At 69.6% G+C, this 49,924-nt stretch carries 49 protein-coding genes, 1 tRNA gene, 1 other RNA gene and 1 pseudogene; 16 read left to right on the top strand and 36 right to left on the bottom strand.

The genetic code is table 11. The features are described 5' to 3' along the window. Nucleotides 1-907, top strand: a pseudogene (locus WC555_RS09845) (chromosome segregation protein SMC); the annotation flags it as partial. Then, nucleotides 904-1,341, top strand: coding sequence for a hypothetical protein (locus WC555_RS09840; protein ID WP_373253224.1), 438 nt, complete (start codon nucleotides 904-906; stop codon nucleotides 1,339-1,341). The pseudogene WC555_RS09845 and the gene WC555_RS09840, both read left to right, overlap by 4 nt. 27 nt (nucleotides 1,342-1,368) lie before the next feature. On the opposite strand, the gene WC555_RS09835 is transcribed toward WC555_RS09840, so the two are convergent. Next, nucleotides 1,369-2,079: a WecB/TagA/CpsF family glycosyltransferase gene (locus tag WC555_RS09835; RefSeq protein ID WP_373253223.1), complete on the bottom strand. Its 711-nt coding sequence runs from the start codon at nucleotides 2,077-2,079 to the stop codon at nucleotides 1,369-1,371. Nucleotides 2,080-2,138: 59 nt separating this feature from the next. On the opposite strand from WC555_RS09835, the gene WC555_RS09830 reads away from it, so the two are divergent. Continuing rightward, on the top strand, nucleotides 2,139-2,624 hold the full coding sequence (locus tag WC555_RS09830) for a surface-adhesin E family protein (protein WP_373253221.1): 486 nt from the start codon (nucleotides 2,139-2,141) through the stop codon (nucleotides 2,622-2,624). Here WC555_RS09830 and WC555_RS09825 read toward each other — a convergent pair. The 16 genes from WC555_RS09825 to sppA all read right to left on the bottom strand — a co-directional run bounded on the left by WC555_RS09825 (nucleotide 2,621) and on the right by sppA (nucleotide 19,318). After that, nucleotides 2,621-3,712, bottom strand: a complete 1,092-nt coding sequence (locus WC555_RS09825; protein WP_373253219.1) for a mechanosensitive ion channel family protein — start codon at nucleotides 3,710-3,712, stop codon at nucleotides 2,621-2,623. The genes WC555_RS09830 and WC555_RS09825 overlap by 4 nt on opposite strands. A 25-nt stretch (nucleotides 3,713-3,737) precedes the next feature. Continuing rightward, the gene (gene murG / locus WC555_RS09820; protein WP_373253218.1) at nucleotides 3,738-4,838 is read right to left on the bottom strand and encodes an undecaprenyldiphospho-muramoylpentapeptide beta-N-acetylglucosaminyltransferase; all 1,101 of its coding nucleotides are present in this window, start codon (nucleotides 4,836-4,838) and stop codon (nucleotides 3,738-3,740) included. 7 nt (nucleotides 4,839-4,845) lie between these two features. Next, complete coding sequence (locus WC555_RS09815) at nucleotides 4,846-6,021, bottom strand: FtsW/RodA/SpoVE family cell cycle protein (protein WP_373253216.1); 1,176 nt, start codon at nucleotides 6,019-6,021, stop codon at nucleotides 4,846-4,848. Continuing rightward, on the bottom strand, nucleotides 6,018-7,538 hold the full coding sequence (murD, locus tag WC555_RS09810; RefSeq protein ID WP_373253215.1) for a UDP-N-acetylmuramoyl-L-alanine--D-glutamate ligase: 1,521 nt from the start codon (nucleotides 7,536-7,538) through the stop codon (nucleotides 6,018-6,020). Before murD ends, WC555_RS09815 begins: the two co-directional genes overlap by 4 nt. Before the next feature lie 4 nt (nucleotides 7,539-7,542). Beyond that, nucleotides 7,543-8,652: a phospho-N-acetylmuramoyl-pentapeptide-transferase gene (mraY, locus tag WC555_RS09805; RefSeq protein ID WP_373253213.1), complete on the bottom strand. Its 1,110-nt coding sequence runs from the start codon at nucleotides 8,650-8,652 to the stop codon at nucleotides 7,543-7,545. Then, a complete protein-coding gene (gene murF / locus WC555_RS09800; protein ID WP_373253212.1) occupies nucleotides 8,652-10,097 on the bottom strand; it encodes a UDP-N-acetylmuramoyl-tripeptide--D-alanyl-D-alanine ligase in 1,446 nt (481 codons plus the stop codon). The genes mraY and murF overlap by 1 nt, the downstream gene beginning before the upstream one ends. Further along, complete coding sequence (locus WC555_RS09795; RefSeq protein ID WP_373253211.1) at nucleotides 10,090-11,556, bottom strand: UDP-N-acetylmuramoyl-L-alanyl-D-glutamate--2,6-diaminopimelate ligase; 1,467 nt, start codon at nucleotides 11,554-11,556, stop codon at nucleotides 10,090-10,092. Before WC555_RS09795 ends, murF begins: the two co-directional genes overlap by 8 nt. Continuing rightward, nucleotides 11,553-13,286, bottom strand: a complete 1,734-nt coding sequence (locus WC555_RS09790) for a peptidoglycan D,D-transpeptidase FtsI family protein (protein ID WP_373253209.1) — start codon at nucleotides 13,284-13,286, stop codon at nucleotides 11,553-11,555. The genes WC555_RS09795 and WC555_RS09790 overlap by 4 nt, the downstream gene beginning before the upstream one ends. Next, a complete protein-coding gene (locus WC555_RS09785) occupies nucleotides 13,283-13,702 on the bottom strand; it encodes a cell division protein (protein WP_373253207.1) in 420 nt (139 codons plus the stop codon). The genes WC555_RS09790 and WC555_RS09785 overlap by 4 nt, the downstream gene beginning before the upstream one ends. Beyond that, nucleotides 13,699-14,649 carry a 16S rRNA (cytosine(1402)-N(4))-methyltransferase RsmH gene (gene rsmH / locus WC555_RS09780; protein WP_373253205.1) on the bottom strand — a complete coding sequence of 317 codons (951 nt, stop codon included), beginning with the start codon at nucleotides 14,647-14,649 and terminating at the stop codon, nucleotides 13,699-13,701. Before rsmH ends, WC555_RS09785 begins: the two co-directional genes overlap by 4 nt. After that, nucleotides 14,646-15,095: a division/cell wall cluster transcriptional repressor MraZ gene (locus tag WC555_RS09775; protein WP_373253204.1), complete on the bottom strand. Its 450-nt coding sequence runs from the start codon at nucleotides 15,093-15,095 to the stop codon at nucleotides 14,646-14,648. The genes rsmH and WC555_RS09775 overlap by 4 nt, the downstream gene beginning before the upstream one ends. A gap of 299 nt (nucleotides 15,096-15,394) precedes the next feature. Continuing rightward, nucleotides 15,395-15,772, bottom strand: an RNA gene (gene rnpB, locus WC555_RS09770) — RNase P RNA component class A. A 32-nt stretch (nucleotides 15,773-15,804) separates the two neighbouring features. Continuing rightward, entirely contained in the window at nucleotides 15,805-16,200 is a 396-nt protein-coding gene (locus WC555_RS09765) for an endonuclease domain-containing protein (RefSeq protein WP_373253202.1), read from the bottom strand. Nucleotides 16,201-16,337: 137 nt separating this feature from the next. Then, nucleotides 16,338-17,096, bottom strand: coding sequence for an N-acetylmuramoyl-L-alanine amidase (locus WC555_RS09760; protein WP_373253228.1), 759 nt, complete (start codon nucleotides 17,094-17,096; stop codon nucleotides 16,338-16,340). A gap of 19 nt (nucleotides 17,097-17,115) precedes the next feature. Next, nucleotides 17,116-17,433: a hypothetical protein gene (locus WC555_RS09755; protein ID WP_373253201.1), complete on the bottom strand. Its 318-nt coding sequence runs from the start codon at nucleotides 17,431-17,433 to the stop codon at nucleotides 17,116-17,118. A gap of 106 nt (nucleotides 17,434-17,539) precedes the next feature. Next, nucleotides 17,540-19,318, bottom strand: coding sequence for a signal peptide peptidase SppA (gene sppA, locus WC555_RS09750; RefSeq protein WP_373253200.1), 1,779 nt, complete (start codon nucleotides 19,316-19,318; stop codon nucleotides 17,540-17,542). Between the two features lie 222 nt (nucleotides 19,319-19,540). On the opposite strand from sppA, the gene panD reads away from it, so the two are divergent. After that, a complete protein-coding gene (gene panD, locus WC555_RS09745; RefSeq protein WP_373253198.1) occupies nucleotides 19,541-19,897 on the top strand; it encodes an aspartate 1-decarboxylase in 357 nt (118 codons plus the stop codon). 45 nt (nucleotides 19,898-19,942) lie between these two features. Then, the gene (locus WC555_RS09740; protein WP_373253194.1) at nucleotides 19,943-20,218 is read left to right on the top strand and encodes a hypothetical protein; all 276 of its coding nucleotides are present in this window, start codon (nucleotides 19,943-19,945) and stop codon (nucleotides 20,216-20,218) included. Between the two features lie 86 nt (nucleotides 20,219-20,304). Here the strand turns inward: WC555_RS09740 and WC555_RS09735 are convergent, their stop codons facing one another. Next, nucleotides 20,305-21,102, bottom strand: coding sequence for an SIMPL domain-containing protein (locus WC555_RS09735; RefSeq protein ID WP_373253192.1), 798 nt, complete (start codon nucleotides 21,100-21,102; stop codon nucleotides 20,305-20,307). Between the two features lie 203 nt (nucleotides 21,103-21,305). Here WC555_RS09735 and WC555_RS09730 point away from each other — a divergent pair. Then, a tRNA-Ile gene (locus WC555_RS09730) sits at nucleotides 21,306-21,378 on the top strand. A 20-nt stretch (nucleotides 21,379-21,398) separates the two neighbouring features. Here the strand turns inward: WC555_RS09730 and WC555_RS09725 are convergent. The 3 genes from WC555_RS09725 to WC555_RS09715 all read right to left on the bottom strand — a co-directional run bounded on the left by WC555_RS09725 (nucleotide 21,399) and on the right by WC555_RS09715 (nucleotide 24,673). Beyond that, the gene (locus WC555_RS09725) at nucleotides 21,399-21,599 is read right to left on the bottom strand and encodes a hypothetical protein (protein ID WP_373253190.1); all 201 of its coding nucleotides are present in this window, start codon (nucleotides 21,597-21,599) and stop codon (nucleotides 21,399-21,401) included. An 80-nt stretch (nucleotides 21,600-21,679) separates the two neighbouring features. Continuing rightward, on the bottom strand, nucleotides 21,680-23,176 hold the full coding sequence (locus tag WC555_RS09720) for a hypothetical protein (protein WP_373253188.1): 1,497 nt from the start codon (nucleotides 23,174-23,176) through the stop codon (nucleotides 21,680-21,682). 15 nt (nucleotides 23,177-23,191) lie between these two features. After that, on the bottom strand, nucleotides 23,192-24,673 hold the full coding sequence (locus WC555_RS09715; protein ID WP_373253187.1) for a tetratricopeptide repeat protein: 1,482 nt from the start codon (nucleotides 24,671-24,673) through the stop codon (nucleotides 23,192-23,194). A gap of 266 nt (nucleotides 24,674-24,939) precedes the next feature. Between WC555_RS09715 and WC555_RS09710 the strand changes: the two genes are divergently transcribed. The 5 genes from WC555_RS09710 (at nucleotide 24,940) to WC555_RS09690 (ending at nucleotide 28,826) form a co-directional block, all read left to right on the top strand. Continuing rightward, nucleotides 24,940-25,431 carry a GAF domain-containing protein gene (locus WC555_RS09710; protein ID WP_373253185.1) on the top strand — a complete coding sequence of 164 codons (492 nt, stop codon included), beginning with the start codon at nucleotides 24,940-24,942 and terminating at the stop codon, nucleotides 25,429-25,431. Nucleotides 25,432-25,497: 66 nt separating this feature from the next. Next, nucleotides 25,498-26,175 (top strand): SDR family NAD(P)-dependent oxidoreductase, encoded by a 678-nt coding sequence (locus WC555_RS09705; protein ID WP_373253182.1) that lies wholly within the window; start codon nucleotides 25,498-25,500, stop codon nucleotides 26,173-26,175. Between the two features lie 169 nt (nucleotides 26,176-26,344). Beyond that, nucleotides 26,345-27,205: a CoA ester lyase gene (locus tag WC555_RS09700; RefSeq protein WP_373253179.1), complete on the top strand. Its 861-nt coding sequence runs from the start codon at nucleotides 26,345-26,347 to the stop codon at nucleotides 27,203-27,205. 68 nt (nucleotides 27,206-27,273) lie between these two features. After that, nucleotides 27,274-28,395: a beta-ketoacyl-ACP synthase III gene (locus tag WC555_RS09695; protein WP_373253176.1), complete on the top strand. Its 1,122-nt coding sequence runs from the start codon at nucleotides 27,274-27,276 to the stop codon at nucleotides 28,393-28,395. Continuing rightward, nucleotides 28,395-28,826 (top strand): hypothetical protein, encoded by a 432-nt coding sequence (locus tag WC555_RS09690; protein WP_373253174.1) that lies wholly within the window; start codon nucleotides 28,395-28,397, stop codon nucleotides 28,824-28,826. The genes WC555_RS09695 and WC555_RS09690 overlap by 1 nt, the downstream gene beginning before the upstream one ends. Here the strand turns inward: WC555_RS09690 and WC555_RS09685 are convergent. The 7 genes from WC555_RS09685 to petA form a co-directional block, all read right to left on the bottom strand. After that, nucleotides 28,810-30,030: a M48 family metallopeptidase gene (locus WC555_RS09685; RefSeq protein WP_373253172.1), complete on the bottom strand. Its 1,221-nt coding sequence runs from the start codon at nucleotides 30,028-30,030 to the stop codon at nucleotides 28,810-28,812. The two genes, WC555_RS09690 and WC555_RS09685, sit on opposite strands and share 17 nt — an antisense overlap. Before the next feature lie 79 nt (nucleotides 30,031-30,109). Continuing rightward, a complete protein-coding gene (locus WC555_RS09680) occupies nucleotides 30,110-30,499 on the bottom strand; it encodes a RidA family protein (protein WP_373253170.1) in 390 nt (129 codons plus the stop codon). Nucleotides 30,500-30,509: 10 nt separating this feature from the next. Then, nucleotides 30,510-32,132 carry a M28 family peptidase gene (locus WC555_RS09675; RefSeq protein ID WP_373253168.1) on the bottom strand — a complete coding sequence of 541 codons (1,623 nt, stop codon included), beginning with the start codon at nucleotides 32,130-32,132 and terminating at the stop codon, nucleotides 30,510-30,512. Nucleotides 32,133-32,376: 244 nt separating this feature from the next. Further along, the gene (locus tag WC555_RS09670; protein WP_373253165.1) at nucleotides 32,377-34,041 is read right to left on the bottom strand and encodes a M28 family metallopeptidase; all 1,665 of its coding nucleotides are present in this window, start codon (nucleotides 34,039-34,041) and stop codon (nucleotides 32,377-32,379) included. A gap of 146 nt (nucleotides 34,042-34,187) precedes the next feature. Then, nucleotides 34,188-35,060 (bottom strand): cytochrome c1, encoded by an 873-nt coding sequence (locus WC555_RS09665; RefSeq protein WP_373253163.1) that lies wholly within the window; start codon nucleotides 35,058-35,060, stop codon nucleotides 34,188-34,190. 8 nt (nucleotides 35,061-35,068) lie between these two features. Continuing rightward, nucleotides 35,069-36,397 (bottom strand): cytochrome bc complex cytochrome b subunit, encoded by a 1,329-nt coding sequence (locus WC555_RS09660; protein ID WP_373253162.1) that lies wholly within the window; start codon nucleotides 36,395-36,397, stop codon nucleotides 35,069-35,071. 11 nt (nucleotides 36,398-36,408) lie between these two features. Continuing rightward, nucleotides 36,409-36,951, bottom strand: coding sequence for a ubiquinol-cytochrome c reductase iron-sulfur subunit (gene petA / locus WC555_RS09655; RefSeq protein WP_373253160.1), 543 nt, complete (start codon nucleotides 36,949-36,951; stop codon nucleotides 36,409-36,411). 196 nt (nucleotides 36,952-37,147) lie between these two features. Between petA and WC555_RS09650 the strand changes: the two genes are divergently transcribed. Next, on the top strand, nucleotides 37,148-37,591 hold the full coding sequence (locus WC555_RS09650) for a tRNA (cytidine(34)-2'-O)-methyltransferase (protein WP_373253157.1): 444 nt from the start codon (nucleotides 37,148-37,150) through the stop codon (nucleotides 37,589-37,591). Nucleotides 37,592-37,617: 26 nt separating this feature from the next. Here WC555_RS09650 and WC555_RS09645 read toward each other — a convergent pair whose 3' ends face one another. Then, the gene (locus WC555_RS09645; protein WP_373253155.1) at nucleotides 37,618-38,880 is read right to left on the bottom strand and encodes a dipeptidase; all 1,263 of its coding nucleotides are present in this window, start codon (nucleotides 38,878-38,880) and stop codon (nucleotides 37,618-37,620) included. A 136-nt stretch (nucleotides 38,881-39,016) separates the two neighbouring features. Here WC555_RS09645 and hemF point away from each other — a divergent pair, with 136 nt between their 5' ends. Continuing rightward, nucleotides 39,017-39,895 carry an oxygen-dependent coproporphyrinogen oxidase gene (gene hemF / locus WC555_RS09640; protein WP_373253153.1) on the top strand — a complete coding sequence of 293 codons (879 nt, stop codon included), beginning with the start codon at nucleotides 39,017-39,019 and terminating at the stop codon, nucleotides 39,893-39,895. 3 nt (nucleotides 39,896-39,898) lie between these two features. Here hemF and WC555_RS09635 read toward each other — a convergent pair whose 3' ends face one another. After that, nucleotides 39,899-42,394: an ATP-binding protein gene (locus WC555_RS09635; RefSeq protein ID WP_373253151.1), complete on the bottom strand. Its 2,496-nt coding sequence runs from the start codon at nucleotides 42,392-42,394 to the stop codon at nucleotides 39,899-39,901. 163 nt (nucleotides 42,395-42,557) lie between these two features. On the opposite strand from WC555_RS09635, the gene WC555_RS09630 reads away from it, so the two are divergent. Then, nucleotides 42,558-42,866, top strand: coding sequence for an antibiotic biosynthesis monooxygenase (locus WC555_RS09630; RefSeq protein ID WP_373253150.1), 309 nt, complete (start codon nucleotides 42,558-42,560; stop codon nucleotides 42,864-42,866). Here the strand turns inward: WC555_RS09630 and rlmJ are convergent. Next, a complete protein-coding gene (gene rlmJ / locus WC555_RS09625; protein WP_373253148.1) occupies nucleotides 42,863-43,681 on the bottom strand; it encodes a 23S rRNA (adenine(2030)-N(6))-methyltransferase RlmJ in 819 nt (272 codons plus the stop codon). The genes WC555_RS09630 and rlmJ overlap by 4 nt on opposite strands. A gap of 149 nt (nucleotides 43,682-43,830) precedes the next feature. Between rlmJ and WC555_RS09620 the strand changes: the two genes are divergently transcribed. Beyond that, nucleotides 43,831-44,835, top strand: a complete 1,005-nt coding sequence (locus WC555_RS09620; protein WP_373253146.1) for a DNA topoisomerase IB — start codon at nucleotides 43,831-43,833, stop codon at nucleotides 44,833-44,835. 71 nt (nucleotides 44,836-44,906) lie between these two features. Further along, entirely contained in the window at nucleotides 44,907-45,299 is a 393-nt protein-coding gene (locus tag WC555_RS09615; protein WP_373253144.1) for a hypothetical protein, read from the top strand. 4 nt (nucleotides 45,300-45,303) lie between these two features. On the opposite strand, the gene WC555_RS09610 is transcribed toward WC555_RS09615, so the two are convergent. The 5 genes from WC555_RS09610 to ispH form a co-directional block, all read right to left on the bottom strand. After that, entirely contained in the window at nucleotides 45,304-45,759 is a 456-nt protein-coding gene (locus tag WC555_RS09610) for an opioid growth factor receptor-related protein (RefSeq protein WP_373253143.1), read from the bottom strand. 10 nt (nucleotides 45,760-45,769) lie between these two features. After that, entirely contained in the window at nucleotides 45,770-46,810 is a 1,041-nt protein-coding gene (gene tdh / locus WC555_RS09605; protein ID WP_373253226.1) for an L-threonine 3-dehydrogenase, read from the bottom strand. A gap of 8 nt (nucleotides 46,811-46,818) precedes the next feature. Continuing rightward, nucleotides 46,819-48,012 (bottom strand): glycine C-acetyltransferase, encoded by a 1,194-nt coding sequence (locus WC555_RS09600; RefSeq protein ID WP_373253141.1) that lies wholly within the window; start codon nucleotides 48,010-48,012, stop codon nucleotides 46,819-46,821. Between the two features lie 55 nt (nucleotides 48,013-48,067). Continuing rightward, entirely contained in the window at nucleotides 48,068-48,985 is a 918-nt protein-coding gene (locus WC555_RS09595; protein ID WP_373253139.1) for a DUF4232 domain-containing protein, read from the bottom strand. A gap of 79 nt (nucleotides 48,986-49,064) precedes the next feature. Then, on the bottom strand, nucleotides 49,065-49,924 hold an 860-nt coding region (gene ispH, locus WC555_RS09590; protein WP_373253138.1), incomplete at its 5' end, for a 4-hydroxy-3-methylbut-2-enyl diphosphate reductase.

Genomic DNA, 49,924 nt, shown 5'->3' with positions numbered 1-49,924 from the left:
CGACGCCCTGGCCGTGGCCGAGAGCGCGGCCGGAGAGGCCGACCGGGCGGCGCGAGGGGCGGAAGCAACCGCCTCGACGGCGCGCGAGGCCCGGGCCGGACTGGCGGCGCGGTCGGAGGCGGCGGCCGAACGGCTGGCCGAGGCCACGGCCAATGTCCACGAGACCGCCCAGATGTCCCCCGAGGAACTGGGCCAGAAGCTGACCGACGACGCCATCGCCCGCCCGCCCGACGCCGCCGGGGCCGAGAGCCTGCTGTATGGTCTGGAGCGCGAGCGCGAAGCCCTGGGCGCGGTCAATCTGCTGGCCGAGGAAGAGGCGCTCGAATACGGCGACCGGCTGAACACGATGAGGGTCGATCGGTCGGATCTGACCAGCGCCATCGCCAAGCTGCGCGACGGCATCGACGAGCTGAACGCCGAGGGCCGCGAGCGGCTGGTGGCGGCGTTCGACGTCATCAACGACAATTTCAAGAGCCTGTTCGAGGCCCTGTTCGGCGGCGGCCAGGCCGAGCTGAAACTGGTCGAGAGCGACGATCCGCTGGAGGCCGGGCTGGAGATCTACGCCTGCCCGCCCGGCAAGCGGCTGGCGGTGATGAGTCTGATGTCGGGCGGCGAACAGGCGCTGACGGCGGCGGCCCTGATCTTCGCCGTCTTCCTCGCCAACCCGGCCCCGGTCTGCGTGCTGGACGAGGTCGACGCCCCGCTGGACGACGCCAACGTCGACCGCTTCTGCCGCATGCTGGACGAGATGCGGAAGCGGACCGACACCCGGTTCATCGTCATCACCCACAATCCGGTGACCATGAGCCGGATGGACCGTCTGTACGGCGTGACCATGCCCGAGCGGGGGGTGAGCCAGCTGGTCAGCGTGGACCTGAGCCAGGCGGAAGAGATCGTGGCGGCATGATGCTCTTTAAGCGATGGTGGGTTGTTGTCGGCCTATCTGCATCGCTGGTGCTCGCAAGCGGGTGCGTTGAAAAGCCCGCCTCGGAGCCCTCGGCTACCGTTTACTACCGGGTCACAGCGGAGAGCCGACCTTTGGTCGACGATATGCTTGCGACCTATGCGGAGGATGGCACGTTTCAATTCGCGGCGGGGGCGATCGGAAACAAGGACGCATCGAACTACACGGTGCATCTGGTTCGCCCGGACGCCCAGATCATCGGTGTCGACCCATTCGTCAGCAATTGCTTCCGGCTCTCCTTCTACAAGACACTCCGTATCGATCGTGCGTCGGACAGCGAGATCGACCAGATCAGGCAGGACCTGGAGTCTCGGCTTCGCGGCATCAACGGAGTGACCATGTTGACGAAAACGGAGTCGGAGGCCTTGGGCTGCTAGCCTGACTTCAGTCCGGCGACCGGTCGATTAGCGCCCGAACACCTCGCACCGCACGAACCACCCGAAGATCGCCGGCCCCTCGATCACATAGCGGCGGAACATTCGCCTCGGCTGGCTCAGCAGGCGGTGCAGCCACTCCAGCGACAGCTGCTGGAAGATGCGCGGGGCCCGCTGCTGGCGGCCGGTGAGGAAGTCCACCGAGGCGCCGACGCACAGGGTCACCCCGGACCGGCGGCCGGCGGCGCGCAGGGCGTGGGCGAACAGCTCCTGTTTGGGGAAGGAGACGCAGGCCAGCAGCACGTCCCAGTCGGCGGCGGCGGCGGACCGGACGGCGGCGGTCCAGCCGGGCGTGCCCGGCGTCAGCATGGGGGCCTCGATCCAGCGCAGGGTCTGGCGCGGATACCGGGCCACGAGGTCGTCGAAGGCGGCGCGGTCCGGCCCGAAGACGGCGATGACCAGCCCTTCCGCGGCGGGCGAGGCCAGCAGGTCGGCCGTCAGGTCCGAGCCCGGATAGACTGGCAGGGCGACGCCGCGCAGCCGGGCCAGATGGGCGAGGACGCGGCTGTCGCAGATCTTCAGATCGGCGCCGTCATAGACGTCGCGCGGGACGCGGCCGTCCATCAGCTTGATGACGTGGTCGACATTGGGGGTGACGACATAGCCGTAGGCGCCGCGGGCCATGCCGATGACGCGGTCCAGCATGGCCGGCCGGTCGCCGCCGGCGAAGTCGAGCGTCATGAAGCGCGTCATGGCGATCAGCGTATCGCGCCCCGGTCAACACGCGGTTACGATGGGGCATGAAAACGCTGCCGCACGCCGTCGTCCTGGCCGCCGTCCTGCTGGCCGCGCCGGCCTGCGCGCAGCCGGCCGGGCCGCAGCCGGAGGGTCATCGGCTGGTCCTGACCGGCGTCGGACGGTTCGCGGTGCTGGCCGACCTGTCGACCATCTCGCGCGACGGCGAGCGGGTGCGCATGCGGTCGCTGCAGGTGACGGAAGAGACGTTCGAAGCGGGCGGCCAGACGTACTGGGGCGGCTGGTCGTGGTGGGCCTTCGACTGCGCGGCCCGCACCGCCGACCGGCTGGATTTCGCCTCGGTGCGCGAGGGCGGGGCCGAAGGGCCGGCCACGCCGGACACCGCGCCGCCCTACGCCGCGGCCGCGGGCGGGGATGCGGCCGAGCTGCTGGCCGTCGCCTGCGACCCGGCCTCGGCGGGCGAGGCGGACGCGGACAATCTGGAGGACGCGGTCCGGATCGGCCGGGCGGCGCTGGCCGGCCAGGGCTAGACGGACGCGTTGAGCTGGCGCTGGATCGGCAGGGCCTCGGGGCATTCGTCGCGCATGAAGGCCAGCATCTTCTCGCGGATCTCGCAGCGCAGGTCGAAGGCCGTCGGGGCGTTGCGCGCGCTGGCCAGACAGCGGACCTGGGCCACGCGGTCGGTGATGTCGGTCACCTGCAGACTGACGACGTCGCGATCCCACAGCGGACTTTCGCGGCAGATGCGCTCGAGCTCGGCCCGCAGACGCTCCATCGGCGCCTCGTAGTCGACGTAGAGGAAGGCCGTCCCGATCAGGCTGGAGGTCTCGCGCGTCCAGTTCTGGAACGGCTTGGTGATGAAATAGGTCAGCGGCAGGATCATCCGACGCCAGTCCCACAGCTTGACCACCACATAGGTCGAGGTGATCTCCTCGATCACGCCCCACTCCCCTTCGACGATGACGGCGTCGTCGAGACGGATCGGCTGGTCGGTGGCGATCTGGATGCCGGCGATCATATTGGTCAGCAGCGGCTGCAGGGCGAAGCCGGCGATGATCCCCACCACCCCCGCCGAGGCCAGCAGGCTCATGCCCCACTGGCGCACCTCGGCGATCGTCAGCAGCGCCAGCCCGAGGGTCACGATGCCGATCAGCAGGGCCGACACGCGCTGGAGGATCCGCGCCTGGGTGACATGCTTGCGCGCCAGCAGATTGTCTTCGGCGGCCATGTTGAAGCGCCGCAGATAGACCACCGCCCACATGTCAGAGGCCCCGATCAGCATCCAGCCGACGGTCAGGATGAAACCGAACAACAGGGTCTGGCGCAGGACCAGCGAAGGCTCGGGGTCCAGCGGCGAGACGGTCACGGCCAGGGCCATGGCGGCGATCATCACCGCGATCCGCACCTTCAGCCGCGCGCGGCCGACCAGACCGCGCCAGAACACGTCGCGCTTGCGCACCAGCAGCTTCAGCAGGGCGAAGACCAGCTGGTTGGCGGCCCAGCCGACGAAGACGAAGACGGCGACGATGACCGAGATCACCACCCATTCGGGCAGCCAGTAGAACTCGCGCCAGAGGCGGAAGATTTCGCGGGTCAGGTCGGTGACGAAGGCGGGCATGGGGACGGTATAGGACCTTACGGCCTCAGGCGGGAGGCGCCCGTCCCGCCGCCGCCTCGACGATGTCGGCGAGACGGGCGGTCGCGTCCGGCAGGGCGGCCGATTTCGCCCCGGCGCTCATGGCCGCCAGCCGCGCCGGATCGGACAGCAACGACAGCAGGGCCGCGGTCAGCCGCTCGACCGTCACCTCATCCTCCAGCATCACCTCGGCCCCGCCGGCCTCGGCCAGGCTGAGGGCGTTGAAACGCTGGTGGTCGTCCATGGCGATCTTCAGGGGGATCAGCAGCGAGGGCACGGCGGCCACGGCCAGCTCCGAACAGGTCGAGGCGCCGGCCCGGCCGATGACCAGATGCGCCGCCGACAGCCGCTGCGCCATGTCGCGGAAGAAGGGCGCGACCTCGGCCGCGATTCCCGCCTCGAGATAGATCTGCTGCGCGGCCTCGAGGGTCTCGGCGCGGGCCTGCTGCTGCACCTTCAGCCGGGCGCGGATCGCCTCGGGCAGGGCCGCCAGCGCCCGGGGCGCGGTCTCGGCGAGGATGCGGGCGCCCTGGCTGCCGCCGGTGACCAGCACATGGATCGGGCCGTCCGGCGTCGGTGCGCTCCAGGCGCGGTCGTACAGGGCCCGGATGTCGGGCCGGACCGGATTGCCGACCAGGGAGACGCGCGCGCCCAGCCCCTGCGGGACCTTTTGCAGATCGGGGAAGGACGAGGCGACCGCGCCGACATAGGGCGCCAGCCAGCGGTTGGTGCGGCCCAGCACGGCGTTCTGTTCGTGCAGCAGGGTCGGCCGTCGCTGGCTGAGCGCCGCGATCAGGGCGGGCGCCGACGGATAGCCGCCGAAGCCGACCACCACGGCCGCGTCCAGACGGGTCAGCGCCTTACGCGCCTTGATCACGCCCCGCGCGATGGCGACGCCGGCCCTGGCCATGCCGATCGGGCCGCGTCCGGTGGCGGCGTCCAGCGCGATCCGCTCTTCGGCGGGGAAGTCGTGGGCATAGGCCTCGCCGCGATGGTCCGTGGCCAGGACGATGCGCCAGCCGCGCGCCTGAAGCTCGCGCGACAGGGCCTCGGCGGGGAACATATGGCCGCCGGTGCCCCCGGCGGCGACGACGCAAACTTTGGACATCGGATACCTAGGGCAGGATGCGCCGGCCTTGCGGCAGGCTGGCCCCCGGCTCGTAGGCGCCGGGGCGGCGGCGGGTCAAGGCCAGGGCCAGACCCATGGTCAGCCCCATGGCCAGCATGGACGAGCCGCCATAGCTGATGAAGGGCAGGGTCATCCCCTTGGTCGGGATCAGGTTCAGATTGACCGCGATGTTGATGCAGGCCTGCAGCCCGATCAGCATGAACAGGCCCGCCGCCGCCGTCTGCTCGAACGGATCGGTCAGCTTCATCGCCCGGCGCATGCCGCGGATGACGATGAAGGCGTAGAGGCCGATCATGGCCAGCGACAGCACCAGGCCGAATTCCTCGGCGCCGACGGAATAGATGAAGTCGGTGTGCAGATCGGGCACCGACCGCTTCATCACCCCCTCGCCAACGCCGCGCCCGACCAGTCCGCCGGCGCGGATGGCTTCGGAGGCGCGGTCGATCTGGTGGGTGTCGGTGGTCTCGGGCGAGAGGAAGCGGCTGAGACGGTCGCGCATGTGGCTGAAGGCGAAATACAGGCCCACCACCCCCGCCATGCCGGCGGCGGCGAGGGCGGCGACCCATTTCAGCGGCACCCCGGCCATGAAGAAGACGGCCATGAAGGTGGTGGTGATCAGCAGGGTCTGGCCGATGTCGGGCTGGATCAGCAGCAGGCCCACGGTCAGGGCCCAGGCCCCGAAGGCGATGCTGACGCCGGGCACCCCCTGCCCCTTCTGGGCCTCGGAAAACATCCAGGCGGCGAAGACGATCAGGCTGGGCTTGGCGAATTCGGACGGCTGCAGGCTGAACGGGCCGAGGTTCACCCAGCGCGCCGCGCCCTTCACCTCATTGCCGATGAACGGCAGGGCGGCCATGACGACGATGGCCCCCAGCAGGGCCAGCAGGGCGATGCGCCGCACGCCGCGCGGCGACAGCAGCGAGGCCAGCAGCATCATCACCGTTCCGCCCGTGGCCCAGACGATCATCCGCCAGGAATAGTGGAAGGGGTCGGTGATCGACTGGTCGGCGAGGATCGCCGCCGGGCTGGAGGCGAAGCTCAGGGACACGCCCAGCGCCACCAGGGTCAGCGCCGCCGCCAGCAGGCCGCGATCGACGGTCCAGAACCATTTGGCGATGGGGCTCTGGTCGTTGCGGGAAAAGGCGGGGCTGTAGTCGGTCATGCCGCGCTCGCGGGAACAGCGCCGAGAGCGAGAACGGCGGCGCGGAAGGCCTCTCCCCGCGCCTCGAAGTCCGGATACTGGTCGAAGCTGGCGGCGGCGGGCGACAGCAGCACGACCTCGTCGCGGCCGGTCGCGGCGGCGGCTTCGGCGGCGGCTCTGACCGCGCCGGCCATGTCGCTGCTGATGCGGTGCGGGGTCTCGCCCAGCCGGGCGGCGAAGGGCCCGGCCGCCTCGCCGATCAGGAAGGCCTCGACCACGCGGGGGAACAGGTCCTCCAGATCGTCGATCCCGCCCGCCTTGGCGCGTCCGCCGGCGATCCAGAAGCTGCGTTCATAGCTGGCCAGCGCCTGCCGCGCGGCGTCGGCGTTGGTGGCCTTGGAATCGTTGATGAAACGGACGCGGCCGAGGGTGGCGACATGCTCCATGCGGTGGGCGAGGCCGGGAAAGGTTACCAACCCCTCGACGGCGGCGGCGTGGCTGACGCCCAGCACCCGGGCGGCAGCCCAGGCGAAGGCGGCGTTCTGGGCGTTATGGCGGCCGGGGAGCGAGCGGGCCCGGGACAGGTCGATGGTCGGCTGGCCTGCAATCGTCAGGGCGCCATCGGCCGCCAGAATCCCTTCTCCCCTCGGGGGAGAAGGTGGGCCGCGAAGCGGCTCGGATGAGGGGGCTTGCGCCGCCTCCCCCGCGCCAGCCTGTGCGTGTCCGGCAAACCCCTCATCCGTCTCGCTCCGCGAGACACCTTCTCCCCCAAGGGGAGAAGGGAGGGTGCTGACCGTCGTGACGCGCCGCCCGTTCTCCGCGAGATCGCGCGCAATACCCTGCCCCCAGCGCTCGTCCACGCCAACCAGCGCCAGCCCGTCCGCACCCTGCGCCCGGAATATCCGCGCCTTGGCGGCGACATAGCCCTCCATGTCGCCATGGCGCTCCAGATGGTCCGGGCTGACGTTGGTCAGGATGGCCACGTCCGGCGCGAACGAGGTCGTCAGGTCCAGCTGATAGCTCGACACCTCGATCACATAGACCGCCCCCGGCGTCGGGGCCGGCAGGGCCAGGACGCCGATGCCAATATTGCCGCCGACGTGAACGGTCAGCCCCGCCTGTTTCAGCACCCAGCCGAGCAGGGCGGTGGTCGTGGACTTGCCGTTGGTGCCGGTGATGGCGACGACCCTGGGACGCTCCGCTTCGGGCAGGGCCGCGATGGCGCGGGCGAACAGTTCGATGTCGCCGATCACCTCGACCCCCGCCGCCTTCGCCTTGCCCACCGTCCAGTGCGGCTCGGGATGGGTCAGCGGGGCGCCCGGCGACAGCACCAGGGCGGCGAAGCCCGACCAGTCGGCGACGGTCAGGTCCTCGACCGCGAACCCTTCGGCCTCGGCCTGCAGGCGGCTGGAGACGCTGTCGTCCCACAGCACCGGCAGGGCGCCGCCGGCCTTCAGGGCGCGCGCGGCGGTCAGCCCCGACCGTCCCAGGCCGAAGACCGCGATGCGCCGCCCTTCGAAGCCGGGAACGGGGATCATGACCCTACCGCAGCTTCAGGGTGGCGAGGCCGGCCAGGGCCAGCATGGCCGAGACGATCCAGAAGCGGATCACCACCGTCGATTCGGGCCAGCCCATCTTCTCGAAATGATGGTGGATGGGGGCCATCAGGAAGATGCGCTTCTTGGTGGCCTTGTAGTAGCCGACCTGGATCATGACGCTCAGCGCCTCGATGACGAACAGGCCGCCGACGATGCCCAGCACCAGCTCGTGCTTGGTGGCCACGGCGATGGCGCCGAGCGCGCCGCCGAGGGCCAGCGACCCGGTGTCGCCCATGAAGATCTTGGCCGGCGGGGCGTTGTACCAGAGGAAGCCCGTCCCCCCGCCGATGATGGCGGCGAGGAAGATGGCCAGCTCGCCCGCGCCCGGCACGTGGTGGATGCCGAGATAGCTGGAGAAGATGAAGTTGCCGGCCAGATAGGCGATGATGCCGAAGGCGGCGGAGGCCATCATCACCGGCACGATGGCCAGGCCGTCGAGGCCGTCGGTCAGGTTCACCGCATTGGAGAAGCCGACGATCGTGAAGGCGGCGAAGGCGACATAGAACCAGCCGACGTTGAGCAGCACGGCCTTGAAGAAGGGGAAGGCGATCGAGGTTTCGAGATTGGGCGACGTCGGCGAGGCCTTCATCCACAGCACCGTCAGAACGCCGGCGATCACCGAGACGACGACCTGGGCCAACAGCTTCTGTTTCGAGGTCAGACCCGCCGACGTCTGTTTCGACACCTTGGCGTAGTCGTCGATGAAGCCCAGCACGCCGAACGCCGCCGTCACCAGGCTGACGATCCAGATATAGGGATTGGTCAGGTCGCCCCACAGCAGCACCGCCACGGCGATGCCGGCCAGGATCATCAGCCCGCCCATGGTCGGGGTGCCGACCTTGGACAGGTGCGAGACCGGGCCATCCGAGCGGATCGGCTGGCCCTTGCCCTGTTTGAGCCGCATCCAGGCGATGAACCGGCTGCCCATGGCGACCGAGACGATCATGGCCGTGGCCATGGCCAGCGCCACCCGCACTGTCTGGTACTGGACCAGATTCAGCAGCGGATAGTCCTGCGCGATGTCGGCGTAGTGGAGATACAGCAGGTAAAACATCAGGCGCCTCTTTCCCTATCGCTCGCGACGCGGTCGCTCGCTGCCTGAGGGGTTCCCAGAGCAGCAAGGGCTTTGGCGACCAGCGACGCCTTCGACCCGTTCGATCCCTTGACCATGACCACGTCGCCCGGCGCGACCAGGGTCGCGGCCTCGGCGGCCAGTTCGGCGGCAGTCTCGCGCCAAAGGCCGCGACGGGCGGGCGGCAGGACGTCGTGCAGCCGCTTCATCTCCGGCCCGGCCGTGTGCACCAGATCCAGCCCGGCGGCGTCGATGGCGGCGGCGAGGCCCTCGTGCAGGGCGCGCGACTGGTCGCCCAGCTCCAGCATGTCGCTCAGGACGACGACGCGCCGTCCACCCGGCGGAACCGGCTTGGCGCCGAGGCTGCGGAAGCCGGCGGCCATTGACAGGGGATTGGCGTTGTAGCTCTCGTCGATCAGGGTGAAGGCGCCGCCGGGCGCGTTCACGACCGCCGTCTGACCGCGTCCCGCCAGCGGCTGGAAGTCGGCCAGGGCGCTGAGCGCCGTCTCCAGCGGCACGTCCAGGGCGTCGAGCATCAGCAGCACACAGAGGCTGTTCAGGCCCCAGTGGAAGCCGGACTGGCTGAGCGGGAAATCGATCGTCTTGCCGAACAGCTCGGCCTTCACCCGCGCGCCCCGGGCGACGGGTTCGAAGTCGATCAGCCGGGCGTCGTGGCCGGCGCCGGTGCCGAAGGTCACCCGCCGGCCGGCTCCGGCCTTGCGTGCGGCCGCGTCCAGCAGGACCGAGAAAGCCGTGTCGCCATTGAGCACCGCGACGCCGTCGGGGGCCAGACCCTGGAAGATCGCCGCCTTCTCCGCCGCCACCCCGGCCTCGCCGTCGGCGAAGGCCTCGATATGCACGGGGCCGATGGTGGTGACGCAGGCGGCGTGGGGCCGGACCATCTTCGACAGCGGCGCGATCTCGCCGGGCGCGTTCATGCCGATCTCGAACACCGCCCGCTCGGTCGAACGCGGCATGCGCGCGAGCGTCAGCGGCACGCCGATATGGTTGTTGTAGCTCTTGATCGAGGCGTGGGCCGGGCCGGCCAGATCGAGGCCCGCCTTGACCGCCTGGGTCACGCTGGTCTTGCCGACCGAGCCGGTGACCGCCCCGCGCCGGACTTGCGGGCTGCGCTCGCGCGCGGCGACGCCGAGGGCCTCCAGCGCGCGCAGGGTGTCGGCGGTGACCACCGAGGGGCCGCCCTCGACGGGGTGTTCGGTGAGGGCGCCCGCGGCCCCGGCGGCGAAGGCCGCGGCGGCGAACGCATGCCCGTCCCGCGCACCCTTCAGGGCCAGGAACAGGTCGCCCGGGGCGATCTCGCGGCTGTTGTAGGTGACGCCGTTCGCTTCAAAGGCCGGGCCGGACAGGCGTCCTCCCGTGGCGGCTTCGATTTCAGCGGAGGTCCAGAGAGGCGGGGTGTCAGGCATGGAGACGAAGAGCTTCGGCGGCGACGGTTGCGTCATCGAAAGGAAGGGTGGTCCCGCCGACGATCTGTCCCTGCTCATGCCCTTTTCCGGCGATGATCACCACATCTCCGTCGCCCATCATGTCGATGGCCTGTTGAATGGCGGCGCGGCGGTCGCCGGTCTCCTGCGCCGAAGGGCAGCCTTCGCGCACGGCGCGACGGATGGCGGCCGGATCCTCGGAGCGGGGGTTGTCGTCGGTGACGATGGCGACGTCGGCCAGCCGGCCCGCGATCTCGCCCATCAGGGGACGTTTGCCCTTGTCGCGGTCGCCGCCGGCGCCGAAGACGACGATCAGCCGGCCCGTCGCATGGGGCCGCAGCGCCTTGAGCACCGTCTCCAGGCCGTCTGGCGTGTGGGCGTAGTCGACATAGACCTCGCCGCGCGCCGAGCCCGGAATGCGCTGCAGCCGCCCCTGGGCGCCCGTGATCTTCTCAAGGCCCGCCAGCACCCGGTCGGGCGTCTCGCCGGCGGCGATGCACAGGCCGGCGGCGACGAGGGCGTTCGAGGCCTGGAAGGCGCCCGCCAGCGGCAGCAGCACCTCATACAGGGTCCCGCGCGCGTCGATGGTCAGGCGCTGGCCCTCGGGCGTCGCCTGACGCGCGATCAGGGACAGGTCCCGCCCCCGTTCGCCCACGCCCATGACGCCGAGGCCGGACATGATCGAGGCGGCGGCGAAGCTCGAGTAAGCCTCCGAATCGGCGTTCAGCACGGCGGTGCGGCCGCGCGGCAGCAGGGTCTCGAACAGCCGCAGCTTGGCGGCGCGATAGGCCTCCATGTCGCCGTGGTAGTCGAGATGGTCCTGGCTCAGATTGGTGAAGGCCGCGGCCTTCAGCGACACTCCGTCCAGGCGGCGCTGGTCGATGCCGTGCGACGAGGCCTCCAGGGCCAGATGGGTCACGCCCCCGGCGGCCAGATCGGCCAGCATGCGGGCCGCGTCGGCGGCGTCGGGACTGGTCAGGCCGGGGCCTGTCAACTCCCGGTTAACGTTACCCATTTGTGCTAAAACCCCAAGGGTCCCCATGCTCGCGGCATGAAGGCCCAGGGACGCCCAGATCTGGCGGCAGAAGGCGGCGACCGAGGTCTTGCCGTTGGTGCCCGTCACGGCGACGCAGGTCGCCGGCTGGACGCCGTAGAAGCTGCGCGCGGCGATGGCGTAGGCGCGGCGCACGTCGCCCGAGGTGACCAGCACCGGGGCCATGGCGGCGTCGGTGTCGGCCGGGGCCAGCACGGCGGCGGCGCCCTGCGACAGGGCCTGCGGAATGAAGGCGCGCCCGTCGGCGGCCGTGCCCGGCAGGGCCACGAAAAGCGAGCCCGGCGCGACCTTGCGGCTGTCGGCGGTCACCCCGGTGATGACGGGGTCCGAAGCCACGTCGCGGCGCAGCAGTTCGGACAGTTTGACGGGGGCGGGAGCCGCACTCATCGACCGTCCCCTTCGAGGTCCTCGAAGGCCGGGATCTTGTCCCCGACGGCGGTGCGGTAGGGGTCGGCGCGGCGCTGGACGTTGAGGAACGGCGCGATGCGGTCGGCGATGCGGCCCACCGCCGGCGCGGCGACGAAGCCGCCGGTGCGCGGATAGGTCTGGGGCTCGTCGATCAGCACCAGGATCTGGTAGCGCCGCGCATTGACCGGACCGTCGGCGGGGAAGACCGCGGCGAAGGTGCCGACGGCGTGGGCGGTCGAATAGCGGCCGTTGACCGACTTGTTGGCCGAGCCGGTCTTGCCGCCGACGCGCAGACCCGGCGCCTCGGCCCGGCCGCCGGACCCCCGCACCACATTGCGGCGCATCAGGTCGAGCATGGTCAGGGACGTCTCGGGCGAGATCACCTGCCGCGCCTGCACGTCGGGCCGCCCGCCCTTGCGCAGGGTCAGGGGGATGTAGCGCCCGCCGTTGGTCAGGGCCTGCATCGCCGCCGCCATCTGCAGCGGGGTGATGGAGATGCCATAGCCGAATGACAGCGAGGCCAGGGTCGAGTCCGACCATTCGCGCGGAATGATCGGCGTCTCCGACGCGATCTCGAACGGGGCCCGGGACAGCAGGCCGAACCGCTCGAAATAGTCGCGCATGACGCGCGGCCCCATCTCGGTCGACAGGCGCGAGGTGCCGATGTTGGACGAGTGGAGATAGACCTCCTCCAGCGTCAGCACCTTGTTGGTGGCGTGGAAGTCGGTGATCCGCCGGTTGCCGATCTGGAACGCCTCCGAGGCGTCCAGCAGGGTGTTCATGTCGGCCCGGCCGGTGTCGATGGCGGCGGCGACGGTGAAGGTCTTGAACACCGACCCCATCTCATAGGTGGCGGCCGAGGCGAGGTTGCGCGAGTTCGAGCCCGGCCAGCTGGCCATGCCGAGGACCTCGCCCGTCTGGACGTCGGTGATGATGCCCACCGCGCCCCTGGCCTTGGTCTCGGTCGCGGCGGCGGCCAGTTCGTTCTCGAGAATGCCCTGGATGCGCAGGTCGATGGAGACCTGGAAGGTCTCGCCCCGCGCGCCGGCCGCCCGGATCTCGTCGTTGAAGGCGCGCTCGGCGGCGGACAGGCCGACGCCGCCGGTGTCGACATTGCCGACCACATGGCGGGCGGATTCGCCCAGCGGATAGACCCGCACGTCCTCGGGTTCGAAGGCCACGCCGCCCAGGGCGAGGCCGTGAACCGCCACCTTCTCCTGCGGCGTCAGGCGGTTGATGACCAGCAGCCGGCGGTCGCCATTGAGGACCTTGTTCAGCTTGGCCATCGACACCCGCGGCAGGGCGCGCTTGATCTGCGCCGCCGCGGCCTTGCGGTCCCAGACCTCGGCCGGATCGATATAGAGGCCGTAGTGGGTGATGTTGGTGGCCAGCAGGGCGCCGTTGCGGTCGACCATGTCGGCGCGGACCACCGCATTGGGGTGGACCGCCGATCCGACCCCGCCCCGGGCCGTCAGCAGGGCGGCGTGGGTCGCGCCCAGGGCCAGCAGGACGAACACCGCCGAGAACAGCGACAGGATGACGAAGATGCGGACCCGGGTGTCTTCCTCGGGGCGGGCGTCGGCGTGGGCGCGGCCGAACGAATGCTCGACCCACCACATGGCCTCGGCCAGCCAGCGCCACGACGGCATGTAGCGCCGGCCGCCATAGGCGACGGGGCGTTCCGCGGCGAAAGGATCGTGCACGCTCATCGCGCCGGCTCCGCGACAGGATCCACCGCGGGCGCCGCGTCCTCGACGGGCGGCGCGACGACGGGCGCCGGCGGCGGCGGCGCGGAGACGGCGACCAGCGTCGACAGACTCGCCTCGGTCGCCTGACGGTGCACGTCGACCGGACCCAGTCCCGCGCCGCGCGACAGGGCTTCCAGCCGGCCCGGCTGCTCCAGCCGGGCGACCTCGGCGCGCAGCAGCCGGACCCGCTGGCCGTTGTCGCTGATCTGGCGTTCCAGATCGCTGATCCGGGCGCTCTCGCGGGCGGCCGCCGCCTTGGCCAGATAGACCGAGAAGACCATGGCGGCGACCAGCATGACGCCGATGATCTCGACCCAGCGCACGCCGCGGATCTTCCAGGCGTAGAGCCGGTTCAGGGTGGCGACGGCCGAACTCATGCGGCGATCCTCCCCCACGGCGCGGCGTCGGTGCGGACGGCGGCGCGCAGCTTGGCCGAGCGGGCCCGCGGATTGGTCGCCAGCTCCGCCTCGCCGGCCTCGCGCGCGCCCTTGAACGACAGGGTGAAGCTGGGCTTGCGGGTCTCGATCGCCACGGGCGCGTGGCGCGAGCCGCCGGGCGCGTTGCCGGTGCGCTCGGTCAGGAACGCCTTGACGATCCGGTCCTCCAGCGAATGGAAGGTGACCACGACCAGCCGCCCGCCCGGCGCCAGCGTCGCCTCGGCCGCCTCCAGCCCGGCGCGCAGCTCGCCCAGCTCGTCATTGACCGCGATGCGCAAGGCCTGGAAGACGCGGGTGGCCGGATGGATGGCCGCGCCGCGCCGTCCGCCCAGCGCCTTCTCGACCACGGCGGCCAGATCCAGCGTCCGCTCGAACGGCTTCTCCACCCGGCGGCGCAGGATGGCGGTGGCGACCCGGCCCGACTGCCGCTCGTCGCCGTAGAGCTTGAAGATATGGGCCATCGGCCCGTGTTCCCAGGTGTTGACGATGTCGGCGGCGGTCTCGCCCTCATCCGACATCCGCATGTCCAGCGGCCCGTCGCGCATGAAGGAGAAGCCGCGCTCGGCCTGGTCCAGCTGCATCGACGACACGCCGATGTCGAACACCACCCCGTCCAGCTTCGCCGCGCCCGACTGCGCGAAGGCGTCGGCCAGGCCCGAGAAGGGCGTGCGGATCAGCTGGAATTTGCCGGGATAGTCGTTGGCCACGGCGTCGGCGTGCGGCTGGACGGTCGGATCGCGATCCAGCCCGATCACCGTCGCCCCGGTCGCCAGAATGGCGCGCGTATAGCCCCCGGCGCCGAAGGTGGCGTCGATGATCACATCGCCGGCCCGCGGGGCCAGGGCCTCGATCACCTCGTCCAGCATGACCGGGGCGTGCGGGCTCATGCGCCCTCCCCGGTCGCGTCGTCGCCCAGCATGACCTGACGGGCCAGGGCGCGGCGGGCCTCGCGGCGGGCGTTCCAGCGGGCGCGGTCCCAGATCTGGAAGCGCGGCCCCAGGCCGACGATGACCACATCCTCGCCCAGACCGGCGTCCTGGCACAGGCTTTCCGGCAGGGTGATGCGGCCGCCGCCGTCGTACGACAGGGGCCGCTGGCCGGCGTAGAAGGTCTCTTCAAGCGCGGTGCGCCGGTCGCTGCCGAACGGCAGGGCCTCGATGCGGGCGACGTATTCGGCCATCAGCTTGTCGCCGCCGGCCTCGAGGCAGTCGGACGCCATGGAAAAGAAGCAGAAGACGCCATGCTCGGCGCCGTTGTCGACGGTGCGGAACTCCTGCGGAATCAGCAGGCGTCGCTTCCCGTCCAACTGTTTCTCATAGGTCGAGAGAAACACGCCTGCCCCAAACTCGGATCTCGCGATCCGCCCCTCTGTTCCCCTGAACACCCTCAGAGCGGATGGGATAGCATGGGATCAACTGGGTCTCAATGGGATTAGTTGACGAAGGTTAACCTCGAAGGCGGCTGAAAACCCTGTAAAGGCGAGAACATACACAGAACATCGGAAGTATAGACAGGCTGTGGACTGATCCTGCGCCGCAATGCGGGCCGAGAGGTTAACGGGCGGAGGGAGGAGACGCCGGGCCTCAAGCAGCGAGCCGCCGCGCGGCGAGCGGTAGGCCCCTTCAAAAGATAGATGTCAGACGGCCTGTAAGCCGGGTTCTGTACCCGCCGAAACGGGTGACGATCATTCCTCTGGACCGCCCCTCGCGGAACGGTTCTCGCGACCTACCCGGACGCCTCGGGCGATGAACCCTGCGGCCGAGGCCGCGCGACGTCCCTATTCGGTCTTGCTCCAGGCGGGGCTTGCCATGCCGTCCCTGTTGCCAGGCACGCGGTGGGCTCTTACCCCACCCTTTCACCCTTCCCTGCCCCGAGGGGCAGGCGGTTTGCTTTCTGTGGCGCTATCCCTCGGGTCGCCCCGGGCGGGAGTTACCCGCCGCCTTTTCACCGTGGAGCCCGGACTTTCCTCGACGGGGGCAGAACCCCCGCCGCGACCGCCCGGCCGTCTGACGGGGGGTAAGTGCGCGCGATGACGGCGCAGGTCAACGCTCTCCCTCCCCTTCATGGGGAGGGACGATCGCGAAGCGATCCGGGTGGGGTACGCCAGCTCCAAGCTCCGCCCTGATGCGATCCATCACCCAGTCGATGTGATCGCGCACGTCCTCATTGGTGAAGCGTACGGTTTTAAAGCCCTCGCGAAGAAGTACAGCGTCGCGGGTCCTGTCGTGTTCAACACGGGTTTCGTGGGTTCGGCCATCCACCTCGATGACAAGGCGCGCCCGGATACAGACGAAGTCGAGAAAATAGCCGCGGAATGGAGTCTGCCGGCGAAATGGAAAGCCCTCGGCCCGTAGCCGGCGGAGATGAACCCAAAGCTTGGCCTCAGGCGGCGTCAAAGCCTTACGCATCTCGCGCGCCTTCCTGACCGCAGGATCCATGACGACCTCAGATTGCTCAATGAGCAACCTATAGCTGCATAGCCCGGGGGAGCAAGTCTGGGGTTGGACATTTCCCCACCCGGGCTCGGCTCCGCCTCGCCGTCCCTCCCCACTTCGGGGGAGGGAGAACGCCAACCCTAATTCAGCACACCCGTGACGCTCTCCGCCGCCGCCAGTTGCAGCACCCCCATCAGGGTCGCCCGCGTCTCGCCATCCGCGACCCCGTCCACCCGCCCCGGCCGCCAGTGCCGCTGGAAGGCCTCGACCGTCAGGCGGGTCGCCTCGTCGTAATCGCCGCCCGGCGTGAGGGCGTAGCCCAGACGGTGCAGGCCCGCGCGCAGCACCACCACCCCCAGCCCCTCGTCGCCCACGCCCAGGGGCGCGCCCAGCGCGGCGGTCCGTTCGGCCGCCGGCTCGAACCACAGGCCGTGACCGGCGCCCGCCAGCCGCTTCCACGGGAAGCGTTCGCCGGGATCCTGCTTTCGCTCGGGGGCCAGGTCGGAATGGCCGATGATGCGGGCGTCGGGAATGGTCCAGCGGGTGCGGATGTCGCTGATCAGGCTGATGACGGCGTCGATCTGCGCGTCAGGGAAGTCGCGATAGCCGAACTCATGGCCCGGATTGACGATCTCGATGCCGATGGAGGCGGCGTTGCAGTCCGCCTCGCCCTTCCAGGCGCCCTGCCCCGCGTGCCAGGCGCGGCGCGCCTCGTCCACAAGGCGGAGAATGGAGCCGTCCTCGTCCACCACATAATGGGCCGAGACCCTGGCCTCCGGATCCCGCAACCGGGCGATCGCCTCGCGCGCCGTCTTCATGCCGGTGTAGTGCAGCACCAGCATATCGGGCGGGGCCCGGCGGCTGTCGAAATTGGGGGACGGCGCGTCCTTCACGACCAGCACGTCCGGCGGCCCCGACCTAGCGCCCCGGCCGCTCCCAGCCGTAGGCGACCCAGGCGCCGTCGACCTTGCGGGCCTCGATGACGTCGTCGGTGCGGCGGGCGCGGACGGTGACCTTGCGGCGGGCCCCCATGGCCAGGCCGGCGAAGAAGACCAGCACGGCGGCGAACAGGGCGATCACGGCCACGGCGGCGGCGGTGAAGACGGCCAGCACCGCGCCCACGGCCATGGCGACCAGGGTCGCGACCAGGCCGCCGAGCCACAGGATCGAGGCCACAAAGCCATTGGCCGGGCGGCGGGCGCCGGGGCCGAAGATCAGACGGTCGGACTGGGTCATGACTTCACCTTCACAGACGCTGCGAGCAACGCCGAACCCCCAATGTCGGTCCGCGCGGGTGAACGGTCAATGACCGGCCCCTTCACAGGCGAGTGTTCCGTCCGCACTACCAGGGCTGATCCGCCAGCACGGACGCCCCGGAGGCCCGGGCGCGGTCGGTCTGGATGCGACGAACCGTCGCCTCGGCGGCCGGGTCGTTCATGACCCCGCCGATGCCGATCAGGACGCGCGCCGCCTCGCCCGAGACGCCGAACATCTCGGACAGGGCCTCGAACGGCGATTCCGGCGTCGGATAGCGTTTGAAGCGCACCGACTCGTCGGCCGGAATGCGGGCCAGCTCGCGCGCCTTGGCGATGGCTTCCTCGAGACCGCCCAGCTGGTCCACCAGGCCCAGGGTCTTGGCCTGGGCGCCGGTCCAGACGCGGCCGCGCGCGATCTCGCGCACCCGGGCGGGCGGCAGGCGCCGGCCGGTCGAGACGCGGGTGATGAACTCCTCATAGGTCCGGTCGATCTGGGCCGAGAAGGCCGCCCGCTGCGCCGGGGTGAAGGACTGCGACGGCGAGAAGGCGTCGGCGTATTCGCCGCCGACCGACAGGTTGCGCATGTCGACGCCGAACCGCCCCAGGGCGTCGGCCAGGACCAGCTTGCCCCCGTACACGCCGATCGAGCCGGTCAGGGTCGAGGGCTGGGCCACGATCCAGTTGGCTTCCGAGCTGATCCAGTAACCGCCCGAGGCGGCGTAGTCGCCCATCGACACCACCACCGGCTTGCCCGCCGCCCTGGCCGCGCGCACCGCCGCCAGGATCTGTTCCGAGGCCTCGGGCGAACCGCCCGGCGAGGAAACCCGGAAGACGATGGCCTTGACCGCCTTGTCCTCGATGGCGTCGTAGAGGGCCTCGGCCAGATCGTCCGACATGATGGACGAACCACCCCCGAACACATCGCCGCCGCCGGTGCCGGTGTTGATCGCGCCTTCTCCGCCGACGATGGCGATGGCGTTCCGGCCCGCGCCCGCCCGTTCGCCCTTGGACGAGGCGTAGTCGGAGAACTCCACGATCTCGGCCCCGCGGCCGGCGCGGCGTCTGGCTTCGGCCTCGGCCTCCTCGACCTGTCCGATCTTGTCGATCAGGCGCAGCCGGCGGGCCTCAGCGGAGGAATAGGGGCCCGCCTCGACGGTCGCCCGCAGCGCCTGCGGGGTCAGCTTCCGGTCCTGGGCCGCATTGGCCAGGGCCGAGACATAGATTGACGTCATCCACGCCGTCATCGCCTCGCGATGGGCCGGGGTGAAGTCGCTCTCGGTGAATTCATTGACGGCGTTCTTGTATTCGTAGCGCTGCTCGAACTGGGGCGTGACGCCGTATTTGTCGAAGGCCCGGCCGAGGAAGATTCCGTCGGACGAGAAGCCCGCCAGCTGGAAGCTGGCCGTGTTCTGCATCCACAGTTCCGACGCCGAGGCGCCGACCATATAGCTCGACACCGCGGTTCCGACCGGCTGGAAGCCCTGGCTGTGGGCGATGACGACCTTGCCCGAGCGGCGGAAGCGGCGGACCGCCTGGCGGATTTCATCGGCCGCGGCCGGGGTGATCCCGCCCTCCGGCAGGCGGATCAGCAGCGCCTTGACCCGGTTGTCGGTCTCGGCCTGGGCCAGGACGTCGACCACCTGCAGCGTCGACAGCCCGCCGCCGCCGAACGCCGCGAACGGATTGGTCGGGGTCTGGTCGGTGATCCCGTCCCGCAGGTCCAGCTCCAGCACCGTATTGGCCGGCGTCGGCTCCTTCGACGAGGCCGAGCTGATCGCCACGGTGATCAGGATGAAGGGCACCACGATCAGGAACAGGAAAAGCCCGGCGAAGACGCCCAGCACGGTCAGGAAAAACTGCTTCATGGGGCGCGACGTGGTCCGGGGCGCGGGCCGGAGCATGGCCGCATCAGGACCATAAGGCGGCAGACCCGCTCGTCAAATGAACCTCACGTAACGAGCGAATGCGCCGCAGCATCGGATGGTGCGCCGCAACGAGGGCGATTGATGGCGCCCCCGCGAACCCCTATATGAGCGGTCTGCGAGCGGGGGCCTATCGCCCCGCGTCATTTCCGGACCGCACTCCCCATGCTGGTCACCCTGATGAAGGCCAAGCTGCACCGCGCCACGGTGACCCAGGCCGACCTCGACTATGAAGGCTCGATCGCCATCGACGCCGACCTGCTGGACGCCGCGGGCATCTTTCCGCACGAGCAGGTCGATGTGCTGAACATCACCAACGGCGCGCGCTTCACCACCTACGCCATCGAGGCCCCGCGCGGCTCGAAGGTCATCGGCGTCAACGGCGCCGCGGCCCGGCTGGTGCAGAAGCACGACAAGGTCATCATCGTCACCTACGGCCAGATGCCGGAGGAAGAGGCGCGCCAGTGGTCGCCGACCGTGGTGCTGCTGGACGACCGCAACGAGATCAAGCGCGCGGCTTGACGACGGCGCGCGCCGGGCCTTCCCTGTCCGCAGGGAGACTGGCCGATGGCGCGCACGATCCAGACACTGCAGTGGGCCCTGTTCGGCCTCTATGTCGTCGCGGGCGCGGTCGCCCTGATGCTGGCCACGCCGGCGGGCCTGCGCGTGCTGGGCCTGACGGACGGCATGGTGTCCTTCCTGCCCGCCAGGATCCTCGGCCTGCCGTGGAGCCTGCCGCTGTTCCTCATGGACGACGGGCCCGTCACCGCCCTGGCGGTGCTGGGCATCTGCTACGGACTGAACGTCGGCGTCGGGCTGATGCTCGTGCGGGGGTCGCGCTGAGTGGCTGGCGGCGAGTGATCAGGTACGCATGACGACCGGACGCAACCACCCGGCCCTCGCCACTCACCACTCGCCACTTCCTCGATCTACCGCGCCAGGTCGTACACGCCCGTGATGTCGATCCGCACCGTCAGCTCTCCGGCCGCGACCGGGGTGGAGCTGTCCGACTCCATGGCCTGGGCGGCCATGCGGTACACCGGCTGCGGCTGGGGCGCATAGCCGCCGCCTTCCGACAGCGAGCGGATGCCGCCCAGATTGACGCCCAGGGCCTGGGCATACAGCGCCGCCTTGGCCTGCAGGTTGCGCACCGCGATCTGGCGGGCCCGGTTCTCGGCCGAGGTCGGATCCTTGAGGCCGAACGAGATGCCGTCGATCTGGTTGACGCCCGCGGCGACCACGGCGTCGGCGGTCGTGCCCACGGCGTCCAGATCATTGATGATCACCGTCACCCGGTTGTTGGCCTGATAGCCGCGCAGCCGGGGCGGTTCATTCTGGACGTAGTCGTACTGGGCCGACAGGTTCAGGCCCGAGGTCTGGACATCGCGCTCGGCGATCCCGGCCCGGCGCAGGGCGGCCATCACCTCGTTCATCCGCGTCGCGTTCAGTCGCATGGCCTCGGCGGCGGTCGTCGCCTCGGTGACGACGCCGAAGCTGACGGTGGCCATGTCCGGCGCGGTCTTGACCTCGCCATAGGCCGACAGGTTCAGGGCCGGGCGATCGGCGACGGCGTGGATCACCATCGGCGCGCCGCCCTCGGGCTGCGACTGGGCGCGGGCGGCGGGCGCGGCGAACAGGGCGGCGGCGGCCATCGCCGCGCCGCTCAGCAGCAGCAGGCGGTTGGAGACGGCGGGCGCGGCGACGGCGCGGGCGGCGGGACGGTTCATTGCGTCGAATCTCCTGGAAGCAGCGGGGCCGTTCACCCGAAAGTGGGCGACGACCATGGCCGCACCTTGACCATTGGCCGCTGAATGAACGCCTGCGTACCCTGGCGGTTTCCGTTCATCGGCGTGAAATCGGAGACAGGTGGGCGGCGACGCGGCCGGCGCTTGGCAAGCCGCCGCCCCGCCTGCTAGGCCACGCCCACGGCGGGCGCGTAGCTCAATGGTTAGAGCCGACCGCTCATAACGGTCTGGTTGGGGGTTCGAGTCCCTCCGCGCCTACCGCCGCCGACCCGCCCTGATCAGGCGGCTTCGCGGAAATCGCCCTTCAGCACATCGACCAGCCGTTCACCGCGATACAGGCTGAGCGTCGCCGCAACCGGCCAGTCGAGCGCCATCCGGTGCGCCTTGCGCAGCGCCGCCTCATCATCCCCGGCGTCGAGGACGCAGAGTTCCGCCACGGGCTCTGCGGGCAGGCTCACGATGCAGAAATAGCTGTCCATCCGGCCTCTCCGTGGAGGCCGTTCAACTAGCTGTCGTCCGACTCGTTCCTGTGACGGCTTCCTGACATTTGGAAGTCGGCCTACCGCCCCCAGAGTCCCCCGCCCCGGCTCCAGCGGTCGTCGCCGCGGTAGCGGTTGTCGGGGATGTAGCGGCCGTCGCGGTCGTACCAGCCCTGGCCGTCGCGATAGTCGTCATAGCCGTCGGGCTGATAGCCGTCGTCCTGATAGGGCAGGCCCAGCAGGCCGTCCTCGTCGTCCCACCAGTCGCGCGGATACGAACTGTCCTCGCAGGTCCAGCCCTCGCCGGGCCGCCAGTAAGGCTCGTACCGGCCGCGGTAGCGGTCGCGGAACTGGGGCCGGCAGGCGTATTGCGACCAGACGCGGTTGCCGCTGGCCTCCACCGTGGCGCGGGCCTCGCGATAGATGACCTCGCGCACGCCGGCGAAGACGTTGTTGACCACCACCGCATGACCCGAGGCGGCGGCGACGCCGACCGTCGTGGCGCGGATGCGGCTGTCCGCCAGCCTCAACTCGCCATTGTAGAGCACCACCCCCTTGTCGGAGCGGCCGATCCGGCTGTTGTGGATCTGCACCGAGGCGCCCTCGACGGCGACGCCCTCGACATAGCCGACGATGGCGGTGTTCTCGATCTCGACCCGGCCGTATTCGCGGGCCGAGCGCACCACCACCCCGATCGCGCGCGGCCCGAAGGCGTTGGGCGCCCCCGTCCCCTTCAGGGTCGTCGAACCGATGCGCGAGGTCTGGCCCGCGCCCGGGATCAGCTCCAGCCCCGACTGGGCGCCCGTCACCACCATTTCCCAGGCGGTCAGCACCGCCCCGTCGGCGACGATGGCCGGGGCCACGGTCTGGGCGTCGATCACCGCATTGCGGATGTCCAGCAGACCGCCGTCCAGATAGATCGCCGCCTCGTCCCCCGCATGGCGGAAGCCGACCCGGTTCATGACGATCTCGGCGCCGTAGCCGACGATGCAGGCCGCGTCGCCGGCGCGGGGCGAGGCGAACATCATGTCGCGGATCTCGACCCGCACCCCCGGCGCCACCGTCATGCACGGCAGGCCGTCGGGCGCGATCAGGGTCGGCGTGGGATTGCGGTCCCAGTCGCGCGGATCGAAGCCGCCCTCGCCGATGATGGTCAGGGGCTTGTCGATGTTCAGCCAGCCGACGCAAGCCCCGCCCCGCGCGCGGATCACCAGGGTCCCGCCCGGCCGCACGCGGCGCACCGCGTCCTCGACCCCGCCGCTGCCGGGATTGCCGCCGCAGTCGACCAGCACGACCTCTTCCCCGCGCGGATAGCCGCCCGGATAGCCCGGCCGCCAGTCGGGCCGGTGCCGGCCGTAGTCATAGCGGCGGTGCGAGGAGCCCCGGTTGCGAGAACTGCGCGTCGGCGGGTCCAGCAGGATGCCGAAATTGGGCCGCGTCTGGCTTTCCACCTGGGCCGCCACCTGGGCTTGCGCGGTCTGAGGGCCGGTCAGGACGAAGGCGCCCACGGCGGCGGCGATCAGGGCCGCTCCCCCGATGACGCTGGATATCCGGGCGAAGGGCGTGGGGCTGGTCATGATGCTACGCCCTCCTTAGCGGCGCTGCTGCGAACGGGAGACCTGGGCCAGCACGGCCTGCAGGCGGCCGGCCGAGGGGCCGAAGCCGGCCAGGGCGGAATCGATCCTCAGGGCCACGGCCTGGGCCTTGTCCTGATCGGCCACGCCGGAGACGCCGAGCGCGAAATAGCTCGACATGGCGAACTTGGCCTCGGGGCTGCCCTGACGCGCCGCCTCGTCGAACCATTTGAAGGCGCGGGCGTAGTCGGCCGGCAGGCCGATGCCCTCGGCGTACATCACCGCCAGCACCAGCTGCGCCTCGGACGACCCGTTGATCGACGCCAGCTGAATGGCCCGAACCCGCTCCAGATACGACAGCCGGCCCTCCATAGGATGGCCGAGCATGGCCTCCAGTGTCTCGATCTGCCGCTTCGACAGATCCTCGGGCCGGGCGGCGGCCGTCTCGGTGATTCCCAGATAGCGCAGGGCCCGGCCGACGTGGATGAACGGCAGTTCGCCCGCCATCCGCCCCAGGGCGTATTCATAGGCGTCGCCGCGCGGACGGCTTTCGTCCGAGAAGGGCACGCCCGAGCGCGGCGCGCTGTTGGGATAGAATTCGAACGGCGGCGTCCACTGCCGCGCCTTGGTCTCGACGAAACCCTGGTACTGGCCGCGGCTGGGCGCCGAGCGCTCGAAATCCTTGAGCAGGACATAGGCCCCGACGTCGCCCGTCTGCACCGCCAGATAGTTGTACAGATAGGCGTCGACGTCGTTGCGCTGGAACAGGTTGGTGGCCGAGTAGTAGCCGCGCCGGTTGCGGTCGCGGGCATCGCCGGCCTTGCCCCGGCCCCAGGCCTCGCGCGCCTCGCGGTTGTCCTCGGGCTCGCCGAACGGGCCGTACAGGCCGTCGTGCAGCCGCGCCAGGGTGCGGTAGCCGTCGGCGTCCTGGGTCGACAGCACATAGATGACGCGGTCGCGGACCGCCTCCTGCTCCTCGCGCGTCATCTGCCCCAGCTGGCGGTCCAGCCGCTGATAGGCCGAATGGCGCTCATACGCGCGGCAGTCGTCGTATCTGGACAGCGGCCGCCAGCCGCCGAAGCCGCCGCGATCGACGCGGTTGATCGGCGCATAGCCCTCGTCATTGGCCAGGGCCAGGGCGTACCAGGTGGCGCTCTCGATCGGGTCTTCGATGTTCTTGTCGGTGGCCCGCACGGCGGCGTAGCGCGCGCCCAGCTCCAGCTGGGCGAAGAAGTCGCCGCGGAAGGCCGCGCGGCGCAGCGCCCGCAGCCCCGTCTCCTGGGCGTTGAACTCGGACCCCGTCAGGGAGGCCGGGCGCGGACAGGCGTTGCCGGCCGTCCCGCCCGCCGGTTGCCAGAAGCGCACCCCGTCCCGATCACCGCACGAGACCATGCCCAGGGCGGTCAGGGCGAGGACGCCGGCCACCGCCGCTATGGCGATCGGACCGCGCCGGCCATGCGGGCGAGGCTGGTCGTCATGGTCCGATTGATCGTCGCGCATACGCCCCCCTTCGATCAAAAGCCGACAGCCCCGGGGCCCGCACGCTCAAGCTTGCGCAAGGGGGACAGTCCCGTCCAGTTAACCATCTGTCAAGGTTAACGCCAGTTTGCGACAAAGCGTTGCCGCACCACCGCCCTTTTGTGTCCGGTAGCGGACTTATCCCCACGAATCAGTAGCTTGCGGACTCGCCCGTGAGGGGAAAACCGCCCTCTCGCCAGTGAGGGCGGGCGTCCCTATATGCATCGGCCAGACCGCCGGAGCCCTGCATGTCCTACCTCGCCCGCGACGACCGCCCCGCCGACAAGGCCGCGCGCTACGCCGAGCTGGAAGACGAGATCCTGGCCGTGCTGGACGGCGAGCCCAACCGCGTCGCGCGCATGGCCACGGTCGCCTCCATGCTGGCCGACGCCTTCCCCGTCTTCTTCTGGACCGGCTTCTACGTCGTCGACCCCGACAAGGCCGATGAACTGGTGGTCGGCCCCTATCAGGGGACGCTGGGCTGCCTGCGCATCGCCTTCGGCCGCGGCGTCTGCGGCGCGGCCGCCCGCGACCGGGCCACGCAGATCGTCGACGACGTCCACGCCTTCCCCGGCCACATCGCCTGCGACGCCCGTTCGGCCAGCGAGATCGTCGTGCCGGTCTTCGATGCGGACGGCGGCCTGATCGCCGTGTTCGACGTCGACGCCACCGAGACGTCCGCTTTTGACGCAGCGGACGCCTATGCTCTGGAAAGACTGATGGCGCGCGTCTTCGCCTGATCCGGGGTAGACGGAGTAGACGGAGTAGACTGTCTTTTTTTGTCAGGCGATCATGGAGGTGCGTGGATGTCGGAACGGGTGATCGCGATCACGGGCGGCCATGGCGCCCTCGGCCGCGCCGTCGTCGAGGCGGCGCTGGCGGACGGGCTGAAGGTGGCGATCATCGATCACGCCGCAGGCCAGTCCGCGCCTGACGGCGTGCTGGAACTGGGCGGCGTCGACCTGACCGACCCGGCTTCGGCGGCCAAGGCCATCGACGCCGTCGCCGCGCATTTCGGCCGGCTGGACGCCCTGCTGAACATCGCCGGCGGCTTTGTTTGGCAAACTACAGAAGACCCGGAACCCGCTTGGGCGAGGATGTTCGCCCTCAACCTGACCACCGCCCTGAACGCCAGCCGCGCCGCCCTGCCCCACCTGAAGCGCTCCGACGAGGGCCGCATCGTCAACGTCGGCGCCCATGGCGCGCTCAGGGCCGCGGCCGGCATGGGCGCCTACGCCGCCTCCAAATCGGGCGTCCACCGCCTGACCGAGGCCCTGGCCGAAGAGCTGAAATCCACCTCCGTGACCGTCAACGCGGTCCTGCCCTCGATCCTCGACACCGATCAGAACCGCCGGGACATGCCCGACGCCGACCCCGCCACATGGGTCCAGCCCTCCGATCTGGCGCGGGTCATGCTGTTCCTGGCCTCGCCGGACAGCCGCGCCGTCACCGGCGCCCTGGTCCCTGTCACGGGGAGGGTGTGATGCCGGGCGCACTGATCCTTCTCCCCTCGGGGGAGAAGGTGGGCCGCGCAGCGGCTCGGATGAGGGGGCTGGTTCAGCTTGCTCACTTTTCAACGATCGCGCGCGCGTCCGCCTTCCCCCTCATCCGTCAGGCTTCGCCTGACACCTTCTCCCCCGAGGGGAGAAGGGCATGACAACCCTCACCCGCTCGGTCCTCTACCTGCCCGCCAGCAATCCGCGCGCCATCGAAAAGGCGCGCGGCCTGAACGCCGACGCCGTCATCCTCGACCTCGAGGACGCCGTCGCTCCCGACGCCAAGGCCGAAGCGCGTCAGGCCGCCGTCGAAGCCCTGTCGGCCGGCGGCTTCAGCGGCCACGTCGGGGTCCGGGTCAACGGCCTCGACACGCCCTGGGGCGCGGACGATCTGACGGCCCTCTGCATTCACAAACCCGACTTCGTCGTGGCCCCCAAGATCGAGAGCCCCGAGGCCGTGCGCGAGATCGCCGCCCTTCTGCCCGCCGACGTCGCCCTGTGGATCATGATCGAGACGCCGCTGTCGGTCCTGCGGCTCGACGCCATCGCCGGGGCCGGCGCCCCGCTGGCGGCCCTGATGCTGGGGATCAACGACTTCGGCGAGCGGATGAACCTCGTCCTCGGCCCCGACCGCGAGCCGCTGAAACCCTGGCTGGCCGCCCTGGTCGCCGCCGCGCGCGGCCACGGCCTGCTGGCCATCGACGGCGTGGTCAACGCCACGGACGACGCCGACCGTCTGCGGACCGAATGCCTGCAGGGCCGCGCCTTCGGCTTCGACGGCAAGAGCCTGATCCACCCCGCCCAGATCGAGGCCGCCAACGCCGCCTTCTCGCCCTCGCCCGAAGAGGTCGCCCGGGCCCGCGAGGTCGTCGCCGCCTTCGCCGCCGCCGACGCGCAGGGCAAGGGCGCGATCCGGGTCGGCTACCGCATGGTCGAGCGCCTGCACCTCGACGCCGCCCACCGGCTGCTGGCGCGTCATGAGGCGGCCTCGACGCGGCCCCAAGTCCCGCCTATCTAGTCCGTCCAGAAACAGAACCCGGCCCTCAAGCAGCGAGGCGCCGCGCGCCGAGCGTTAGGGCCCCCTCTATGACCAATGCCGTCATCGCCGCCACCGGCCTGTTCACCCCCGAACAGTCGATCTCCAACGCCGAGCTGGTCGCCGCCTACAATGCCTATGCGGAACAGTTCAACGCCGACCACGCCGCCGAAATCCTCGAGGGCGACGTCGCCGAACTGACCCCCTCCTCGGTCGAGTTCATCGAGAAGGCCTCGGGCATCAAGTCGCGCTTCGTGCTCGACAAGGCCGGCGTCCTCGACCCGGCCCGCATGGCGCCCAACATCCCCGAGCGCGCCGACGACGCGCTGTCGGTCATGGCCGAGATGGCCGTCGCCGCCGCGCGTCAGGCCATCGCCGCCTGGGGCAAGCCGGTCTCGGAGATCGGCGCCGTCCTGTGCGCCGCCTCCAACATGCCGCGCCCCTATCCGGCCCTGTCGATCGAGGTGCAGCAGGCGCTCGGCATCGAGGGCTTCGCCTTCGACATGAACGTCGCCTGCAGCTCGGCCACCTTCGGCATCAAGACCGCCGCCGACTTCATCGCCTCGGGCTCGGTCAAGGCCGTGCTGATGGTCAATCCCGAGGTCTGTTCGGCCCATCTCAACTTCAGGGACCGCGACAGCCACTTCATCTTCGGCGACGTCGCCACCGCCGTGATCGTCGAGTCCTCCGATCAGGCCGGCCCGGGCGGATGGGACATCCTCGGCACGCGGCTGAAGACGGTCTTCTCGAACAACATCCGCAACAATTTCGGCTTCCTCAACAACGCCGCCCCCGAAGGCATCGGCCAGCCGGACAAGCTGTTCATCCAGCAGGGCCGCAAGGTCTTCCGGGATGTGGTGCCCATGGTCTCGGAGATGATCATCGACCACGCCGCCGAGCTGGGCGTCGATCCCACGACCCTGAAGCGGATGTGGCTGCACCAGGCCAATATCAACATGAACCAGTTCATCGGCCGCAAGGTGCTGGGCCGCGACCCGACGCCCGACGAGAACGTCATCATCCTCGACGACTACGCCAACACCTCATCGGCCGGGTCGATCATCGCCTTCCACCTGCGCCAGCAGGACATGGCCCCCGGCGACATCGGCCTGATCTGCAGCTTCGGCGCCGGTTATTCGGCCGGGACCGTCTTCGTGCGGAAGCGCGCCTGATGGTCGACCGCAGCGATATCGGCGCCGTCGTCGACGCCATGTACGCCTGCATCTCCGGCCCCGCCGGCCCGCGCGACTGGGCGACCCAGCGCGAGATCTTCCACCCCGACAGCCGTCAGGCCCGCACCGGCCTCGACGCCGACGGCCGTCCGACCCTGATCGTCATGGGCCGCGAGGAATACCAGGCCAACGTCACGCCCTTCTTCGAAGCCACAGGCTTCTTCGAGGTCGAGATCAGCCGCCGCATCACCGAGTTCGGCAACATGGCCCACGTCTGGTCGATCTACGAAGCCCGCACCGCCCCGGAGGACGCCGAGCCCGAGCGCCGCGGGATCAACTCCATCCAGCTCTGCCGCGGTCCCGACGGCCTCTGGTCGATCCTGCACATGATCTGGGACAACGAGCGTCCCGGTCTCAGCGTGTCGTCCTAGCCACGGCGGCGGCGGGCGCGGCGGCGGGCGCCTTGGCCGGATGCGTCGCCTTCCACTCCATCGCCCGCCGGATCCGGTTCTCGACCGAGGGGTGGTCGTAGAAGAGGATCTCCTCGATCGCCGAGGGCGAGGGCGCGCGGTATTCCGCCGTCTTGATCAGGGCCCTGGACAGCCCGTCCGGCTCATTGGCGTGCACCAGCGAGAACCGGTCGGCGTCCGCCTCGATCGTCCGGACCAGGGTCGCCATCACCGGCGTGGCCAGCAGGCCCAGAACCGCCGCGATGGCCGCCAGCACCGGCAGGCCCGCCGGATCGGAGACATCCCCCACCCGGTCGGCGCCCAGCAGCCGCTTCGCCAGCGGGAACAGCCGGTCGATCAGGAAGAAGCCCAGCGCCGCCAGCAGGATGAAGACGCCGGTGAGCCACAGCGAATGCATGTGGACATAGTGGCCCATCTCATGGCCCACGACGCCCCGGACCTCGGCGATGTCCGCGCCCTTGGTGAACATGACGTCGCTCATCGCCACCCGCGCCGAGCCGAACAGGCCCGAGACATTGGCCGTATAGCGGTCCGACTGTTTCGAGCCGTCATAGATGTAGATCTTGTCGTCCGGCGTGCCCGTGGCATGGGCCAGCTCGACCACCGCGTCGCGCACCGGCCCGTCCGGCGCCGGCGTATAGGTGTTGAACAGCGGCTCGATCAGGATCGGCGAGACGATCAGCATGAAGACCACGGCCGCCGCCGTCAGTCCCGCGCCCCACGCCCACCACAGCCGCCGCGCATGCCGGATGATGAAATACAGACCGACGATCAGCAGCCCCATGAAGACGACCGAGATCGCCGTCCCCATCACCGCCTCGGTCAGCCACCCCGTCAGCGGCTGGCTGGTCAGGCCATACCGTTTCTCGCGCCACCAGCTTTCGTAGATCGACCACGGCAGGGTCAGGACGAAGCTCATCAGCATCCAGACCACGCCGACCAGCAGCGACACCAGCTTGGGCCGTCGGCGCCGGCGCTCCAGCCGGTCGCGGATGCCGCTCAGCACCCCCGTGCGGATGATGATCCAGGCCACGACGATCGAGACCACGGCGCCCCACAGCAGCAGCCAGTGGCCGCCGCGGGTATAGGCCACGGCCCGCTCCAGATCCTCGGGCGAGAGGGTCGCCAGCCAGCGCGCGGTCTCGGCCGCGGGGTCGATGCTCATGACGGTGTCCTCCCTGACGCCGCCAGTTGATCCGGGTCGAGCAAGGTTGTCAGCTTAAATCGCCGTCATGCGCTGTGACTCAAGCCGCCGCCACCGCCTCGATCTCGACCAGCCAGTCCTCGTCGAAGATGCCGGTGATGATCACCGTCAGGGCCGGTTGACGCCCGGCCAGACGGCGCAGCCGCACGGCCCGGTTCTCCTCGGCCCGGTCCCGGTCCGACAGGAAGGTCGTCACCTTGACGAGGTTGTCCAGGGTCATGCCCGCCGCCGCCAGCTGGGTCTCGACATTGTCCCAGACCTGCTCGCACTGGCCGGTGAAGTCGTGGGCCAGCGAGCCGTCCGGCGCCACCGGGATCTGGCCCGAAAGATACAGCCACCGCGTCGGCGCCGTGACCTCGACCGCCTGCGGATAAGCCCCCTCGATCGGCGGAGAGCCGTCGCCGGTCAGGGGACGGAGGATCCCGGTCACCGGCGCCTCCCTACTGACGCGCCGCGTCCGAGCGGGCGCGCACCACGGCGAACTCCGACGTCGGCTTCCAGCCCGGCCAGTCGCCGCTGTTCGCGAGGTCGAGCCCGAGGTGATAGAACAGGGTCAGGTTCTCCACCGCCGAGGTCAGGTCCCAGTCGGCCGACCATTCGTCCGAGGCCTTGTGATAGTCGGCCGCGAACTTGGCGCGCCACGCCGCCTCTCCGGCTTCACGCCCGCCCTCGACCCAGTCCCAGCCGTGCCACGGCATGATCGCCGGCACGCCCATGCGGGCGAACGGGAAATGGTCCGAGCGGTAGTAGAAGCCTTCCTCCGGCATGTGGTCGTCCGAGACATAGCGGCCCAGCGGTTCGGCCAGGGCCTGAAGCCGGTCTTCCAGATCGTTCTGCCCCTTGCCGAAGATCGGCACGTCGCGGGTCGGGCCCGACAGCGGCAGCATGTCGATATTGATGTCCGCCACCGTGGTCTCCAGCGGATACACCGGGTCGGCGGCGTAGCCATAGGCGCCCATCAGACCCATCTCCTCGGCCGCCATATGGGCGAAGACGATCGACCGCTTCGGCGCCGGCGCGGCCTTGAGCTGACGCGCCATCTCCAGCACGCCGATGGTGCCCGAGGCGTTGTCCCACGCCCCGTTCCAGATCTGGTCGCCGGTCACGGTCGGATGCTGGGCCGCGCCGCCGACATGGTCCCAGTGGGCCGAATAGATGATGGTCTCTTCCGGATGCTCGGTCCCCGGAATCCGGGCCAGCAGATTGTGGGTGACCAGGGTCTCGATGGTCTCGGCGACCTCGACCGACAGGGTGACCCCCGGGAGGGCCACGGCCTTGAACGACCCGTCGGCGATGCTCGGCAGCTGGCTGATGTCCAGACCGGCGGCGGCGGCCCAGGCGGCGGCCGTGTCGTGCGGCATGGCGCCCGAAAACTCCAGATCGGCCGCGCCCGGGGTCAGGGTGCGGGTGCGGGCGCCGCCGCGCAGGGCGCCCTGCCACATCGGCGACGCGGCGGGCTGGGCCACCAGGGTGATGATCCCGACCGCGCCCCGACGGAAGGCCTCGTCGGCCTTGTATGCGCCCGACTGGTAGTTGGTCGCATATTCGCCGTTGAAGCGCTCGCCGTCGGGTTCGCCGGCGGCGACCACCACGACCTTGCCGCGCACGTCGGCGTCGCCATAGTCGTCCCACTGGCGTTCGGGGGCGTAAATGCCGTGACCGACGAAGACGACGCCCGCATTGCTGATCGAGGCGCGGCCGTCATTGGTCGCGGCGCGCACGACGATGTCGGTCCCCGGCGTCAGGGCGTGAACCTGCCCGTCCGGACCGGTCCAGCTGGCGGTCGCGCCGGCGACGGGGGTGTAGCGTTTCAGCTCGACCGGCTGCAGCCACTGGCCGTCCGGGCCGCCGGGCTCCATGCCCATGGCCTCGTACTGCGCCTGCAGCCAGGACAGCACCATCCGCTCGCCCTCGGTCCCGGGATAACGGCCCTGGTATTCGTCGGCGCTGATGGTGCGGATGCCGTCGCTGATCCGCGCGGCCGAGAAGTCCTGGGCCGAGGCCATGCCGGCGGCCAGAAGCACGGCGGCGACGGCGACGCCGCCCATCATCTTGCGAAACATAGGTGTGGGCTCCATCCCCGGATTTGCTGGCGCGCACTCTAGGGAGACGTCCGGACGGCGTCCGTTAAGTTTTCGTCATGCACGGGCCCTCTCCCTCCCCTTGTGGGGAGGGATGTCGACGCGAAGCGGCGACAGGGTGGGGGGCGGCTCGGCAGGACCGACGCCGGCGTGTGGATCGTTGAGCCCTCCCCACCCGGTCGCTGCGCGACCACCCTCCCCACAAGGGGGAGGGAGAACGCCGTGCCTACCGCCGCTGGGCGGCACTCGGCGCGCGCGCCGGACCGAACTCCGAGCCGGGCATCCACTCCGGCCAGTCGCGGCTGTTGGCCAGATCCCGGCCGATGTTGAAGATCAGCGCCAGATCCTCGACCTGACCGCGCAGGTCCCAGTCGGCCGACCATTCGTCATCGGCCTGGTGATAGCGGCGCGAACCGTATTCCGACCGGGCCGCGTCGCGCGCGGCGATCGGCTCGTCGCGGAAGGCGCCGCCGCCGTCGACATAGGCCATCGGCACGCCGCGCTTGGCCAGGGGGAAGTGGTCCGAGCGGAAATAGCTGCCCGAGGCGGGATTGCTGTCCGGCCGGGCGGTGCGGCCCTGACGCGTCGCCTCGGCGGTGACGCGGGCGTCCAGGTTGGACTGGCCCGAGCCGATGATGTCCACGTCGGCGACCCGGCCATAGACGTTCATGGCGTCGATGTTGAAGCCCGCCACGGTGGTGGCCAGCGGCCAGACCGGATTGGCGGCGTAGAATTCCGAGCCCAGCAGTCCGCTCTCTTCCGCCGTGAAGCTGATCATCACGATCGACCGCTCGGGACGCGGACCGGCGGCCCAGAGGCGCGCAAGCTCCAGCAGGCCGGCGGTTCCCGTCGCATTGTCGACCGCGCCGTTGAAGATGGCGTCGCCGTTCGCATCGGGCTCGCCGACGCCGATATGGTCCCAGTGGCCGGTGTACAGGATGGTCTCGTCCGGATGGGTCGAGCCCGGCAGACGGGCGATGACGTTGCGGGTCGTGACCCGGCTTGTGGCCACGTCGAACGATCCGCTGAAGGTCGCGCCGGCCAGTTCGACCGGGCGGAAGTCCCGCCCCCGGGCGCTGGTCTTCAGCGCCTCGAAGTCCTGCCCCGCGCGGCGGAACAGGTCGACGGCGACATCGCGCTGCATCCAGGCTTCCATCGGCGCCCGTTCGGCGGCGGCGTTGGCGCGGACGATGTCGAACTGCGGACCCGACCAGCTGTTCTGCACCGTGGCCCAGCCGTAGGAGGCCGGGGCCGTCTCGTGCACGATGATGACGCCGGCCGCGCCCTGACGCGCCGCCTCCTCGTATTTGTAGGTCCAGCGGCCGTAGTAGGTCATGGCCCGGCCGTTGAAGGTGTCCAGCGCCGGCTCCTCGAAGTCGGCGTCGTTGACCAGCACGACGATCACCTTGCCGCGCACGTCCACGCCCTTGAAGTCGTCCCAGTTCCGCTCGGGCGCCTTGATGCCGTAGCCGACGAAGACCAGCGGCTTGTCCGCCAGCATGACGTGGTCGCCCGGCAGACGGGTCGAGATGGTGATCTGCTGGCCCTGGTTCAGCGGGATCGCCGCGTCGCCGACCTTGAACTGCGCCCGCACGTTCGAGGCGGTGAAACGGTTCAGCGCCACGTCCTGGGTCCACGACCCGTTGGCGCCGCCGGGCTGGAAGCCGGCCGCGGCGTATTGTTCGCTCAGATAACGGACGGTCATGTCCTCGGCCGGGGTGGCGATGCCGCGGCCCTGGTAGGCGTCGCTGGCCAGCACGCGCACATGCTCGGACAGCCGGGCGGTGTCGAAGGTCGCGGCGGCCGGGGCCGCGCTCCCTCCGTCCATGGTCGCGCAGGCGGACAACAGGGCGGCGGCGGCGAGCACCGCGGCGGTCGGGAACAGACGCATGGACGGATACACCCTCGGTCGATGACAGGACGGGGCGGACCCTAGGGCGCCCCCTTCCGGCTGTCGATGCGGCGGCGGCGCGCAAGAAAAACCCGCCGGAGCCCTGCGGCCCCGACGGGTCATTCCGGCATCGATGTCGGTCGGCCCTAGTGGGCGACGCCGTTCCAGATCCGGCGGTAGCTCACATAGGTGACGCCCGCGAACAGGAACAGGAAGATCAGCACGCCCAGACCGGCCTGCTTGCGCTGGACCTGTTTGGGGTCCGAGGCCCAGGCGATATAGGCGGCCACGTCCTTGGCCATCTGGTCGACCGAGGCGTCGGTGCCGTCGTCATAGGTGACCTGACCGTCGCGCAGCGGGTTCGGCATGGCGATGAAGCCCCCCGGCGGCACATGGGCGCCCTCGGGCATGAAGGGCGTCAGGTCGCCGGCCATATAGACGTTGTAGTACTGGCCCGGCCGGATCTGCAGACCCGTCGGGACCGCCTCATAGCCGGTCAGCAGCGAATAGATGTAGTTGGCTCCGCCGTGCCGGGCCTTGGCCATCACCGACAGGTCGGGCGGCGCCGCCCCGCCGTTCGCCGCGGCCGCGGCCGTGGCGTTCGGATAGGGACTGGGGAAGCGGTCGGCGGCGGTGCCGTCGCGCATCACCGGCTCGCCGGTTTCGGTGTCGATGTCCGCGATCTGGACTTCCTTGGCCAGCGCCTTGACGAAGCGGTTCTCGGCCGGATTGGCCTGATGCGCGTCGTAGAAGGGCCCGCCCGGCTCGGCCAGGGTGCGGAAATGCATGAGGTTCATGCTGTGGCAGGACGAGCAGACCTCGCGGTAGACCTTGTAGCCCCGCTGCAGCTGGCCCTGCTGGAATGCGCCGAACGGACCGTCGAAGCTGAAGCCGCCGTCGCGCAGCTCGTGAGCCTTGCCGGCGGCGAGGGCCGGCGTCGCCGCCAGCGCGATGCCGGCGGCGGCGGCGATCAGGACCAGGGTCTTCTTCATGGCGCGGATATTCGTCTGGAGGATCATGGTCGCGATCAGCCCTTCTTCTCGGGCGAGGCCGGGGCCGCCGCCGTCATGGCGTCGCCGCCCGACAGCACCGGTTCCGAGATCGTCGCCGGAATGGGCTTCGGCCTCTCGCGCAGGCCGACCAGCGGCATGATGATCAGGAAGAAGGCGAAGTAGTAGAGCGTCGCGAACCGGGTCAGCCACAGATAGCTGTTCAGATCGCCGTCGATCAGGATGAAGGTCTTGAAGGTCCCGATCACCGGCGCGTCAGGCAGCTGCGCGCCGCACCAGCCCAGGATCAGGCCGACGATGACGAAGATGATGAAGAAGGTCCGCATGGTCGGGCGGTAGCGCATCGAGCGCACCTTGGACGTATCCAGCCACGGCAGGATGAACAGCACGCCGATCGAGCCGAACATCGCCACCACGCCGCCGAACTTGTCCGGAACGGCGCGCAGGATGGCGTAGAACGGCAGCATGTACCACTCGGGCACGATGTGCGCCGGCGTCACCAGCGGGTTGGCCGGAATGTAGTTGTCGGCATGGCCCAGGGCGTTCGGCATGAAGAAGACGAACAGGGCGAACAGGATCATGAACAGGATGATGGCGAAGCCGTCCTTGACCGTGAAATACGGGTGGAACGGCACCATGTCCTTCTTCTCCCGATCCTTGGGGATCAGGATGCCGACGGGGTTGTTCTGACCGGCCGCGTGCAGGGCCCAGAGGTGCAGGACCACGCAGCCCGCGATCACGAACGGCAGCAGATAGTGCAGCGAGAAGAAGCGGTTCAGGGTGGCGTTGTCGATCGCCGGGCCGCCGCGCAGCCAGATCAGGATCGGCTCGCCGATGACCGGGATGGCCCCGATCAGATTGGTGATCACCTCGGCGCCCCAGTAGGACATCTGGCCCCACGGCAGGACGTAGCCCAGGAAGGCGGTGGCGATCATCAGGAAGAAGATCAGGCAGCCGACGATCCAGATCATCTCCCGCGGCGCCTTGTACGAGCCGTAGTACAGCCCGCGCAGCATGTGCAGATAGACCGCGATGAAGAACATCGAGGCCCCGTTGGCGTGGGTGTAGCGGATCAGGTCGCCGCCGTTGACGTCACGCATGATGCGCTCGACCGAGGCGAAGGCCATTTCGGTGTTGGGCACATAGTGCATGGCCAGGATGACGCCCGTGGCGATCTGCACGACGAGGCAGAGGGCCAGAATGCCGCCGAAGGTCCACCAGTAGTTGAGGTTCCTCGGGGTCGGCAGCGACATGTAGTCGGCTCCGAAGCGGATGATCGGCAGCCGGGTGTCGAGCCATTTCTCGACGCCGGTCTTGGGGACGTAGGTGGATTCGTGATCGCTCATCGGTCTCGCCCTCAGCCGATCTTGATGCGGGTGTCGGAGAGGTAGTCATACTCCGGCACGACGAGGTTCTTGGGCGCGGGGCCCTTACGGATGCGGCCCGAGGTGTCGTAGTGCGAGCCGTGGCAGGGGCAGAACCAGCCGCCGAAATCGCCCGCGCCGAACGTCGGGATGCAGCCCAGGTGGGTGCAGTTGCCCAGCAGCACCAGATACTGCTGGTGACCGGCCTTGATGCGGTCGGCGTCGGTCTGGGGGTCCTTCAGGGCCGACAGCGGCGTCGCCACGGCTTCCTGGATTTCCCTGGGCGTGCGGTAACGCACGAACACCGGCTTGCCCTGCCACTTGATGACGACCTGCTGGCCCTCCTGGACCTTGCTCATGTCGAATTCGATCGACGCCAGCGCCAGGGTGTCGGCGGCGGGGTTCATCGAATTGATCAGCGGCCAGACCAGCATGGCCCCGGCGCCGACGGCGGCCGCGCCGGCCGCGATGTGGATGAAGTCCCGGCGGGAGGCGTCGCCGCCTTCACCGTTCTCAGTCACGACCGATTCGGCCACGTCTTACTCCTCGTACGCCGTGTTCCGCGCCCGAACAGGGACGCGGCGGGATCGGCATGGATGCTTTAGCGCCTTCCCTTCGGTCTGACCCGGCCCGGCGTTGCGGCTCATCGCCGCAAACTGCGTCGCTTCGTTGAGAAACAGTCGCAATTCGAGCCGCGACAGACCCCCAGGCCGCGCGTATGAGGGCCTTAGAATGCGTCTCGCCCTTTTTCAACCAGCCATTCCGCAGAACGTGGGCGCCTGCATCCGCCTGGGCGCCTGTTTCAGGGTGGAATTGCACGTCATCGAGCCGACCGGCTTCCGTTTCGACGACCGGGCGATGAAGCGCGCGGCGCTGGACTACGGCCCTCTCGGCCATATGACGCGGCACGCCGACTGGGAGGCCTTCCAGCGCGATCGCGGCCCGGGACGGCTGGTCCTGTTCACGACGAGGGGCGCGACGCCCCTGAACGAATTCGTCTTCCGCCCCGACGATGTCCTGCTGTTCGGCAGCGAACCCTCTGGCGCGCCGGATCTTGTTCACGACGCCGCCGACGCCCGCGTCGTGATTCCCATCCGGCCGGAGGCCCGCTCGCTGAACCTGTCGGTCTCGGCCGGGATCGCCCTGTGGGAAGGGCTACGGCAGACGCGCCCCTGATCCCTCGCGGGACGGAAGAGGATCGACTACCCCGGCGCGCCCTCGACCGCGATGACGGCCAGACCCGGCCGCTCGCCCTTCCGGCGCTCCGCCACCGCCTCCACCGCCCGCATGACCCGCAGCACATTCTCCCCCGCCAGCTTGCGGATATCCGCCTCGGTCCAGCCCGCGGCCATCAGGGCCGCCAGCAGGCGCGGATAGCCGTCCACCCCTTCCAGCCCGACCGGCAGGGCGTCCACCCCGTCGAAATCGCCGCCCAGGCCGACGTGATCGATCCCGGCGACCTCGCGCACATGCTGGATGTGGGCGACCACGTCGGCGATCGTCGCCGTCGGGATCGGATGCGCCGCCGTCCACGCCGCCAGCCCGTCGGTGACCGCCTTGGGGTCGCCGGGGTTCAGCGACTTCAGCCGCGCATCTTCCGCCGCCCGACCCGCGTTCCACGCCCGCACCGTCTCCGAGACGAAGCCCGGCACGAAGGTGACCATCACCACCCCGCCGTCCTCCGGCATCAACCGCAACACGCTGTCGGGCACATTGCGCGGATGGGCCGTCACCGCCCGCGCCGAGGAGTGGGAGAAGATCACCGGGGCCTCGGACACGCGCATGGCGTCCAGCATGGTCTCCTCCGAGACGTGGCTCAGGTCGACCATCATCCCCAGCCGGTTCATCTCGCGCACCACCTGCTCGCCGAACGGAGACAGGCCGCCCCATTTCGGCGCGTCGGTGGCGCTGTCGGCCCATGAGGTCGTCTTGCTGTGGGTCAGGGTGATGTAGCGCGCGCCGGCGTCGAAGAACTCGCGCAGCAGGCCCAGGGAATCATCGATCGAATAGCCGCCCTCCATGCCGATCAGGCTGGCGATCCTGCCGCGGCGGTGGATGCGCTGGACATCGTCGGCGGTGGTCGCCAGCTCGAACACGTCCGGATGGGCGGCGACGATCCGCTTGACCGTGTCGATCTGTTCGAAGGTCTCTCGCGCCGCCTCGGTCGGCGTCAGGGTCGCCGGCACATAGACCGACCAGAACTGGCCGCCGACGCCGCCGGCCCGCAGACGCGGGATGTCGGTGTGCAGGTCGGTCGAGGCGTCCAGATTGGCGCCCAGATCCACGGCGTAGGGGTCGTTCCCGTGTTTCTCGCGCAGGGCCCAGGGCAGGTCGTTGTGGCCGTCGACCAGCGGCGTGCGCTCCAGTATCCGCCGCGCCCTCGCCTCGCCTGCCGCGTCCTGGGCCAGAACCGGCCCCGCCATCAGAACGACGGCGACCGTGGTCAAAAGGACGGTGCGGATCATGACGGGGTTCTCCGGAACAGCGACGCCGGACATTGGCAGACGCGACGGGCTTGGCAAGCGCCCTGCATAGTCCTCTCCCGGGGGGAGAGAGGAGGCCCGCTTCTCCCCTCGAGCCAGACCCGGTACAGGACCCGGCATGACCGACGCCGCAAACTCACCGCTGGATCAACGCAAGGCCGAGGCCCGCGCCTGGTTCGAAACCCTGCGCGACCGAATCCACGCGGGCTTCGAGGCGCTGGAGGACGCGGCTCCCGCCGACCTCTTCCCCGGCGAGCCCGGCCGTTTCGTCCGCACCCCCTGGACGCGGCCCGAAGGCGGCGGCGGCGTCATGGGCATGATGCACGGGCGGCTGTTCGAGAAGGTCGGGGTCCACGTCTCGACCGTCCATGGAACCTTCCCCGCCGACTATGCGAAAACGGTGCCCGGCGCGGCCGAGGACCCCCGCTTCTTCGCCACGGGCATCAGCCTGATCGCCCATCCGGTCAGTCCGCGCGTGCCGGCTGTGCATATGAACACCCGCTTCATCGCCACGACAAAGGCCTGGTTCGGCGGCGGCGGCGACCTGACGCCGGTGCTGGACGTGGACCGTCGGCCCGAGGCGCCCGACACCCTCGCCTTCCACGCCGCCATGAAGGCCGCCTGCGACGCCCATCACCCAGACTGGCACGCGCGTTTCAAACAATGGTGCGACGAATATTTCTGGCTGCCCCACCGCAATGAGCCGCGCGGCACGGGGGGCATCTTCTACGACCATCACGACAGCGGCGACTATGCGAAGGACTTCGCCTTCACCCGCGATGTCGGGACCCGCTTCCTCGAGGCCTATTCCGGCATCGTCGCCGGCCGCATGGCCGAGCCCTGGACGACCGAAGAGCGAGAGGAACAGCTGGTGCGGCGCGGCCGCTACGTCGAGTTCAACCTGCTGTACGACCGGGGCACGATGTTCGGCCTGAAGACCGGCGGCAACGTCGAGTCGATTCTCAGCTCCATGCCGCCCGTGGTGAAATGGCCCTAGGGCTCAGGCCGCCTCGCGCCGCGTCTCGGCGCCCAGCGCCGATGCGATCGCCTCGAACAGGCTGACCAGGGTCACCGGCTTGGTCAGATGGCCATCGGCGCCCGCGGCCCGGCCGGCGGCCACATGCTCGGCCATGGCGTTGGCGGTCAGCATCACGACCGGCGTCCGCGTCAGGCCCCGCGCCGCCTCGATCGCGCGGATCTCCCGCGTCGCGGTCAGGCCGTCCATGACCGGCATCTGCATATCCATCAGCACCAGGTCGAACCTGTCGGCCGCGAAGGCGTCGACCGCCTGCTGCCCGTCCTCGACCGTCTTCAGCTCCATCGCCGTCGCGGCCAGCATGATTTCGATCACCTTGCGATTGGCCGGGTGATCGTCGGCCAGCAGGATGCGCAGCGGCGTCGCGGCGATATCCGCCCCCGCCGGTTCCGCCTCGGTTCCGGCCTGTGCAGCGCGCGGCATCGGAATGTCGAACCAGAAGGTCGAGCCCTTGCCCGGCGCGCTGTCGCACTCGAGCGCGGTCCCGCCCATCAGCCCGACCAGGGCGTTCGAGATCGTCAGCCCCAGGCCGGTGCCGCCGTAGCGGCGGGTGATCGAGCCGTCGGCCTGCTGGAAGCGCCGGAAGATGCGGCTCTTCTGATCGGGATCGAAGCCCACCCCCGTGTCGGTGACCCTGAAGACGACGCGGTCGTCCAGCGTCGACATCACCGACAGGCGCACCGAGCCGGAAGAGGTGAACTTCAGCGCATTGCTGACCAGATTGGTCAGCACCTGCCGGACGCGAACCATGTCGCCCAGGACGGGTCCGCTCAGCGCCTCGTCGAACTCGACCACCATGGCCACGCCCTGGTCCTCGGCCTTGACCCGCCACAGGGCGGCGACGTCGTTGACCGACTGCTCCAGATCGAAGGGCGCGGGCTCGAACGTCAGCTGGCCGGACTCGATCTTGGCGCTGTCGAGGATGTCGGACAGCAGCCGTTCCAGCGTCGCGCCGGACGACCGGATCAGCTCGACCATCTCGTGCTCCTCCGGCTGCAGGTCGCGGCGCGCCAGGGTGTCGGCCATCGACACGACCCCGTTCAGGGGCGTGCGGATCTCGTGGCTCATATTGGCGAGGAATTCGCTCTTGGCCCGGTTCGCCTCCTCGGCCCGCCGCTGGGCGAGGCGCAGGATCCGGCCCTGCCGCGATTGCCACGCAAGGGTCGCGACGGCGAAGAGCAGAAAGATCACGCCGATGGCGATGACCGCCCGCTGCAGCCCGGTATAGGACCGCGCCGTCTCCAGCTGCAGCCGGCGCTCGGCCAGCTGCAGCTGCATGTCGCCGGTCACCTGGTGAATGCCCGCGCTGTAGCTGCGCGCCGCGGCGATTTCGCTCTCCATCATATGCGCCCTGAGGGTGCGGAACGCCTCTTCGGGGCGACCCTCGGCGAACAGCACCTCGGCCTCGACGTGATCGACCTCGGACTGGATGCCCGTCCCGATCTCCAGCCGGCGCAGCGCGTCCACATCGCGGCGGGCCCCCGCGATCTGTCCGGTCCGGGCCCGGGCGATGGCCCGCAGGGGCAGGGCTTCGGTGGCGACGAACGCCGCCTCGCCGAGAGATTCTCCGTATGGCTCCAGACAGGCCAGAACCGCGCGGGGCTCGTTGCGGGCGTTGGCGACGGTGGCGCACAGGCTGGCGTCATAGACCGACAGCGTCGTCAGTCCCGCCCGCTCGGCAAGTCGGTGGTGGGCGGCGTAGAATCGGGCCGCGCGCTCCCCGTCGCCGACCTTCACGGCCATCATGGCGAGGTTGTACAGGCTGTCGAAATCCGGCCGTGGGTAGGCCGGGTTGGAATAGTCGATCTCGAATTTGCGGAAGGCGTCCGCCGCCCCCGCGACGTCGTTCAGCTGCTTCAGCCCCATGCCGGTCATTTCCCAGATCCCCGCCTGGGCGGTGGCGGCGAAGGGATCGTTCTCGGGAATACTGGCCTGCGCCTGGGCCAGCAGTTCCAGCCCCTCCCCGACCTTGCCCTCGTCGATCAGGGCCAAGGCCGTCAGGCGGGCGGCGTGAGTGCTGACAAACCAGTCCTCGCCCATTTCCGCTGTCCAGCGCAGCTCGGCCGTGACGCCGGTGTCGCCCCGATCATAGCGGATGGCGAGGACGTTCAGCCTGGCGATATCCTGGTACCGCTCGTCGCCCTGTCGCTCCGCCGCCTCGGCCAGCCGGCGGTTCCACAGCCCGGCCTTGTCAAAATCCCCCTGGTTCAGGATCGTCCAGGTGACGTGATAGAGCCGGTTGAGGCCTTCACGATCCCTCCGGAGCAGGGCGGCCTCGCCGAACCGGTCCAGCGCCGCGAAATCGGTGGATCCGGCCCGCGCCTCCACGAATCGCGCCAGCCGCAGGGCGTCATCGGGCGCGTCCCGGGTCACCGCCGCTGGCTGGGCCATCACGGCCGGCGCGGAGCCGACAACGGCAGCGGCGGCCAGAAGCGCGACGACGACACGGATAAGCAACATTGGAATTCCGACTGTGTCGCCCTTCGTCGCACGGCATGTATTGAGCAAGCTTTAGCGAACGACGCCTATCCCGTGAGACGCCGCCGCGGTCGAATCGCGGCGGCGACCCGGCGCGAATGGGGAACCGGGAGACTCGCAGCTCACGATCCGCTAGACGCCCGCCATGACCGACAAAGATCCCGTGGTCCTGATCAACGTCTATCGCTGCGATCCGGCGAAGATGGACGCGCTGATGGAGCAGCTGACCGTCATGGTCCGCGCCCAGCGCGGGGCCGACGGCTTCCTGTCCGCCACCCTGCACCGCGGCCTGAGCGGCAAGGTGGCCGCCGTTCACGCCGTCTGGCGCAGCCGCGAGGACTGGAAGGCCATGACCCGGCTGCCCGCGGTCAACGCCGCCATGGAGCCGATCATGGCCGTCGCAACGTTCGAACCCCACCTGTACGAGGCGGGCGAAGTCTTCGACCCGGCCTAGGTGAACCAGACGTCGGCCCTGGCTCCCGCCTCGCCCAGGGTCCCGGCGACCCAGCCACAGATCTCGCGCGCCGCCGCCTCGGCCCCGGCGGGTGGATTGAGGATCACCACCGCGCAGCCGTTCATCCGCATGGGATCGGTCAGCGGACGCAGACGCGCCTCGGCGACCAGAACCCGCCGGGCGCCCGCCTGATCCAGACGCCGCAGGAAACCGTCGAAGGTTTCGAGGTCCTTCAGCGGCGTCCAGATCGCCACCGTGGCCCGGGCGTCGGCGCGGACAATGGCGGCGCCGGTATCGGCCGCGCGGACATAGTCGTCAGGCTTCTCGAACGGGGGGTCGATCAACACCAGCGGTCCCGTCGCTTCCGCCGCCCAGGCGCCGGCCTGGTCATAGCCGTCCCCGCCTACGGCCGCGGCTTCGGGATACGGAGCCAGCGCTTCGTTGAGCAGCGCCAGCACCGGCGGGTTCAGCTCGAAGCCGACGTAGCGGTCATCCTCGCGCAGCGCCCCGGCGACCAGCAGGGGCGAGCCGGGATAGAGGTTCGCTCCGCCGTTCGGGTTCAGCCGCGCCACGGCGGCGGCCAGGGCTTCGATCAACGGCGGGCGGCCTTCGGCCGCCATCAGCCGGGCCACCCCGGCCTCGGCCTCCCGGGACCGCGCGGCGTCGCCGGTCAGGTCGTAGAGTCCGGCCCCGGCATGGGTGTCGATGACCGTGAGAGGACCGTCCGCGCCCCGTCGTTCGAGCAGCCAGAGCAGCAGGGCGTGCTTGACCAGGTCGGCGAAATTTCCGGCGTGAAAGCTGTGTCGATAGTTCATGCGCGCTTCCGTCGTCCCCCCCGCCGTCGCGGTCAAGGGCGGGACGGGAACCGACGCCTCCGCCCATCGTTCGGCGACGCGACCCGGAGTGCAAAGTGAGCCGCCATCTGTTCTTCTGACCGCCCGCTCCTTCCGTGCGAGGTGGAAGCGTGACCGCCGTCGAAACGGCGCGCGAGATTCCGCCAGGCCTGACCTATTGCAACGACGAGCAGCCGGGCATCCGGCGCACCGCCTCGGGCAAGGGCTTCAGCTATCGCGGTCGGGACGGCGCGGTGATCCGCGACGCCTCCGTTCTGGATCGCATCCGGGCGCTGGCCATCCCTCCGGCCTGGACCGATGTCTGGATCTGCCCCCGCGCGTCCGGCCACATCCAGGCCACGGGCCGCGATGTGAAGGGCCGCAAGCAATACCGCTATCACGGCGGCTGGAGCAGCCATGCTTCAGAGGCCAAGTTCGAACGCCTCCCGGCCTTCGCCCGCGCCCTGCCCAGGCTGCGCAAGCGGGTCGAGACCGACCTCAACAGGCGTGGCGTGTCGCGCGACAAGGTGCTGGCCACTGCGGTCCGGCTGCTGGAGATCACCCTGATCCGGGTCGGCAACGCCCAGTATGCGAAGCAGAATCGCTCCTATGGCCTGACCACGCTGAACAAGCGCCATCTCGACCTCGATGGCGCGGCCCTGACCTTCGCCTTCAAGGGCAAGAGCGGGGTCGAGCATGAGGTGAAGGTGCGGGACCGCCGCCTCGCCACCGTGGTGCGCTCCCTGCGCGAGCTGCCGGGCCAGCAACTGTTCAAGTATCGCGACGCCGGGGGTCAGCTGTGCGCCATCAGTTCCGACGATGTGAACGCCTATATTCGCGAGGCCATGGGCGAGCAGTTTTCGGCCAAGGATTTCCGCACCTGGGCGGGCACAGTGTCGGCGGCCCGGGCGCTGCGAGAGATGGACCCGCCCGCCTCTCCGACGGAGGCGAAGAGCAAGATCACCGTCTGCGTGAAATCAGTCGCCGGCCTGCTGGGCAATACGCCGACGGTGTGCCGGTCGTCGTACGTACATCCAAAAGTGTTCGAGCTGTTCGAGCGCGGTGAACTCGCCGGCGCCCTGCCCGGAGCTGACGCCGCCGGGTTCGAAAAGGCCCTGATCAGGACATTGACCTGAAGACGATGTAACTAGGATTCGGACAGAACGTCGGTTTACGAAGGCGCCGTTTGTCGGAGGGATCCAAGCGAATGTCAGTCTCGAACAACTTTTTGCGCCTCGGCGTGCTGTCGGCCCTGGTCGGCATGTCGCTCGGCGTCTGGATGGGCGCGAACCAGGACTTTGTGCTCAGGCCGGTGCACGCCCACATCAACCTGATCGGCTTCGCCTCCATGATGCTGTTCGGCCTGTTCTACCGATCATTCCCTGCGTCGGCGCAAGGCTGGCTGCCCAGGGCGCACTTCGTCCTCTCGGTGCTGGGCTTCCTGATCCTGATGCCGTGTCTGACCTTGATGCTGCTCGGCAGGCCGGTTTTCATGCCGGCGATGATCGCCTCGGAGATCATGCTGGTCTCATCGATGCTTATGTTCGTCGTCATCGTCTTCATGGCGACGCTCAAGAACGGCGAACCGACCGCCGCCTGACCCTTCAGGCCGTCGCCCAGTAGCCGCGGCTGCGGGCGCTGACCGGCGCCCGCGTCGTCTCGACCCGCGACAGGATCGCAGCCTTGAAGGCGTCCGCTTCGGCGTCTCCGACCAGCAGCCGCAACGACCGGATGATCCGGGTGATCCGCAGGTGGTTGTGGTCGTTCGGCATCAGCCAGTCGTGAGTGGCGCGATAGAAGACGTCCATCCGGTCCGTCGCCGCAGCGAGCGCGATCTGGGCCATGCCGGAGTCCCGGATCGCCTCGACCTCGGCATCCGTCAGCACCGGCGCATCCGGCATGGCGCCCGACGGCTCCCGCAAGGGGAACAGCCACTGGATGTAGTCGTGGGTCTGCTCCAGCGCGACGTTATCCATGGCCAGCACATCGAACAGCGTGCGGCCCCGGGCGTCCGGCCCTTCGCCTTCGAGAAAGGCCGTTATGGCGCCGGGCGCGGCCATGGGTCCGGCCTCAGGCCGCCTTGTCCCAGTTCAGCACCACCTTGCCGGACTGGCCCGACCGCATGGCCTCGAAACCCTCCTCGAAACGCTCGTAGCTCATCTGATGGGTGATCAGCGGGGTCAGGTCGAGGCCGGCCTTGAGCAGGCCCAGCATCTTGCGCCAGGTGGTGAACATCTCGCGCCCGTAGACGCCCTTGATGGTCAGGGCCTTGAGGATGATCGCGCCCCAGTCGGTCTCCATCGGCTTCGACGGAATACCCAGCATGGCCATGCCGCCGCCCATGATCAGGGTGTCGACGCACTGTCTGAAGGCGATCGGCGAGCCGGACATCTCCAGCGCCACGTCGAAGCCGACCTTGAGGCCGAGCTCGTGCATGACGTCCTTCAGATCCTCGCGGGTCGTGTTCACGGTCCGCACGCCCGGCGCCACCTTCTGCGCCAGCTCCAGACGGAAGTCGTTGATGTCGGTCAGGACCACGGTGCGGGCGCCGGCGTGGCGGGCCACGGCGGCGGCCATCATGCCGATGGGTCCGGCCCCGGTGACCAGCACATCCTCGCCCAGCAGGTCGAACTGCTGCGCCGTGTGCACGGCGTTGCCGAACGGATCGAGGATGGAGCCGATCTCCCAGGGCACGTCGTCGGGCAGTTCGATGACATTGAAGGCCGGGGCGACGACGAACTCGGCGAAGGCGCCCTGGCGGTTGACGCCGATGCCGCGGGTGTGCGGATCGAGGTGGAAATGGCCCGCCCGGGCCGCCTCGGAGTTCAGGTCGATGACATGCCCCTCGGCCGAGACGCGGGCGCCAATCTTCAGGGGCCGGTCGACGTCCTTGCCGATGGCGACGATCTCGCCCGAGAACTCATGGCCGGTGATCATGGGAACCGGGACGTTCTTCCGGGACCACTCGTCCCAGTTCCAGATGTGGATGTCGGTGCCGCACACGGCGGTGCGCTTGACGCGGATCAGCACATCCTCGGCGCCGGCGACCGGGATCGGAGCGTCGATCAGCTCGAGGCCGACGCCCGGCTTCGTCTTGGCCAGGGCCTTCATGGTGTCGGTCATGCGATAACTCCCAATTCCTTGCCGGCCGTCGTGAACGCCGCGACCGTTTGATCAATCTGTTCGAAGGTGTGCGCCGCCGACATCTGGGTGCGGATGCGGGCCTGGCCGCGCGGCACCACCGGGAAGCTGAAGCCGATGACGTAGACGCCGAGCTCCAGGGCCCGGGCGGCGAAGTCCTGGGCCAGCTTCGCGTCGTTCAGCATGACCGGGATGATCGGATGCTCGCCGGGCAGCAGGGTGAAGCCGGCCTCGGTCATGGCGGCGCGATAGCGGACGGCGTTGGCGAACAGCTGTTTGCGCAGGGCGTCGCCCTCGTCGCCCCCGGCGATGCGGATGGCCTCGAGGCTGGAGCCGCAGACGGCCGGGGCCAGGGCGTTGGAGAACAGATAGGGCCGGGCCCGCTGCTTCAGCAGGGCCACGACCTCGGAGGTCGCGCAGATGAAGCCGCCCATGGCTCCGCCCAGCGCCTTGCCGAAGGTGCCGGTCAGGAAGTCGATCTCGACCCCGTGGTGGGCGTAGGAGCCGCGCCCCTGCGGGCCGAGGAAGCCAGTGGCGTGGCAGTCGTCGACCATGATCAGGGCGTCGTACTTGTCGGCCAGCGCCCGGATGTCCTTCAGCTTTGCGATATAGCCATCCATCGAGAAGGCGCCGTCGGTGGCGATGACGATCTCGCGCGCGCCGTCGGCCCGGGCCTGTTTCAGCTGGGTCTCGAGGTCGTTCATGTCGGAGTTGGCGAAGCGGTAGCGTTTGGCCTTGCACAGCCGCACGCCGTCGATGATCGAGGCATGGTTCAGACTGTCCGAGACGATGGCGTCCTCAGCCCCGAACAGGGGTTCGAACAGGCCGCCGTTGGCGTCAAAGGCGGCGGCGAACAGGATCGTGTCCTCAAAGCCGAGGTAGTCGGCGACGGACCGTTCCAATTCCTTGTGGATCTCCAGCGTGCCGCAGATGAAGCGGACCGAGGCCGTGCCGGCGCCCCATTTTTCCTGCGCCCTGATTCCGGCCTGGGTCACCCGCTCGTCGCCGGCGAGGCCGAGATAGTTGTTGGCGCAGAAATTGAGGACGTCGCGCCCGCCGACCTTGATCACCGGCCCCTGCCGGGAGGCGATGATCCGCTCGGGCTTGGTCAGCCCCTGGGCGTCGATGTCGGCGAGTTCCGCGCGCACGCGGTCATGGAAGGTCGCTGTCATGGGCGCTCCGCTAGGCCATTTTTCGTGCGGTTTGAACCCCCGCCGAACGGGCGGCTCAACCTCCGGGAGCCGGGGCCGGTTCAGCCACGGCCCGGAACGGGCTGATCTGGATGCGGCCGCCGCATGGCGTGAAGGTCTGGGACAGCGTCGCGGGCGAGGTGTCGCCCGGCGCGAGGGCGCGAATGCGGGCGGCGCTGGGGCAGGCCGTCTCGCCCTTCGCCTCGTTGGGGACCACCGTCCACGCCACATCAAAGAAGGCCTTCGCCTGCGGCTGGAGGGAGACCGGCTCGGGCGACTGGCCCGTGCGCAGATAGCTGCCGGGATTCTGCTCCGAGCGGACGGTCGTCAGGTCGCGGCCCCGGGCGTCCTGCAGCGTCACGGTCGGATAGCCGGTCAGGCTGCAGACCTGGGCGCCGACATTCTGGACGCCGACGATGGTGACGCGATGGCCCATGCCGGCGTCGCCGCCGTCCGCCGACAGCTTCAGTTGCGGCCCCTTGCAGGGCGCGGCCGCGGGGGGCAGGGGCTCGCCGGTCAGGGCGTCGGGGGCGGGAGCCGGGCCCGGCGCGACGGGACCGGCCGCCGGCCGGCTGCAGCGCTCCAGCACGGCGACGGCGACATCCTGATTGGGGCCGAGGCGGCTAAGGGTCGCGCTCTCCTGACCCGCCGCGGTCGCGGTCTGCCATTCCAGGCCCGAGCCCGTGAAGCGCGCGCCAGAGGCGGCCTGAACGGCGCGCAGGGCGTAGGTCTGACCCTTCCAGGTCAGCTGCGCCGTGGCGGTGTCGGGCCAGACGACCGCGACGGACTGGCCGCTTTCGCAAGCGTAGCTGATCGGCGCTCCCAGGGGCCCGGCGGGGGCCGGAATCGGCTCGACCGGAGCCGTCGGCGGCGCCGCCGCCTCCTGCGTACAGCCGGCGGCGGCGATCAGGGCCAGGGACGAGACGATGGTGCAGGCGTTGCGAAGGCGGCGCATGGAAGCTCCACGGTTGGGTCTGCGGGTAACGTCAGCCAAGACCAAAGGCTCCGCCCGGACAAGGCCGCCTGCTGACGGCCTATGCCGTCAGCAGGCGGGGCAGTTTGAAGGCGACAGTCTCCCGCTCGCCATCGTCCTCGACGACGGTGGCGTCGAATCGGGCGCGAACGGCGTCGATCAGCTCCTCGATCAGCCGCTCGGGCGCCGAGGCGCCGGCGGTGATCCCGAGGGTGGAGACACCGTCCAGCCAGGACCAGTCGACCTGGGCCGCGTCATCGACCAGGCGTGCGTCGCGGGCCCCGGCGCGCAGGGCCACCTCGACCAGCCGCACGGAGTTGGATGAGTTGGCCGAGCCCACCACGAGAACCAGATCGCAACCCGCGCCCAGCCGCTTGACCGCCTCCTGGCGGTTGGTGGTGGCGTAGCAGATGTCCTCCTTGTGCGGGTCGGGCAGTTCGGGGAAGCGGCGCTTCAGCACCGACAGAATCTCGCTGGTGTCATCGACGGACAGGGTGGTCTGGGTGGCGTAGGCCAGCAGGGCGTCGCCGGGACGCTGGAACGCCTCGGCGTCGGCCGCCGTCTCCACCAGGCTGATGGCGTCGGCCGGCAGTTGGCCCATGGTGCCGACGACTTCGGGATGGCCGGCGTGACCGATCAGGATGATGTGGCGGCCGGCCGCGTGGTGACGCTCGGCCTCGACATGAACCTTGGAGACCAGCGGGCAGGTCGCGTCGAGATACAGCATCTCGCGCGCCCGGGCGGTGGCCGGCACCGACTTGGGCACGCCGTGGGCCGAGAACACCACGGGCCGGTCATCGGGGCAGTCGTCCAGTTCCTTGACGAAGACGGCGCCCATGGCCTTGAGCCGTTCGACCACATGCCGGTTGTGGACGATCTCGTGCCGCACATAGACGGGGGCGCCGTATTTCTCGAGCGCCA

It is taken from the genome of Brevundimonas sp., from assembly GCF_041648615.1.
In the GTDB taxonomy this organism is placed as follows: Bacteria; Pseudomonadota; Alphaproteobacteria; order Caulobacterales; family Caulobacteraceae; genus Brevundimonas.
This window is presented reverse-complemented; position numbering and strand designations above follow the sequence as displayed.

What these genes read in the sequence shown, in the direction of transcription:
- WC555_RS09710 (WP_373253185.1), top strand. Translation starts at nt 24,940, where the DNA reads ATGTCCTACCTCGCCCGCGACGACCGCCCCGCCGACAAGGCCGCGCGC.
- WC555_RS09765 (WP_373253202.1), bottom strand. Translation starts at nt 16,200, where the DNA reads ATGGATCCTGCGGTCAGGAAGGCGCGCGAGATGCGTAAGGCTTTGACG.
- WC555_RS09740 (WP_373253194.1), top strand. Translation starts at nt 19,943, where the DNA reads ATGGCGCGCACGATCCAGACACTGCAGTGGGCCCTGTTCGGCCTCTAT.
- panD (WP_373253198.1), top strand. Translation starts at nt 19,541, where the DNA reads ATGCTGGTCACCCTGATGAAGGCCAAGCTGCACCGCGCCACGGTGACC.
- WC555_RS09670 (WP_373253165.1), bottom strand. Translation starts at nt 34,041, where the DNA reads ATGCGTCTGTTCCCGACCGCCGCGGTGCTCGCCGCCGCCGCCCTGTTG.
- WC555_RS09660 (WP_373253162.1), bottom strand. Translation starts at nt 36,397, where the DNA reads ATGAGCGATCACGAATCCACCTACGTCCCCAAGACCGGCGTCGAGAAA.
- WC555_RS09735 (WP_373253192.1), bottom strand. Translation starts at nt 21,102, where the DNA reads ATGAACCGTCCCGCCGCCCGCGCCGTCGCCGCGCCCGCCGTCTCCAAC.
- WC555_RS09685 (WP_373253172.1), bottom strand. Translation starts at nt 30,030, where the DNA reads ATGAGCATCGACCCCGCGGCCGAGACCGCGCGCTGGCTGGCGACCCTC.
- WC555_RS09595 (WP_373253139.1), bottom strand. Translation starts at nt 48,985, where the DNA reads ATGCGCCGCCTTCGCAACGCCTGCACCATCGTCTCGTCCCTGGCCCTG.
- WC555_RS09825 (WP_373253219.1), bottom strand. Translation starts at nt 3,712, where the DNA reads ATGCCCGCCTTCGTCACCGACCTGACCCGCGAAATCTTCCGCCTCTGG.
- WC555_RS09645 (WP_373253155.1), bottom strand. Translation starts at nt 38,880, where the DNA reads ATGATCCGCACCGTCCTTTTGACCACGGTCGCCGTCGTTCTGATGGCG.
- murD (WP_373253215.1), bottom strand. Translation starts at nt 7,538, where the DNA reads ATGATCCCCGTTCCCGGCTTCGAAGGGCGGCGCATCGCGGTCTTCGGC.
- murG (WP_373253218.1), bottom strand. Translation starts at nt 4,838, where the DNA reads ATGTCCAAAGTTTGCGTCGTCGCCGCCGGGGGCACCGGCGGCCATATG.
- rlmJ (WP_373253148.1), bottom strand. Translation starts at nt 43,681, where the DNA reads ATGAACTATCGACACAGCTTTCACGCCGGAAATTTCGCCGACCTGGTC.
- WC555_RS09615 (WP_373253144.1), top strand. Translation starts at nt 44,907, where the DNA reads ATGTCAGTCTCGAACAACTTTTTGCGCCTCGGCGTGCTGTCGGCCCTG.
- WC555_RS09630 (WP_373253150.1), top strand. Translation starts at nt 42,558, where the DNA reads ATGACCGACAAAGATCCCGTGGTCCTGATCAACGTCTATCGCTGCGAT.
- WC555_RS09725 (WP_373253190.1), bottom strand. Translation starts at nt 21,599, where the DNA reads ATGGACAGCTATTTCTGCATCGTGAGCCTGCCCGCAGAGCCCGTGGCG.
- hemF (WP_373253153.1), top strand. Translation starts at nt 39,017, where the DNA reads ATGACCGACGCCGCAAACTCACCGCTGGATCAACGCAAGGCCGAGGCC.
- murF (WP_373253212.1), bottom strand. Translation starts at nt 10,097, where the DNA reads ATGCCTGACACCCCGCCTCTCTGGACCTCCGCTGAAATCGAAGCCGCC.
- sppA (WP_373253200.1), bottom strand. Translation starts at nt 19,318, where the DNA reads ATGAAGCAGTTTTTCCTGACCGTGCTGGGCGTCTTCGCCGGGCTTTTC.
- WC555_RS09600 (WP_373253141.1), bottom strand. Translation starts at nt 48,012, where the DNA reads ATGACAGCGACCTTCCATGACCGCGTGCGCGCGGAACTCGCCGACATC.
- WC555_RS09715 (WP_373253187.1), bottom strand. Translation starts at nt 24,673, where the DNA reads ATGCGCGACGATCAATCGGACCATGACGACCAGCCTCGCCCGCATGGC.
- WC555_RS09705 (WP_373253182.1), top strand. Translation starts at nt 25,498, where the DNA reads ATGTCGGAACGGGTGATCGCGATCACGGGCGGCCATGGCGCCCTCGGC.
- WC555_RS09720 (WP_373253188.1), bottom strand. Translation starts at nt 23,176, where the DNA reads ATGACCAGCCCCACGCCCTTCGCCCGGATATCCAGCGTCATCGGGGGA.
- WC555_RS09835 (WP_373253223.1), bottom strand. Translation starts at nt 2,079, where the DNA reads ATGACGCTCGACTTCGCCGGCGGCGACCGGCCGGCCATGCTGGACCGC.
- WC555_RS09635 (WP_373253151.1), bottom strand. Translation starts at nt 42,394, where the DNA reads ATGTTGCTTATCCGTGTCGTCGTCGCGCTTCTGGCCGCCGCTGCCGTT.
- rsmH (WP_373253205.1), bottom strand. Translation starts at nt 14,649, where the DNA reads ATGAGCCCGCACGCCCCGGTCATGCTGGACGAGGTGATCGAGGCCCTG.
- tdh (WP_373253226.1), bottom strand. Translation starts at nt 46,810, where the DNA reads ATGAAGGCCCTGGCCAAGACGAAGCCGGGCGTCGGCCTCGAGCTGATC.
- WC555_RS09830 (WP_373253221.1), top strand. Translation starts at nt 2,139, where the DNA reads ATGAAAACGCTGCCGCACGCCGTCGTCCTGGCCGCCGTCCTGCTGGCC.
- WC555_RS09790 (WP_373253209.1), bottom strand. Translation starts at nt 13,286, where the DNA reads ATGAGCGTGCACGATCCTTTCGCCGCGGAACGCCCCGTCGCCTATGGC.
- WC555_RS09675 (WP_373253168.1), bottom strand. Translation starts at nt 32,132, where the DNA reads ATGTTTCGCAAGATGATGGGCGGCGTCGCCGTCGCCGCCGTGCTTCTG.
- WC555_RS09755 (WP_373253201.1), bottom strand. Translation starts at nt 17,433, where the DNA reads ATGACCCAGTCCGACCGTCTGATCTTCGGCCCCGGCGCCCGCCGCCCG.
- mraY (WP_373253213.1), bottom strand. Translation starts at nt 8,652, where the DNA reads ATGTTTTACCTGCTGTATCTCCACTACGCCGACATCGCGCAGGACTAT.
- WC555_RS09785 (WP_373253207.1), bottom strand. Translation starts at nt 13,702, where the DNA reads ATGAGTTCGGCCGTCGCCACCCTGAACCGGCTCTACGCCTGGAAGATC.
- WC555_RS09815 (WP_373253216.1), bottom strand. Translation starts at nt 6,021, where the DNA reads ATGACCGACTACAGCCCCGCCTTTTCCCGCAACGACCAGAGCCCCATC.
- WC555_RS09610 (WP_373253143.1), bottom strand. Translation starts at nt 45,759, where the DNA reads ATGGCCGCGCCCGGCGCCATAACGGCCTTTCTCGAAGGCGAAGGGCCG.
- WC555_RS09700 (WP_373253179.1), top strand. Translation starts at nt 26,345, where the DNA reads ATGACAACCCTCACCCGCTCGGTCCTCTACCTGCCCGCCAGCAATCCG.
- WC555_RS09665 (WP_373253163.1), bottom strand. Translation starts at nt 35,060, where the DNA reads ATGATCCTCCAGACGAATATCCGCGCCATGAAGAAGACCCTGGTCCTG.
- WC555_RS09695 (WP_373253176.1), top strand. Translation starts at nt 27,274, where the DNA reads ATGACCAATGCCGTCATCGCCGCCACCGGCCTGTTCACCCCCGAACAG.
- WC555_RS09840 (WP_373253224.1), top strand. Translation starts at nt 904, where the DNA reads ATGATGCTCTTTAAGCGATGGTGGGTTGTTGTCGGCCTATCTGCATCG.
- WC555_RS09650 (WP_373253157.1), top strand. Translation starts at nt 37,148, where the DNA reads ATGCGTCTCGCCCTTTTTCAACCAGCCATTCCGCAGAACGTGGGCGCC.
- WC555_RS09690 (WP_373253174.1), top strand. Translation starts at nt 28,395, where the DNA reads ATGGTCGACCGCAGCGATATCGGCGCCGTCGTCGACGCCATGTACGCC.
- WC555_RS09795 (WP_373253211.1), bottom strand. Translation starts at nt 11,556, where the DNA reads ATGAGTGCGGCTCCCGCCCCCGTCAAACTGTCCGAACTGCTGCGCCGC.